Annotated in this window: 52 protein-coding genes (2 of these 52 running past the window's edge); 18 read left to right on the forward strand and 34 right to left on the reverse strand. The window is 63.1% G+C overall.

The window, feature by feature from the left end; all coding sequences use genetic code 11:
• From fliH to CAG34_RS07660, 13 genes are all read right to left on the reverse strand, one after another.
• Window positions 1-735 carry the 5' portion of a flagellar assembly protein FliH gene (gene fliH, locus CAG34_RS07600; protein ID WP_085589017.1) on the reverse strand. It extends 60 nt beyond the left edge of the window, so 735 of the gene's 795 nt are visible here — the first part of the coding sequence; the start codon lies at window positions 733-735; the stop codon falls past the left edge of the window.
• Between the two features lie 182 nt (window positions 736-917).
• On the reverse strand, window positions 918-1,937 hold the full coding sequence (fliG, locus tag CAG34_RS07605; RefSeq protein WP_003257289.1) for a flagellar motor switch protein FliG: 1,020 nt from the start codon (window positions 1,935-1,937) through the stop codon (window positions 918-920).
• The gene (gene fliF, locus CAG34_RS07610; protein ID WP_085589019.1) at window positions 1,930-3,708 is read right to left on the reverse strand and encodes a flagellar basal-body MS-ring/collar protein FliF; all 1,779 of its coding nucleotides are present in this window, start codon (window positions 3,706-3,708) and stop codon (window positions 1,930-1,932) included. Before fliF ends, fliG begins: the two co-directional genes overlap by 8 nt.
• Window positions 3,709-3,723: 15 nt before the next feature.
• Entirely contained in the window at window positions 3,724-4,056 is a 333-nt protein-coding gene (gene fliE, locus CAG34_RS07615) for a flagellar hook-basal body complex protein FliE (RefSeq protein WP_013973606.1), read from the reverse strand.
• A 209-nt stretch (window positions 4,057-4,265) separates the two neighbouring features.
• Window positions 4,266-5,621, reverse strand: coding sequence for a sigma-54 dependent transcriptional regulator (locus tag CAG34_RS07620; protein WP_085589021.1), 1,356 nt, complete (start codon window positions 5,619-5,621; stop codon window positions 4,266-4,268).
• Window positions 5,621-6,838 carry a PAS domain-containing sensor histidine kinase gene (locus CAG34_RS07625; protein ID WP_085589023.1) on the reverse strand — a complete coding sequence of 406 codons (1,218 nt, stop codon included), beginning with the start codon at window positions 6,836-6,838 and terminating at the stop codon, window positions 5,621-5,623. Before CAG34_RS07625 ends, CAG34_RS07620 begins: the two co-directional genes overlap by 1 nt.
• Before the next feature lie 383 nt (window positions 6,839-7,221).
• The gene (gene fleQ, locus CAG34_RS07630; protein WP_085589025.1) at window positions 7,222-8,697 is read right to left on the reverse strand and encodes a transcriptional regulator FleQ; all 1,476 of its coding nucleotides are present in this window, start codon (window positions 8,695-8,697) and stop codon (window positions 7,222-7,224) included.
• 166 nt (window positions 8,698-8,863) lie between these two features.
• Window positions 8,864-9,160 carry a flagellar protein FliT gene (locus tag CAG34_RS07635; protein ID WP_075045931.1) on the reverse strand — a complete coding sequence of 99 codons (297 nt, stop codon included), beginning with the start codon at window positions 9,158-9,160 and terminating at the stop codon, window positions 8,864-8,866.
• Between the two features lie 14 nt (window positions 9,161-9,174).
• Window positions 9,175-9,570: a flagellar export chaperone FliS gene (gene fliS / locus CAG34_RS07640; protein WP_003257284.1), complete on the reverse strand. Its 396-nt coding sequence runs from the start codon at window positions 9,568-9,570 to the stop codon at window positions 9,175-9,177.
• Window positions 9,571-9,704: 134 nt separating this feature from the next.
• Window positions 9,705-11,123, reverse strand: coding sequence for a flagellar filament capping protein FliD (gene fliD, locus CAG34_RS07645; RefSeq protein ID WP_085589027.1), 1,419 nt, complete (start codon window positions 11,121-11,123; stop codon window positions 9,705-9,707).
• Window positions 11,124-11,201: 78 nt separating this feature from the next.
• A complete protein-coding gene (locus CAG34_RS07650; RefSeq protein ID WP_015271224.1) occupies window positions 11,202-11,561 on the reverse strand; it encodes a flagellar protein FlaG in 360 nt (119 codons plus the stop codon).
• Window positions 11,562-11,630: 69 nt separating this feature from the next.
• A complete protein-coding gene (locus tag CAG34_RS07655) occupies window positions 11,631-12,479 on the reverse strand; it encodes a flagellin domain-containing protein (RefSeq protein WP_015271225.1) in 849 nt (282 codons plus the stop codon).
• Window positions 12,480-12,730: 251 nt separating this feature from the next.
• Window positions 12,731-13,666, reverse strand: a complete 936-nt coding sequence (locus tag CAG34_RS07660) for a ketoacyl-ACP synthase III (RefSeq protein ID WP_085589029.1) — start codon at window positions 13,664-13,666, stop codon at window positions 12,731-12,733.
• Window positions 13,667-13,977: 311 nt separating this feature from the next.
• Here CAG34_RS07660 and CAG34_RS07665 point away from each other — a divergent pair, with 311 nt between their 5' ends.
• From CAG34_RS07665 to CAG34_RS07695, 7 genes are read left to right on the forward strand one after another with little or no spacing between them, the layout of a single operon-like run.
• Window positions 13,978-15,096: a DegT/DnrJ/EryC1/StrS aminotransferase family protein gene (locus CAG34_RS07665; RefSeq protein ID WP_085589031.1), complete on the forward strand. Its 1,119-nt coding sequence runs from the start codon at window positions 13,978-13,980 to the stop codon at window positions 15,094-15,096.
• The gene (locus tag CAG34_RS07670; protein ID WP_178080870.1) at window positions 15,093-15,836 is read left to right on the forward strand and encodes a WbqC family protein; all 744 of its coding nucleotides are present in this window, start codon (window positions 15,093-15,095) and stop codon (window positions 15,834-15,836) included. The genes CAG34_RS07665 and CAG34_RS07670 overlap by 4 nt, the downstream gene beginning before the upstream one ends.
• Window positions 15,829-16,809: a hypothetical protein gene (locus tag CAG34_RS07675; RefSeq protein WP_085589035.1), complete on the forward strand. Its 981-nt coding sequence runs from the start codon at window positions 15,829-15,831 to the stop codon at window positions 16,807-16,809. The genes CAG34_RS07670 and CAG34_RS07675 overlap by 8 nt, the downstream gene beginning before the upstream one ends.
• A complete protein-coding gene (locus CAG34_RS07680; protein ID WP_085589037.1) occupies window positions 16,806-17,363 on the forward strand; it encodes a GNAT family N-acetyltransferase in 558 nt (185 codons plus the stop codon). The genes CAG34_RS07675 and CAG34_RS07680 overlap by 4 nt, the downstream gene beginning before the upstream one ends.
• Window positions 17,360-18,139 (forward strand): phytanoyl-CoA dioxygenase family protein, encoded by a 780-nt coding sequence (locus tag CAG34_RS07685; RefSeq protein WP_085589039.1) that lies wholly within the window; start codon window positions 17,360-17,362, stop codon window positions 18,137-18,139. Before CAG34_RS07680 ends, CAG34_RS07685 begins: the two co-directional genes overlap by 4 nt.
• Before the next feature lie 5 nt (window positions 18,140-18,144).
• A complete protein-coding gene (locus CAG34_RS07690; protein ID WP_085589204.1) occupies window positions 18,145-18,873 on the forward strand; it encodes a bifunctional 2-polyprenyl-6-hydroxyphenol methylase/3-demethylubiquinol 3-O-methyltransferase UbiG in 729 nt (242 codons plus the stop codon).
• Window positions 18,874-18,875: 2 nt separating this feature from the next.
• Entirely contained in the window at window positions 18,876-22,379 is a 3,504-nt protein-coding gene (locus tag CAG34_RS07695; protein WP_085589041.1) for a glycosyltransferase family 2 protein, read from the forward strand.
• Between the two features lie 123 nt (window positions 22,380-22,502).
• Here the strand turns inward: CAG34_RS07695 and CAG34_RS07700 are convergent, their stop codons facing one another.
• The 16 genes from CAG34_RS07700 to CAG34_RS07775 form a co-directional block, all read right to left on the reverse strand.
• Entirely contained in the window at window positions 22,503-25,223 is a 2,721-nt protein-coding gene (locus CAG34_RS07700; RefSeq protein WP_085589043.1) for a glycosyltransferase, read from the reverse strand.
• A 54-nt stretch (window positions 25,224-25,277) separates the two neighbouring features.
• Entirely contained in the window at window positions 25,278-28,853 is a 3,576-nt protein-coding gene (locus CAG34_RS07705; RefSeq protein WP_085589045.1) for a glycosyltransferase, read from the reverse strand.
• Between the two features lie 76 nt (window positions 28,854-28,929).
• Entirely contained in the window at window positions 28,930-30,513 is a 1,584-nt protein-coding gene (locus CAG34_RS07710; RefSeq protein ID WP_085589047.1) for a flagellar hook-associated protein 3, read from the reverse strand.
• A 13-nt stretch (window positions 30,514-30,526) separates the two neighbouring features.
• A complete protein-coding gene (flgK, locus tag CAG34_RS07715) occupies window positions 30,527-32,560 on the reverse strand; it encodes a flagellar hook-associated protein FlgK (protein WP_085589049.1) in 2,034 nt (677 codons plus the stop codon).
• A 12-nt stretch (window positions 32,561-32,572) separates the two neighbouring features.
• Entirely contained in the window at window positions 32,573-33,727 is a 1,155-nt protein-coding gene (flgJ, locus tag CAG34_RS07720) for a flagellar assembly peptidoglycan hydrolase FlgJ (RefSeq protein ID WP_075045940.1), read from the reverse strand.
• 11 nt (window positions 33,728-33,738) lie between these two features.
• Window positions 33,739-34,848, reverse strand: a complete 1,110-nt coding sequence (locus tag CAG34_RS07725) for a flagellar basal body P-ring protein FlgI (protein WP_015271237.1) — start codon at window positions 34,846-34,848, stop codon at window positions 33,739-33,741.
• Window positions 34,849-34,860: 12 nt separating this feature from the next.
• Window positions 34,861-35,556: a flagellar basal body L-ring protein FlgH gene (flgH, locus tag CAG34_RS07730; protein WP_085589051.1), complete on the reverse strand. Its 696-nt coding sequence runs from the start codon at window positions 35,554-35,556 to the stop codon at window positions 34,861-34,863.
• Window positions 35,557-35,606: 50 nt separating this feature from the next.
• Window positions 35,607-36,392, reverse strand: coding sequence for a flagellar basal-body rod protein FlgG (flgG, locus tag CAG34_RS07735; RefSeq protein WP_015271239.1), 786 nt, complete (start codon window positions 36,390-36,392; stop codon window positions 35,607-35,609).
• 47 nt (window positions 36,393-36,439) lie between these two features.
• The gene (locus CAG34_RS07740) at window positions 36,440-37,180 is read right to left on the reverse strand and encodes a flagellar basal body rod protein FlgF (protein ID WP_015271240.1); all 741 of its coding nucleotides are present in this window, start codon (window positions 37,178-37,180) and stop codon (window positions 36,440-36,442) included.
• A gap of 274 nt (window positions 37,181-37,454) precedes the next feature.
• Window positions 37,455-37,640 carry a hypothetical protein gene (locus CAG34_RS07745; protein WP_039612679.1) on the reverse strand — a complete coding sequence of 62 codons (186 nt, stop codon included), beginning with the start codon at window positions 37,638-37,640 and terminating at the stop codon, window positions 37,455-37,457.
• Window positions 37,641-37,712: 72 nt separating this feature from the next.
• Window positions 37,713-39,068 carry a flagellar hook protein FlgE gene (flgE, locus tag CAG34_RS07750; protein WP_075045942.1) on the reverse strand — a complete coding sequence of 452 codons (1,356 nt, stop codon included), beginning with the start codon at window positions 39,066-39,068 and terminating at the stop codon, window positions 37,713-37,715.
• A 31-nt stretch (window positions 39,069-39,099) separates the two neighbouring features.
• Window positions 39,100-39,804 (reverse strand): flagellar hook assembly protein FlgD, encoded by a 705-nt coding sequence (gene flgD, locus CAG34_RS07755; protein WP_085589053.1) that lies wholly within the window; start codon window positions 39,802-39,804, stop codon window positions 39,100-39,102.
• A 15-nt stretch (window positions 39,805-39,819) separates the two neighbouring features.
• Entirely contained in the window at window positions 39,820-40,263 is a 444-nt protein-coding gene (gene flgC, locus CAG34_RS07760; RefSeq protein ID WP_003257260.1) for a flagellar basal body rod protein FlgC, read from the reverse strand.
• A 2-nt stretch (window positions 40,264-40,265) separates the two neighbouring features.
• Window positions 40,266-40,676 (reverse strand): flagellar basal body rod protein FlgB, encoded by a 411-nt coding sequence (gene flgB, locus CAG34_RS07765; RefSeq protein ID WP_085589055.1) that lies wholly within the window; start codon window positions 40,674-40,676, stop codon window positions 40,266-40,268.
• 348 nt (window positions 40,677-41,024) lie between these two features.
• Entirely contained in the window at window positions 41,025-41,852 is an 828-nt protein-coding gene (cheR, locus tag CAG34_RS07770; protein WP_015271244.1) for a protein-glutamate O-methyltransferase CheR, read from the reverse strand.
• 51 nt (window positions 41,853-41,903) lie between these two features.
• Entirely contained in the window at window positions 41,904-42,833 is a 930-nt protein-coding gene (locus CAG34_RS07775; RefSeq protein ID WP_039612677.1) for a chemotaxis protein CheV, read from the reverse strand.
• Window positions 42,834-42,910: 77 nt separating this feature from the next.
• On the opposite strand from CAG34_RS07775, the gene flgA reads away from it, so the two are divergent.
• The 4 genes from flgA (at window position 42,911) to CAG34_RS07795 (ending at window position 45,483) form a co-directional block, all read left to right on the forward strand.
• A complete protein-coding gene (flgA, locus tag CAG34_RS07780; RefSeq protein WP_025340103.1) occupies window positions 42,911-43,663 on the forward strand; it encodes a flagellar basal body P-ring formation chaperone FlgA in 753 nt (250 codons plus the stop codon).
• Between the two features lie 164 nt (window positions 43,664-43,827).
• Entirely contained in the window at window positions 43,828-44,142 is a 315-nt protein-coding gene (gene flgM, locus CAG34_RS07785; protein WP_025340104.1) for a flagellar biosynthesis anti-sigma factor FlgM, read from the forward strand.
• Window positions 44,143-44,191: 49 nt separating this feature from the next.
• Window positions 44,192-44,659, forward strand: coding sequence for a flagella synthesis protein FlgN (locus tag CAG34_RS07790; protein ID WP_039612676.1), 468 nt, complete (start codon window positions 44,192-44,194; stop codon window positions 44,657-44,659).
• A gap of 80 nt (window positions 44,660-44,739) precedes the next feature.
• On the forward strand, window positions 44,740-45,483 hold the full coding sequence (locus CAG34_RS07795) for a flagellar brake protein (protein ID WP_025340106.1): 744 nt from the start codon (window positions 44,740-44,742) through the stop codon (window positions 45,481-45,483).
• A gap of 340 nt (window positions 45,484-45,823) precedes the next feature.
• Here the strand turns inward: CAG34_RS07795 and CAG34_RS07800 are convergent, their stop codons facing one another.
• On the reverse strand, window positions 45,824-47,164 hold the full coding sequence (locus CAG34_RS07800) for an MFS transporter (protein ID WP_003257254.1): 1,341 nt from the start codon (window positions 47,162-47,164) through the stop codon (window positions 45,824-45,826).
• A gap of 247 nt (window positions 47,165-47,411) precedes the next feature.
• On the opposite strand from CAG34_RS07800, the gene CAG34_RS07805 reads away from it, so the two are divergent.
• Window positions 47,412-47,993: a hypothetical protein gene (locus CAG34_RS07805; RefSeq protein ID WP_085589057.1), complete on the forward strand. Its 582-nt coding sequence runs from the start codon at window positions 47,412-47,414 to the stop codon at window positions 47,991-47,993.
• Window positions 47,994-48,086: 93 nt separating this feature from the next.
• Here CAG34_RS07805 and bkdR read toward each other — a convergent pair whose 3' ends face one another.
• Window positions 48,087-48,572 (reverse strand): Bkd operon transcriptional regulator BkdR, encoded by a 486-nt coding sequence (gene bkdR, locus CAG34_RS07810; protein WP_012273540.1) that lies wholly within the window; start codon window positions 48,570-48,572, stop codon window positions 48,087-48,089.
• 198 nt (window positions 48,573-48,770) lie between these two features.
• Here bkdR and CAG34_RS07815 point away from each other — a divergent pair, with 198 nt between their 5' ends.
• The 4 genes from CAG34_RS07815 to lpdA are packed head-to-tail and all read left to right on the forward strand — an operon-like array spanning window position 48,771 to window position 53,732.
• A complete protein-coding gene (locus CAG34_RS07815) occupies window positions 48,771-50,003 on the forward strand; it encodes a 3-methyl-2-oxobutanoate dehydrogenase (2-methylpropanoyl-transferring) subunit alpha (RefSeq protein ID WP_085589059.1) in 1,233 nt (410 codons plus the stop codon).
• Window position 50,004: 1 nt separating this feature from the next.
• Complete coding sequence (locus tag CAG34_RS07820) at window positions 50,005-51,063, forward strand: alpha-ketoacid dehydrogenase subunit beta (protein ID WP_015271253.1); 1,059 nt, start codon at window positions 50,005-50,007, stop codon at window positions 51,061-51,063.
• Complete coding sequence (locus CAG34_RS07825; RefSeq protein WP_085589061.1) at window positions 51,064-52,350, forward strand: dihydrolipoamide acetyltransferase family protein; 1,287 nt, start codon at window positions 51,064-51,066, stop codon at window positions 52,348-52,350.
• 2 nt (window positions 52,351-52,352) lie between these two features.
• Window positions 52,353-53,732 carry a dihydrolipoyl dehydrogenase gene (gene lpdA, locus CAG34_RS07830; protein ID WP_085589062.1) on the forward strand — a complete coding sequence of 460 codons (1,380 nt, stop codon included), beginning with the start codon at window positions 52,353-52,355 and terminating at the stop codon, window positions 53,730-53,732.
• A 239-nt stretch (window positions 53,733-53,971) separates the two neighbouring features.
• Here lpdA and CAG34_RS07835 read toward each other — a convergent pair whose 3' ends face one another.
• Window positions 53,972-54,970 (reverse strand): diguanylate cyclase, encoded by a 999-nt coding sequence (locus CAG34_RS07835; protein ID WP_085589071.1) that lies wholly within the window; start codon window positions 54,968-54,970, stop codon window positions 53,972-53,974.
• A 91-nt stretch (window positions 54,971-55,061) separates the two neighbouring features.
• Window positions 55,062-55,940 carry a LysR family transcriptional regulator gene (locus tag CAG34_RS07840; RefSeq protein ID WP_085589077.1) on the reverse strand — a complete coding sequence of 293 codons (879 nt, stop codon included), beginning with the start codon at window positions 55,938-55,940 and terminating at the stop codon, window positions 55,062-55,064.
• Window positions 55,941-56,060: 120 nt separating this feature from the next.
• Here CAG34_RS07840 and CAG34_RS07845 point away from each other — a divergent pair, with 120 nt between their 5' ends.
• A complete protein-coding gene (locus CAG34_RS07845; protein WP_085589081.1) occupies window positions 56,061-56,795 on the forward strand; it encodes an AzlC family ABC transporter permease in 735 nt (244 codons plus the stop codon).
• On the forward strand, window positions 56,792-57,118 hold the full coding sequence (locus CAG34_RS07850; RefSeq protein ID WP_025340115.1) for an AzlD domain-containing protein: 327 nt from the start codon (window positions 56,792-56,794) through the stop codon (window positions 57,116-57,118). The genes CAG34_RS07845 and CAG34_RS07850 overlap by 4 nt, the downstream gene beginning before the upstream one ends.
• 187 nt (window positions 57,119-57,305) lie before the next feature.
• Here CAG34_RS07850 and CAG34_RS07855 read toward each other — a convergent pair whose 3' ends face one another.
• Window positions 57,306-57,671, reverse strand: partial view of an MFS transporter gene (locus tag CAG34_RS07855; protein ID WP_085589083.1) — the final stretch only. 963 nt of this gene lie beyond the right edge of the window; the window shows 366 of its 1,329 coding nt (coding positions 964-1,329); its start codon lies beyond the right edge, outside the window; it ends in the stop codon at window positions 57,306-57,308.

Here is a 57,671-nt window from a genome sequence, read left to right on the forward strand (position 1 = left end):
GTCCGGCGCTGCCGGGTGCAGCGAATGATCGTGCAACTGGTCGAACAGTTGTGCCACGGCTTTCTCGATGCGGGTTTCCATGGTCGCGTCGATGCGGCTATGCGCGGTCTCGATACGGCAGCCGCCTGGCAGCAGTGCGCTGTCCTCGAGCAGCCGCCAGCTTTCCTCATGCCGCTCGCGCAGGGCCTTGGCCAGCTCGAAATCCTGCGGGTTGAGGTGGATGCGGATATTGTCCGCGCCCATGGGCAGCAGCTTGAGCGCTTCGCGCAGTACCTGGGTGATCTGGCTGGAATCGCCCCGCAGTTCGCGACCGATTACCTGGCGGGTCATGTGAGCCACCAGGTGGACCAGGGTTTTCTCGATCTGCGTGTCCTGCTCGGCGATCGGCTCCATCAGGTTGGTCATCAGCCGGTCGAGGCTCTCCAGCTTGGTCTTCAGTGCCTCTTCGGCTTCCTGGCGGACCTTGAGCTGGGTGCTATGGAAGCCCTCGCGCTCACCGGTGGCGAAGCCTTCGTTGTAGGCCTCCTGGCGGATGGCCTCGAGTTCTTCCAGGGTCAGTGGCTGGACTTCTTCCAGCGGCACTTCCTCGACTTCTTCCTCGATTACCTCGGGTTCCGGCTCCGGTTCGGGCTCAGGCTCCGGTTCCGGGTCGAAGCTGGGCAGCGCCCATACGTCCACGCCCTCGAGGTCGCGGGCGCGGATCAGGTCGCTGGGGTGATGTTCTTTGGTGGACATGTTTTCAGGTACTCAACAAGCCTGTTCGACAAATGCGGGGCCCTGTGGGAGCTGGCTTGCCGGCGATCAAGGGCGAAGCCCTTGCCATACAGCAGCGGTGCCTGGGCCGGCCTCATCGCCGGCAAGCCAGCTCCCACAAGTACCGCACCAGGCCGCAAAATTCATTTGCCTGCCCTGGTGGATCAGATCATTTCCTCGGCACCCTTGCCGCCGAGCACGATCTCGCCGGCCTCGGCCATGCGGCGGGCGATGGTGAGGATTTCCTTCTGCGCCGTTTCCACGTCGCTGACCCGCACCGGCCCCTTGGCCTCCAGGTCGTCGCGCAACAGCTCCGAGGCACGCTTGGACATGTTCTTGAAGATCTTGTCCTTGACTCGCTCGTCGGCGCCCTTGAGCGACACCACCAGCACGTCGGACGAGACTTCGCGCAGCAGCGCCTGGATGCCTCGGTCGTCGACGTCGGCCAGGTTGTTGAAGACGAACATCAGGTCTTCGATCTGCTCCGACAGGTCGCTGTCGATCTCGCGGATCGCGTCCATCAGTGCACCTTCCACCGAGCTGTCGAGGAAGTTCATGATGTCGGCGGCGCGCTTGATGCCGCCCAAGGTGGTACGCGCCGCGTTGGAGTTGCCCGAGAACTGCTTCTCGAGGATCTGGTTCAGCTCCTTCAGCGCCGCCGGCTGCACGGTGTTCAGCGACGACACGCGCAGGACGATGTCCAGGCGCACCTTGTGGTCGAAGTTGCTCAGCACTTCGCCGGCCTGGTCGGGGTCGAGGTAGGCAACCACGATGGCCTGGATCTGCGGGTGCTCGTAGCGGATCACGTCGGCAACGGCGCGCGGCTCCATCCACTTCAGGCTGTCCAGGCCGCTGGTGTTGCCACCGAGCAGGATGCGGTCGACCAGGCCGTTGGCCTTGTCCTCGCCCAGGGCCTGGTTGAGCATCTTGCGGATATAGGCATCGGAGCCCACGCCCAGGCTGGTCTGGTCGCCGACGATTTCGACGAACTCGCTCATCACCTGTTCGACCTGTTCACGGTGCACATTACCCATCTGCGCCATGGCCACACCCACCCGCTGCACTTCCTTGGGCCCCATGTGCCGCAGCACCTGGGCGGCATCGGTCTCGCCCAGCGAAAGCAGGAGGATCGCCGCCTTGTCGACGCGGCTCAGCTTGGCGGTAACGGCTCGGTTATCACTCATCGGCGTTGATCCACTCTTTCACGACCTGGGCAACGCGGCCCGGGTCTTCGGCCACCAGGCCTTTGATTGCGTTGAGCTGTGCCTCGTAACCCTCGTTCGGGCTAGGCAGCAGAATGCTTGTCGGGCCACCCAGACTGACGCGGTCGTTGGCCAGTTCGCCATCCAGACCCATCATGCCGCCCAGCTCCATGTCGCTATCCGGGGCAGCCTGCTTGCCGCCCCCTGTAATGTTGTTCAGCACCGGGCGCAGCACACCGAACACCAGCACCAGGATGAACACCACGCCCAGCACTTGCTTGACGATGTCCCAGAACCACGGCTGCTGGTAGAAGGCAATGTCGGTGATCTCTTCGCCGCGGTCGGCGGCGAACGGCACGTTGATCACCGTCACGCTGTCGCCACGGCTGGCATCGAAGCCGACCGCGTCCTGTACCAGGCGAGTGAAGCGTGCCAGGTCCTCGGTGCCCCATGGCGCACGGGTGGCGTCGCCGGTGGCCGGGTCGATCTTGACCTGGTCGTCCACCACCACCGCCACCGACAGGCGGGTCATGCGCCCCTGCTGCTGGCGGGTGTGGCTGATGGAACGGTCCAGCTCGAAGTTCTTGGTGCTTTGCTGGCGCTTGTCCGACGGGTACGGCGCGAGCATCGGCTGGCCGGTGGCCGGGTCCATGATCTGCTGGCCGTTGGCATCCACCAGCGGCTGGCCAGGCTGGATGGCCGCGGCCGGGGTAGCGGCACCACCGGTGGTCTGCGGCGCCGAGGCCGGGCCTGGCGGCTGGTTGCTCAGCGCACCGGGCACACCTTGCGGGCCCTGGCTGCTGGCACGTTGTTCATCGACCGACTGCTCGCTGCGCAGCGCCGGCTGGTCTGGGTTGAACTGCTCGGAGGTGGACTCGACCGCACTGAAGTCCAGGTCGGCGGACACTTCGGCCTTGTAGCGGTCATTGCCCAGCACCGGCTGCAGGATGTTGTGCACCCGCTGAGTGAGCATGCTTTCCACCCGGCGGCTGTAGTCGAACTGCTTGCCTGCCTGGGTCAGGGCGGTGTCCTGGATCTGCTCGGACAGCAGGTTGCCCTTCTGGTCGACCACGGTGACCTGGGACTTGTCCAGTTCCGGCACGCTTGTGGCGACCAGGTTGACGATGGCCATCACCTGCCCGGCTTCCAGGGCACGGCCCGGGTACAGCTCGACCAGTACCGAGGCGCTGGGCTTGCGTTCGTCACGCACGAACACCGAGCTTTTCGGGATGGCCAGGTGCACGCGCGCGCCCTTGACGTTGTTCAGGCTGGACACGGTACGCGCCAGCTCGCCTTCCAGGCTGCGACGGTAACGGGTGGCTTCCATGAACTGGCTGGTGCCCAGGCCCTGCTCCTTGTCGAGCAACTCGAAGCCGACGTTGCCATCGCTCGGTGCCACGCCGGCGGCCGCCAGTTTCAGGCGCGCACGGGAGAGGTCGTCGGCCTTGACCAGCAGAGCACCGGAATTGGGCTCGACGTTGTAGGGGATGTCGGCGGCGGCCAGGGTATCCATGACCTGTTTGGTGTCCATGCCCGCCAGGCTGCCGTACAGCGGACGGTAATCGGGTTGTTGCGACCACAGCACCACGGCAAAGCCGATCGCCACGCTGGCGGCCAGGCCGACCAGAAGGCCGACCTGACGCAGCATGGGCATCTGCGCGATGTTTTCCAGAAACGCCATGCCGAACAGCGGCGGCTTGGCCGCGGGCGGGCCGCTTTTGGCAGGGGGGTTGTCGACGACTGCTTCAGCCATGGTTTACGTCCGTCCTCAAACCGGCATCTGCATGATGTCCTGGTACGCCTGGACCAGCTTGTTGCGTACCTGGGTCAGGGCCTGCATCGACACGCTGGCCTTTTGCGAAGCGATCATCACGTCGGTCAGGTCGACGCCACTCTTGCCGATCTCGAAGGCGTTGGCCAACTGGGTCGAAGCCTGCTGCGTCTCATGCACCTTGCCGATGGCCTGGCCGAGCATGTCGGCAAAGGTACTTTGCCCGGGTGCCAACTCGGGGGCAGCGGCCACCTTGGGCAGCGACATGGCGTCGGCCTGCATGGCCCGCATGTCCAACATCAGACGATTGAATTCAACACCTTGGCTCATGACCCTTCTCTCTCCTGCGGCCGCATTTTTTTGACAGTGATGCGGCGGATAGCCAACCTAAAGCAACAAAGGTGCCAGCCTATGTATGCCAGACAATCTGGGGCCGCTTCGCGCCCCATCGCCGGCAAGCCAGCTCCCACAGGTACAGCGCGGGGCTCTGTGGGAGCTGGCTTGCCGGCGATGGGCTGCGCAGCAGCCCCTTTCGATCTTCAGCCGAACAGGCTGGCCTCGACGTCAAACCCGGCATCGCGCATCTGCGCCAGCTTGTAGCGCAGGGTACGCGGGCTTATCCCCAGGCGTTCGGCCGCCTCTTTGCGGCGGCCGCGCTCGGCGCGCAGGGTGTCGATGATCATCTGGTACTCATGGCGACGCATGTCATCGCCCAGCCCGCCAGGCTCGGCCAGCACCTCAGGTGATGGCTCGAGGCCAGCTGACAATGGAATGGCGCCTGCCAGACAAAAATCCGCCGCCTCGATCACCCCGCCCTGCTGCAGGATCAGCGCCCTCTGCAGGGCGTTGTCCAGTTCGCGTACGTTGCCCGGCCAGGCATACGCCTGCAGGCAGGCTCGGGCCTGGGGCGACAGCTGCACCGGGGCGTGCTTCATCTTCGCCACGTGGCGTGCCAACAGGCGCTCGGCCAGTTGCAGGATGTCACCCGGGCGTTCGCGCAGCGGGCGCCAGGCCAGGGGGAACACCGACAGGCGGTAGTACAAATCTTCGCGGAAACGCCCGGCCGCCACTTCGCCAGCCAGGTCACGGTTGGTGGTGGCCAGCACGCGGATATCCAGGCTGATCGGCTTGCGCCCACCCACCCGCTCCACCTCGCGCTCCTGCAGCACGCGCAGCAGCTTGGCCTGCAAGGCCATTGGCATTTCCGAGATTTCGTCGAGCAGCAAGGTGCCACCTTCGGCTTGCTCGAACTTGCCGGCCTGGGCAGCGATGGCGCCGGTGAAGGCACCCTTCTCGTGGCCGAACAGGGTGGCCTCGAGCATGTTGTCAGGGATGGCAGCACAATTGATCGCCACGAAGGGCTGCGCCGCCCGCGGCGACTGCTGGTGAATGAAGCGCGCCAGCACTTCCTTGCCGGTACCGGATTCGCCGGAAATCAGCACGGTCGAGTCACTGCGCGCCACCCGCGTGGCCAGCTCCAGCAACTGTCGACTGGCCGGCTCGCAGGCCACCGGGCCTTCCTCTTCAGCCACGCGCCCGGCGGCATGCCGCTCGACCAGGCTGAGCAAGGCCTTGGGTTCGAATGGCTTGACCAGATAGTCGGCAGCCCCTTGGCGCATCGCCTCGACGGCACGCTCCACCGCGGCATGCGCAGTCATCAGCAACACGGGCAGTTGCGGTTGCTGGCGGCGCAGCTGGGCCAGCAGTTGGTGCCCATCCATGCCTGGCATGTTCACATCGCTGACCACCAGGCTGAAGGCCTCCTCCAGCACCGCTTCCAGCGCTTCTTCGGCACTGCCCACCGCCTGGTAGGCGAAGCCGCCGATTTCCAGGGTATCGCCCAGCGCCTGGCGCAATACGCGGTCGTCCTCGACCAGCAGCACCTTGATTGCCATTACATGCCCTCCGCCAGTTGCCCGTCGATCAACGGCAGCTCCACCCGCACACAGGTGCCACGGCCAACCTTCGAGCGCAGGCGCAGCGTACCCTGGTGCGCACGCACCACGGCCTTGACCACGGCCAGACCCAGGCCGGTGCCGGTAGCCTTGGTGGTCAGGAACGGCTCGCCCAGGCGGCCGAGCAGGTCGCCATCGATGCCACTGCCGGCGTCGCTTACACACAGGTGCAGACTGCGCTCGCGGCGCAACAGGTGCACCTTCAGTCGCGCCGGGCCGTCGCTGGCTTGCAGCGCATTTTCGATCAGGTTGAGCAATGCACCAACCAGGGTGTCCCGGTTGCACAGCAGCTCACCCAGGTGGCTGTCGCACTGCCAGCGCACGGCGTGCCCTTGCACATGCGCCTGGGCAGCCTGCTGCAGGGCCTGGAACAAGGCTTTTGGCGTGACTCGATCATTCAGCGGCAGCTCGCCACGGGCGAAAACCAGCATGTCGCGCACCTGGTGTTCCAGCTCGTGCAGGCGCTCCTTCAAGGTGCCGGCAAAGCGCTGGCGGGTTTCCGCGCTCAGGTCTTGCTCGGGATCAGCCAGGTGGCTGGCGTAGAGCATCGCCGCCGACAGTGGCGTGCGGATCTGGTGCGCCAGCGAGGCGACCATGCGCCCCAGCGAAGACAGGCGCTCATGGCGGGCCAGCTGGTCTTGCAGGCGACGGGTTTCGGTCAGGTCGTTGAGCAACACCAACTGGCCAGGCTCGGCATCCAGCGAGCGAGTGGCAATGGACAGACGGCGACCATCGCGCAGCGAGACCTCGTGACCGTCATCCTTGCGCGGGGCAAAGCTGCGGGCGATCACCTGGCGCCACAGCTGGCCGACCAGCGGCTCGCCGAGCAATTCGCAGGCGGCCGGGTTGGCTTCGCGTACCAGGCCCTGGCCATCGATCACGATCACCCCGCCGGGCAGCAGGTCCAGCAGGTTCTGCAGGCGGTTGGCCAGGCGTTCCTTTTCGCTCAGTTCATCGATGCGCTGGGCGCTGACCACCGCCAGCTCGCCCTTGAGTTCGCTGACCCGGGCCTCGAGCAGGCTGTAGGACTGGCTCAGCTGGCTGGACACCTGATTGAACAGGGCGAAGGCCTGCTCGACACCCTGACGGCTTTCCTGCTCGATCGGGGTTTGCCCCTGCGGATCGGGGGCTAGGGATACGTGGGCGGCCTGGGGCATCTTGCTCTCTCGCGTGGCTGACCGTCATAAAAACGGTGTGTTGCCAGCGGTGTAGCAATAGCCGTGCCGGAGATAGGGATTTGGGTTGGCTGTGCCGGCCTCTTCGCGGGTGAACCCGCTCCCACAGGGACCGCGCAGGTTTCAAGCCTTGCTCAGTACTGGAGATTTTGGCTCCCTGTGCCGGCCTCTTCGCGGGCTTGCCCGCTCCCACAGGGACCGTGCAGGCTTCAAGCCTTGCGTAGTGCTGGAGATTTTGGCTCCCTGTGCCGGCCTCTTCGCGGGCTTGCCCGCTCCCACAGGGATATCACCGAATTCAAGCCGTGCATCGATCCTGTGGGAGCGGGCGTGCCCGCGAAGAGGCCGGTACAGGCAACCGCCAGGCGTCAATCCTCCGCCTGTTCCTCGCCACCTTGGCGGCTCATGCCGTACTTGCGCATTTTCTCGACCAGGGTGGTACGACGAATGCGCAAACGTTCAGCCGCGCGCGCAACGATACCGTTGGCATCGTCCAGCGCCTGCTGGATCAGGCCCTGCTCCAGGCTACCCAGGTAGTCCTTCAGGTCCAGGCCTTCAGGTGGCAGCATGGCGTGGTTGCTGAAGTTCGGCGTATGGCCGTTGATCGCCACGCGCTCTTCCAGGTCGCTGCGCAGGCTGTCGACCATCTGCTCGTCTTCGTCATCGACGTAACGGAATTTCTTCGGCAGCTCGGACACGCCAATCACCCCGTACGGGTGCATGATCGCCATGCGCTCGACCAGGTTGGCCAGCTCGCGCACGTTGCCCGGCCAGCCGTGGCGACACAGCGACATGATCGACGCGGAGTTGAAGCGGATGGACCCGCGCTTCTCGTGCTCCATGCGCGAGATCAGCTCATTCATCAGCAGCGGGATGTCTTCCACCCGCTCACGCAGCGGCGCCATCTCGATGGGGAACACGTTCAGGCGGTAGTACAGGTCTTCGCGGAACGTGCCCTCCTCGATCATGGTCTCGAGGTTCTTGTGGGTCGCGGCAATGATGCGCACATCGATGCTCTGGGTCTTGTTGCTGCCCACGCGCTCGAAGGTACGTTCCTGCAGCACGCGCAACAGCTTGACCTGCATCGGCAACGGCATGTCGCCGATTTCGTCGAGGAACAGGGTACCGCCGTTGGCCAGCTCGAAACGCCCGGCACGGCTGGTGATCGCCCCGGTGAAGGCGCCCTTCTCGTGGCCGAACAGTTCGCTTTCCAGCAGCTCGGCCGGGATCGCGCCGCAGTTGACCGGCACGAACGGTGCTTCGCGGCGCTTGGAATGGTAGTGCAGGTTGCGCGCGACCACTTCCTTGCCGGTGCCGGACTCACCCAGGATCAGCACACTGGCATCGGTATCGGCCACCTGCTGCATCATCTGCCGCACGTGCTGGATGGCACGGCTGGTACCGACCAGGCTGCGGAACAGGTTGGGTTCGCGCTGGCGACCACGCTCGCGCGCCTGGTCGTACATCTCGCGATAGACCTGGGCACGGTGCAGCGAATCCAGCAGCTGGCTGTAGCTTGGCGGCATTTCCAGGTTGGAAAGCACCCGGCGGCGAAGGTCTTCCGGGAACTCCGCAGAAGAAATTTCACCTAAAAGCAGAACCGGAAGGAACTCATCCCACCCAGCCACTGTCTTAACGAGCCCAAGCACACTGCCCGGGACGTTTACAGTGCCGATAAGCACGCACAGCACTTCGCGACTCGAAGACAATGGCTCGACCACCTGCTGCCAGTCCTGGCTGGAGCAAGCGAGGTTTTCTTCGCCGAGGAAGTTAAGCACCACCGCCAGGTCGCGGCGGCGTGCGCTGTCGTCGTCGATCAGCAGAATCTTGGTTTCACGCCACATGCAATAGCAACTTCCCTAGTCATATCGGCGCCCGAGGGCGTGCTCGACATCATTCCGACTGAATGGTCAGTGTTCGGACGTCTGAAATTCGAAAACAGCCACTAGTAAAGTCAAAAAAAACCAGCCAGTCAAATTAATGGCGCATGGCTTTTGGCAACATCTGTGGTCAGGTGAATAGATGGTATACCTTTGCCGCGTTCTTCGCCTGACGGATTTTCGTCATTTCATCCACCAAGGATTGACGTTCGCCACTTGCAACATCGATTAGTTGACGGTATACGGCCAACAACTGCTCAAGGCTGGCACTGACATCGGCCTCGTTGCCTTTCGCCTCGCTCACCATGTCACCGATGCGCAAGCGGCATTCCAGGTCCAGCTCACCCACCGCTTCCCAGTTGCGCTCGGCCAGCGCCGCCAGCAACATTTCCCGAGTCTGCTCGATCCGGGCGATTACTTCGTTCATGTCATCCTCCTTTATCAGGAAGCCGACGACTGATCGCCGATTGCGTCCCAACCTTCCTTCACAGTGATCAGCAGGCGCGCGACCTCGTCGATGATGGCCGGATCACCCTTGACGTTGGCCTCGATCAGGCGGCGGCTCATGTACATGTACAAGCTGTCCAGCTCAGCCAGGCTGTCGGCATGGTTTTCCAGGTCCAGGCCTTCGCGCAGGCCGCCGATGATGTCGATGGCCTTGCCGATGAGGATGCCCCTTTGCGCGATGTCGTTGCGGGCAATGGCGCCCTTGGCCTGCGCCATGCGATCAAGGCCGCCCTGCATGAGCATCTGCACCAGGCGGTGCGGGCTGGCTTCGGACGTCTGCGCTGCGCCGTTGACTTTCTGGTACTGCCGAAGGGCCAACATCGGGTTCATGGATCTGCCTCGTTGCTGCGGTAAAAAGTTGCTTGTACCTGCTGTATCGCCTGTACGTCAAAAAACTTTAGGGGAAAAGCAAAAAGCCCGGGGCGTCTCGCGGACGCCGCCGGGCTTTTGGCATGTTCAGCCGATCAGGATTTCTTGGCCTGGGCGTTGATCGCTTCGAAGATCGAGGTGATCTGGTCGGCCTGGGCTTTCATCTTGCCCAGGGCGGTGTCCAGGGCCACGTACTTCTTGGTCAGCGATTCGGTCAGGGACTCGGTGCGGCGATCAAGCGCGGCCTGCTGGTTGGCCAGTTCCGAGACCGCCTTGTCGAGGTTCGACTTGCGCGTTGCAAGGCTGCCATCGGTCTTGTTGTAAGGATCGATGGCCTTGTTCATGCGCTCGAAGATGCCGTCGGTACCGGTGAACAGCTCCTGCACTTCCGGGCCGAGCTTCTTGTCGTTCATCGCCGCGGTGAACTTGCTGCTGTTGAATTCGAGCGTGCCATCTTTCTGGGTGTTGATACCCAACTGGCTCAGCGTGGTCAGCTGGTCGCCGGCCCCCACCTCACTCAGCACCTTGCGCACATCACCCAACAGAGAGCGGGTGGTCGGGTCGTTGGTGAGCGGGCCGAGCACCAGCTTGTCATCGTCATCACGGCTGGTCGACGTCAGCGACGTGATCGCCTTCTGCAGCGTATTGTAGGCATCGACGAAGCTCTGGACCGACTTCTTCAGGCCATCGTTGTCCGCCGCAACGGTGACCGCGGTCGGCGTACCAGTGGCGACGCCGCTGGCCTTCGGGCTGACCCCGGTCAACTCCAGGGTCATGCCGCTGATGGCGCTATCGAGCGTATTGGAGGCACTCTTGACCTTCAAGCCGTCGATGGTCAGTTCAGCGTCCTGGGCCTTGGCAGTGATGAAGCCCGCACCGGTCCCGGACATCTGCGTGGTGCCATCGATTGCCAGCTCGGCGATACCGCTCAGGGAAATGTCAGTCCCCGCACCTGTGGTGGTCGAGCTGAGCACCAGGCGCGAGCCGCCTTCCTCGTTGACGATGTTGGCGGAAATGCCGTTGGCGCTCATTTCCTTGTTGATCTGGTCGCGCACACTTTGCAGCGTCGCGCCACTGGCCACGTCCAGATTGTAGGTCTTGCCGTTCTGGCTGATGGTAAGCTGGCCAGCACTGATCGGGCTGGTGGCACCACCGCTGAACTGCTGGCTGGCCACTTTCGAGCTGGTGGCCAGCTTGTCCACCACGATGTCATAGCTACCCGCTACCGCCGAGTTGCTCGACTTGACCTTGACCACGGACTCGTTGGCCGAGGTCGCTGCATAGGCGTTGAACGACGGCGCATCCTTGTTGTTGAGCGCCTTCATGGCGTCCTGGAATGCCGTGAGGGCACTGCGCAGCGAGCCGATACCCGAAATCATCGCAGTGTTGTTGCTGGTTTGCCGAGTGATCTGCGCCTGTTTGGCGGATGTATCGGCCTTGACCAACGCGGTCACGATCTCGGTAATGTTGAGACCAGAACCCAGGCCTGTACTGGAAGTAATCGGGCTTGCCATGCTGTAGTCCCTCTCATCAACGCGTCAACCCGCTCCTGCGGGACAGACATGCTTCACTTCATTGGTGTTCGCCGCCAACTATACCTTGGCGTCGAACAGAACACTTTTGACATCGCTCAGGCTGTGAGCGATCCGCAGGGCCTCTTCCGAGGGCAACTGGCGAATCAGTTCACCACTGTCGGTAGCGATGACTTTGACCACGATCTTGCCGGATTCTTCATCCGTGGAAAATTCCAGATTGCGCTGCGACGCCTTCAGGAACTTTTCGATCTCCGAAACGGCATGTTTGACCTTGTCGGCATCCTGCACCGCCTTGGCGTCTTTCTTGTCGTCTTCGGGTTTTACGTTTTCCGTCGACCGGGCAACCGGTTTTTCGGCAACCTGCTCGGCCGGACGTGCGGCCGGATAAGACAGGTTCAGCTTGACGCTCATGTCCATGCCCACCACCTCGCAATGAAAAGGCGGGGAAGTGCCTTACCAGCACTTCCCCGCCAGCAACCAGGCAGATTAGCCCAGCAGCTTCAGTACTGCCGACGGCAGCTGGTTGGCCTGGGCCAGAACCGAGGTGGAAGCTTGCTGCAGGGTCTGCTGCTTGGTCAGCTGGGCAGTTTCAGCAGCGAAGTCGGTGTCCTGTACACGGCCACGAGCAGCTTCGGCGTTTTCGTTGATGTTTTGCAGGTTGTTGATGGTGCTGGTCAGACGGTTCTGCGCGGCACCCAGGTCAGCACGGTTGCTGTTGATGGTTTGCAGAGCGGCGTCGATGGCCGAAACAGCAGCGCTGAAGTTGGCTTCGGCGGTGGTGGTGTCGGAACCCTGAATGTTGATCGAGGAAGTAACGCCCAGGTCCGAAGCGGTGAACTTGGCGCTCAGGTCGATGGTGATCTGGTTGGCGGAACCGGTGTTGGAACCAACCTGGAAGGTCATGACCGAAGCCGAACCGTCCAGCAGGTTCTTGCCGTTCAGCTGGGTGCTGTTGGCGATACGGGTCAGTTCCGAAGCCATCGACTGGAATTCTTTGTCCAGAGCGACACGGTCGTTGGTGCTGTTCGAGTCGTTTCGGGACTGAACGGCCAGTTCACGCATACGCTGCAGGATGTTGGTCTGCTCTTGCATCGCGCCTTCAGCGGTCTGGGCGATGGAGATACCGTCGTTGGCGTTTTTGATAGCCATGGTCTGACCACGGATCTGCGAGGTCATGCGGGTAGCGATCTGCAGGCCGGCGGCGTCGTCTTTGGCGCTGTTGATTTTCAGGCCGGAGGACAGACGGGTCATCGAGGTGCTCAGTGCATCGGAAGCACGGTTCAGGTTTTTCTGAACGCCCAGAGAGGTGGTGTTGGTGTTAACAGTCAAAGCCATGACGAATTCCTCGTTGGATTGGGTACTACGGCTTCCGGCCTTGGCAATTCGCCGGGTGTGGCACAGAGAACCTTCGTAATGTTTATCGTCGTCAGGGCAGTTTGCTTTAGGGCGATTTCTCACTTTTTTTGCTGGCATCCGGCCATCCCAATGAAATCAAGGGTTTGACGCCAGAAAACCATCATCAGAAACGAAAGAAGCGCGGCCCGAGGCGGGCAGCGCTTCTTTGATAACGCAAGGGTGACGCTCGATCAGCCGTTGCGCTCGATGATCGCCGAACCCCAGGACAGGCCGACGCCGAAGCCACTGAGCGCAACGCGCTTGTGCTGCGAGTTCATCACGTGCTTTTCCAGCAGCAACGGGATGCTCGACGACACGGTATTGCCGGTCTCGACCATGTCCTTGACGAACTTCTGCTTGTGCGCGCCTTCGTCGAAGCGCGCAGACACGGCATCAACGATCGCCGCGCTACCCTGATGCAGGCAGTACAGGTCGATGTCCTCGGCGCGCAACTGGCTGGCCTCGAGCAACTGCTGCAGGTGCGCAGGCACTTTGACCAGGGCGAAGTTGTAGACCTGGCGGCCGTTCATGAAGAACTTGCCGTCGGTGGTGCGCAAGTGTTCGGCACCTGCACCATCGCTGCCGAACAGCGATTTGCCGAGCTGCCAGGCAGCATCCTCGCCCATCCAGGTCGCGGTCGCGGCATCCCCGAACAACATGGTCGTGTTGCGATCCTCGGGGTCGACGATCTTCGAATAGGGGTCGGCGGTAATCAGCAGGCCATTCTTCAGGCCCGCTGCTTCCATGAAGCCCTTCATCGCATACAACCCGTAGACGTAGCCGGAGCAGCCCAGGGAAACATCGAACGCCGCGACATGCGTCGACAGCCCCAGCTTGTGCTGGACGATCGCGGCCGTATGCGGCAGGCCTTCGGCATCACCATTCTGAGTGACCACGATCACCGCATCGATGGCCGCCGGGTCAAGCGATGGATTGGCAGCGAACAGCGTCCTGGCCGCCTCGACGCACAGGTCAGAGGTTTCCTGGGCCGCATCCTTGCGCGGCAAGAAGGTCGAACCGATCTTGCCGAAGATGAAATCCTGATCCTTGCCGAATTTCGCACCCTGAGCGTAGTTATCCACGCCTTCTACAGGTACGTAACTGGCGATGCTTTTGATGCCAATCATTGTGGCTTCCCGATGGAAATGGCAAAAATTCGCAGGTAACGCGGCCATGGCTGCCAGAACTTGCACCCCACGGCGACGGGACTACCCACAGACTCAATAGATTAAAGATGCACGTTTCGACTGCCAAGTCACGATCAACGACAGATTGAACACAATCATACCAATGGAGAAGGTTGGCCGACTTCTTGCTATCAACCCATCAACCCGGTGCCGGCCGTCGGTTTCATGGCGAAACCTCGTCTGCGCACGTTGTACAGCGGCAGGGTCCAGCTTGCCCTGCTTCTATAACCGAAAAAACGAGCAGTGCCGCCATGGCCAAACCGATCACCGTAACCAGCCCTCTCCTGCCTCCCCTGGAAGAGTTCCTTCCTTATCTGGAGAGTATCTGGGAAAGCAAGCGCCTGACCAATGCAGGGCCGTTCCATCAACAGCTGGAAAGTGAGCTGGCCGAATACCTGGGCGTCAAGCACATATCGCTGTTCTCCAATGGCACCCTGGCGCTGGTGACAGCGCTGCAGGCGCTACGCGTGACGGGCGAAGTCATCACCACACCCTACTCCTTCGTCGCCACAGCCCATTCGCTTTTGTGGAACAACCTCAAGCCAGTCTTCGTCGACATCGATCCGCGTACCAACAACCTGGACCCACAACGCGTCATCGAAGCGATCACCCCTGAGACCACGGCAATTCTCCCGGTCCATTGCTATGGCATCCCTTGCGACATCGGTGCCATCCAGGAGATCGCAGACACCTACGGCCTGAAGGTGATCTATGACGCCGCCCACGCCTTTGGTGTACGCCAGGACGGGCGCAGCATTCTCGACAATGGCGACCTGTCGATCCTCAGCTTCCACGCCACCAAGGTATTCAACACCTTCGAGGGCGGTGCAATCATCTGCCAGGACGAAAAGCTCAAGCGCCGTATCGATTTCCTGAAGAATTTCGGCTTTGTCGATGAAACCGTGATCATGGCCACCGGCATCAACGGCAAGATGAACGAGATCCAGGCAGCGTTCGGTGTGTTGCAACTGCGCCACATCGATGATGCCCTGCAGCGCCGTCGCCAGGTCTTCGAGCGCTACCGCCGGGCCCTGGAAGACGTTGACGGTATCTCCCTGCTGCAACAGCCGGAAGGGCTCGACTGGAACTACGCCTATTGCCCCATCCTGATCGATGAACAACGCTTCGGTATCTCGCGCGATGCGCTGTACCAGCGCTATCGCGACCAGGACATCCTGGTGCGCCGCTACTTCTACCCACTGATCTGCGAATTCCCCATGTACCGGGGCCTGGCCAGCTCCAATCTGGAACGCCTGCCCAACGCCCTGAGGATCTCGAGCCAGGTGCTGTGCCTGCCGATCTATCCGGACCTGGACGTACCATCCCAGGAACAGATCATCGATATCCTGCTGCAGGCTCGCCAGGCATGACCCGACAGACCGCCCCCCGTTCGCCCGGGCGTCATCGGGTTGCCTTGATGCAGCCGTACTTCCTGCCATACCTGGGTTATTTCCAGCTGATCGCTGCTGCGGATCACTTTGTCCTCTATGACAATGTGCAATTCATCAAGAACGGCTGGATCGAGCGCAACCGTTATCTGCTCGACGGCGAAGCCAAGTGGTTTCGTATCGCCCTGGCCAAGGCCAGCCATACCCAGCACATCATGCAGCGGCGCATTGCCGAACAGTTCGAGCTCGCCGACCTGCTCAACAAGCTCGACTTCGCCTACCGCAAGGCGCCCCGTCGCGCGCCGGTGATGGCCTGGCTGGAAGCGCTGCTCACCCCGTCCGCTGACAGCATCGCAACGCTTGATGAGCGCCTGCTCAAGGCCTGCTGCACGCTGCTCGGCATCGACACACCGATATCACGCGCAAGCGCGCTGCCCATCACCGGCGAGGCCTCGAGCCAGGAGCGGGTCATTCAGATCGTTCAGGCGTGCGGCGCAACCCATTACCTCAACCCGATCGGTGGCGGGCACTTGTACCAGGCCGAGGCATTCCAGCAAGCAGGCATCACCCTGGAACTGCTTGGCGCCACGCTGCCCCCATACTCCCAGGGCAGCGACAGCCAACCCTTCGTTGCCGGGCTGTCGATCCTCGACGCCTTGATGTTCCAGGAGCCAGAAGTGGTGGGCGCCTGGGCCAGACTCGGAGAAATCCAAAGTGCCTGAGGCCATAGGCGGCTATTTCGAACTGGAACTGCGCAGCGGCCAGCACCCCTACCCACAAGCCAAGGCGTTCAACAGTGCCCGCTCGGCCTTTCGCGCCCTGATGCAGGCGCGTGATCTGCGCCGTGTCCACCTGCCCCACTATATCTGCGCCGTCCTTGAACAAGCGCTGGCCGGCCTGGACATCGAAGTGTGCCGCTACGCGCTGGACGCCGAACTCTCCCTGGCCGCCCTGCCTGACGTGGCTGCCGACGAAGGTCTGTTGTACGTCGACTACTTCGGGCTCAAGGCCGACTACGTCAGCCAGGTGCTCGCGCCTCGCTACGGGCAGCAATTGATCATCGACAACTCCCAGGCATTGTTCAGCCAGGCATTGCCAGGCATTGCCACCCTCTACTCGCCGCGCAAGTTCGTCGGTGTGGCCGATGGTGGCTGGCTGGTCAATGGCCCCGCCCGGATGCCCGAGGCACAGCCCAGCGCTTCGCGCTACCGCTTCGCGGCACTGCTCGGAAGGCTCGAGCAGGCGGCCGAGCAGCACTACAACGAATATCAGGCAAATGAGGCAGCACTGGCCGAGCAAGGCGTTCGAGCCATGTCTGCCAGCACCGCGCGCATCCTCGACAGCATCGACTATGCAAGCGTGGCTGACCGGCGCCGCAACAATCTGACCCTGCTGCGCGAGCGGCTGGACGGCTGCAATCGCTTCCACGCCTGGCCCGGCGAGCTGCCTGCAGCCCTGTGCTACCCGCTGCTGCTCGATTCGCCTGCCCAGGCAAACCACCTGCGCAGGCACCTGCTCGACCAAGCCATCTATGTTCCCTGCTACTGGCGGGAACTGATCGACAACCCGACGACACCCGCGCTGGAGCGGCATCTGGCCGAATGCCTGTTGCCACTGCCGATGGACCAACGCTACGGGGCCACGGACATGCACCGCCTGGCCGACGCCGTCATCCTGCATATGAGGACACCATGAGCATCAATGGCCAACGCATCGTGCTCAGAGCACTGGAACTCGAAGACCTGCCCATGTTGCACCGCTGGTCCAACGATGAAGCCCTGTGGAGCCTGCTGGGCGGCTGGCACTTCCCCGTCTCGCGCGAAGCTCAGCGGGATTGGCTGCTAGGCCTCAAGGGTGACCCGCTTAATCAACGCTTTGGTATCGAGGTCGCCCAGCACGGCCTGATCGGCACGGCCAACCTGGTGGGGATCGACTGGAAGAACGGCACGGCAGAGCACGGCATGATGATCGGCGACAGTTCACTGCGCGGCCAAGGCTATGGCACCGAGGTGATCAGCACGGTCATGCGCTACGCCTTCGATGAGCTGGGCCTGCATCGCCTGTGGACGACCATCATCGAATACAACGAAGCCTCCCTCGCCACCTACACGCGCAAGGTGCCGTGGTCCATCGAAGGGGTCCAGCGCCAGTGGTACTATCGAAAAGGGCAACGCTGGGACCGGATCCTGCTCGGCGTCACCGCCGAAGACTATCGCCACTGGCGCGATGAGCAGGAGCAAGGCCGATGAATGCACTGCACGAAACCCTGCAGCGCAATGGCTATGCTTGCGTTCCCGACCTGATCGCCCAACCGCTGCTCGACCATTTGCGCAACGACCTGGCCACGGCCATCGAGCGCTGCCGCCAGGTACAACTGGAAAACGGCATCACCCAACGCACGGAACAGACGGCCCACCACATCATCACCCGTGACAGCCACTTCCCTGAACTGCTGGCCAGGTTCGCCGACTGGGGGCTGGTCGACACCCTCGCGCACATGCTCGGCGGTGTGCCGATACTCAACTCCTTTGGCGGCTTGAACAACCTGAACAGTACCGATGCCTACGTTCGCAACGTGCACCGTGATGTCCGTTCGTGGTCTGCCGAGAACATGCAGATGGCCCAGGCCCTGGTGCTGCTGGACGACTTCACCGCCGACAACGGTGCAACGCTGTTCCTGCCGGGTTCACATGGCGCCCCGCACAAGCCCACCGACGCCATTTTTGAAGCCCAGGCGCATACGGCCCTGGGCCATGCAGGCTCGATCTATCTGTTCGATTCGCGCATCTGGCACGCCGCCGGGGTCAACCGCACCACCCTGCCCCGCCGCTGCCTTACCCTTACCTTCACCCGCAGCCATTTCAAGCCGCAATTCGACTACTGCCGGGCGCTCGGCGAAGCCTTCTGCGTCTCGCAACCGCCTGCGGTCCAACAACTGCTCGGCTGGTATGCCCGTACCCCGACAACCCTTCATGAGTGGTACCAGCCTGAAGATCAGCGCTTTTACCGCAAGAACCAGGGATGAGCCCCATGACCACACGCGACTACAACAAAGAGTTCCAGGACAACGCGCACCGCAGCTATTTCTATGATTTCGATGCGCGGCTCAGGGGCTACATGCTGGACACCTTCTCGCCCTGGCTGGTCAACGGCCCGGCGCTGGAGATGGGCTGCTTCGAAGGCGCCTTCACCGCCCTGTTCGCCAAGCGTTTCCCCGACCTGACGGTGATCGAGGCGGCCAGCGACCTGATCGAGGTGACGCGCAAGCGTGTCGATGCGCCCATCCAGTTCATCTGCAGCACGTTCGAACAAGCCCAGGTCGAACCGCGCTACAGCAACATTTTCCTGATCCACACGCTGGAACACCTGGACGACCGCCGTGGCGTGCTGGAGCGTGTGCGTGGCTGGCTGGCGCCCGGCGGTCGGCTGTTCATCGCCGTCCCCAACGCCAACGCACCATCGCGCCAGATCGCGGTGAAGATGGGTCTTATCGAGCACAACAGCGCCGTCACCGAAGGCGAGCGCCTGCACGGCCACCGCGTGACCTACAGCCTCGACACCCTTGAGCAGGAAGTACGTGGCGCCGGCTGGACCGTGCGCCAGCGAGGCGGCGTGTTCTTCAAGCCTCTGGCCAACTTCCAGCTGGACAAGGCCCTGCAGAGTCAACTGATCGACGATCGATTCATGGATGCCTGCCAGGCCCTCGGCATGGTCTACCCGGACCTGTGCGCCAGCGTCTACGTCGTCTGCGAGAACTGAACATGACCCCTGCAAGCCTGCACGGCAAGCCGCGCCACCCCTATTACATCTGCGCACCCGATTACCGCGAAACCTCTTCCGGTGTGTGCGTGCTGCATTACCTTTGCCACGCCCTGAACCTGGCAGGTCATGAAGCCTACGTGACTCATTGCAAGGTCAACCCAGCACTGCGCACGCCGATCCTCACCGATGAGATCCGCCTGCGCCACATGGCCCTTGGCCTGGCCCCCATCGCGGTGTACCCGGAAGTCGCCGATGGCAACCCGATCGGCGCACCGATCGTGGCCCGCTACATCCTCAACCGTGAAGGCTTCCTGACCGGCAGGGCCATCGATGCCCGGGAATCGGACCTGTTCTTCTACTACACCCAGGATTTTCGCGGTAATGCCAAGAGCGACGACCTGCTGCTGCTGCCGGTAATCGACTCGGAACTGTTCTCGCCACCTGCCGAGCCGATCGAACGTCGCGGTCACTACCTCTACCTCAATCGCTTCGACAAGACCAAGGTCGACTACTCGCTGCTGCCGGACGACATCGAAGTGCTGAGCCTGGCCAACCCGAAGACACTTGCGCAACTGGCGCAGATCTTCCGTCAGGCCTCGGTGCTGTACAGCTACGAGATTTCCGCCACCTGCACAGAAGCCATGCTGTGCGGCTGCCCGGTCATCTACATGCCAGGCGGCCATGTCACGGCCCAGCCATTCGTCGAACAGTTCGGTAACGCCGGTTCGGCCTTGTACCACGAGCCCGGGGGGCTGGAGCGCGCCCGTGCAAGCGTGATGCAAGCGCGTATGCGCTGGCTGGATATCGAGCGGGCCTTCTGGCCGCAACTGCAGCGGTTCATCGATACCACCCAGCGCGCGGCGGTGCGCCACGTTGTGCAAAGCCAGGTGCCTTCAGTCAGGGACTGGCTGCTGCAGCGCCAACTCACCCCCGTGCAGCAGCAGCTGACCGACGCACGTCGCCAGCAACTGTCGGGGCTAACCAGCCTGACCTTGCTGGTACGTGATGAAAAAGGCGATGCCGCCGCACTTCAGGACACGCTCGACAGCATCGCCTGGTGGCGCACGTCGTCCTCCATCCGCCTGAGCACCGTGGTGCTCAGCACCCGGACAGCGCCACCAGCACTTGCCGCAGGTGTGCGCTGGCTGCATTGCACGGCCCCGGGCGCCCTCGAACTGAACGAGGCCCTGCAACGCGAAGACAGCGACTGGATGATGCTGCTCGACGCTGGTGACGAGATCCTGCCGTCCGGCGCCCTGATGCTGGACCTGGAACTTGCCGGTGCCGAAGGCTGCCGCATGCTGTACTGCGATGGCATGTTCCGCTCCGCCGAAGGCCCTGGCGCCGTATTGCGCCCAGGCGTCAACCTCGACTACCTGCTGAGCCTGCCGCTGGCCATGGCGTCCCACTGGCTGGTACGGCGAACCTTGGCGCTGCAGGTCGGCGGCTACGACCCGAGCCTGCCACGTGCATTGGAACTGGACCTGACCCTGCGCCTGATCGAACAGGACGGCCTGGCCGGCATTGCTCACCTCGATGAAGCCTTCATCGTCAGCAACACCCCTTTGATCGAAGACAACGCCGACGAGCGAAATGCCATCAGCCGACATCTGGCCAACCGCGGCTACGTCAACGCGCAAGTGCTGGAAAGCCCCGCTCGCCATTACCACATCAAGTACGGTCATGCGCAGCAACCGCTTGTATCGATCGTTATCCCGACCCGCGACAACCTGGCCCTGCTGCAACGCTGCGTGGAAAGCCTGCTGGAAAAGACAGGCTACCCCCATTTTGAAATCATCCTGGTCGACAACGACAGCCAGGACCAGCAGACCCATGACTGGCTGAACAACATGGCCATGATCGGCCAGGACCGCCTGAGCGTGCTGCGCTACCCTGGGCCGTTCAACTTCAGCGCCATCAACAACTTCGCCGCAGGGCAGGCCCGCGGTGAATACCTGGTGTTGATGAACAACGATGTGGCTGTGCTCGACGAGCATTGGCTGGACGAATTGCTCAACCACGCCCAACGCCCTGAAGTCGGCGCGGTCGGGGCCAAATTACTGACACCTGCAGGGCGTATCCAGCACGCCGGGCTGATCGGCGGCCTGCATGGCCCTGCCGGCAGCCCATCGCTGGACCAACCCGCCAACGCCAGCGGCTACCTGCAGCGCCTGCATGTCGACCAGAGCATGAGCGCTGTCAGTGCAAGCTGCCTGATGGTCGATAAAGCGCTTTACCTGGCTGCCAACGGCATGGACGAAGAACACTTCCAGGTCACCTGCAACGATCTCGACTTTTGCCTGAAGCTGGTCGAGATGGGCTACCTGAACGTCTGGACGCCGCATGCCACGCTGGTTCATGAAGGGGGCGCCAGCTGGGCACAAGTGCGCAAACTGCCGCAGATGAGCGAACGCTTCGCCCAGGATCAGCACAATGCCTATGCCAAGTGGCTGCCCCAGCTGGCCAACGATCCGGCACACAACCGGCACCTTTCCCTGCATGGCAGCGGCTTTGAATTCGAGCGCTTGATGGAGCTGAGCTGGCGGCCGTTGTGCTGGCGGCCGCTGCCCGTGGTGCTGGCCTGCCCGAGCCAGGACGAGCATGCTGCGGCGCAACTGCAAGCGGCATTCAACAACCTGCGTGACGCAGGGCAGATCGACGGCTGCGTTAGCGATCGCCTGCTCAGCCCGGTCGAAGTGCAACGCCTGCGCCCTGACGTGATCGTGCTCCAGCACGCCTGCGACGCTCGCCGGCTGCCGCGCCTGAGCCAGATGCTGGGCCTGTCGTCGGCGTTCAAGATCCTTCAGGTGACTGCCCTGCCGAACACCGCCGCAGAACGCGACACCCTCGAGCAAGCGGCGCGCATGGTGGACCGCATCGTGGTCTGCAGCCAGGCACTGGCCAACAATCTCGAGGGCCTGCATGACGATATCCAGGTCATCGACAACCGACTCGATGGACAATGGGCAGACCTGCCGCGACCTGTTCGACTCGAAGGCAAGCCTCGCCTCGGCTGTGCCTTCCTCGGCAACGACCCGGCCACGGCCGAACTGGCCGAGCAGGTGGTTCGTCACTGGGCCTCACGCGTGGACTGGGTACTCTGGGGAGATGTACCGGCACACCTGCAACAGCATGCCCGCGAACTGCACCCGGCACAGGTACAGCATTCGCCCAGGCTGCTGGCCAGCCTGAACCTTGATGCTGCCCTGCTGATTCGCAGTGACAGCACCCAGGCTGCATACGACGACGCTTTGGCACTGATGCAACTCGGCGCCTGCGGCTATGCGGTGGCCTGCAGCGACGTAGCCACCCTGCCCGCCAGCCTGTGCGTCACACGTGCGGCCAATGAAGTATCGGCCTGGAACGACGCCATCACTGCCTTGGTCGACGATGAGCCAGCCCGGAACCACCAAGGCGCGGCACTGCGTGCACAGGTGGGCCAGGCAGCCATGGCTGACGCAGCCTACCTGCAGAGGCTGGCGACGGCCTGGCTGCCTGGTTGATCGATGGTGGCTGAGTCGCGCACTCAGCCGCCACTGCCGCCAGGCAATGAAAAATCCGCTACCCACGACAGGTAGCGGATTTTTTTTGCCGCATTGCCAGACGACGCTGGCCGAATGCCTGGCTCAGTGCTGACGCGCAGGACTCAGCGCATCACTGGCCCAAGTGCTGGCAAACGCGTCAGGCCAACGCGCCTGCAACACGCCACAGGCCACCGGGTCGGCCACGTTCGGCGCATCGTCGAACAGCTGCGCCACAGGCGTCCAGGCCACCAGCAAGCCCGCCGCCGCCGCCGCCAGGCAGACGTCCAGGTCGAACGCCCGTAACGGCTGAAGGCCACCGCAATGGTCGAACAGATCACGGCGGAGCAACATGCAGTCGGCAGAAACCGCGGCGCAGTTGCGCACCGACGCTGGCCAGCGTGCCTTGGCGCAATCCATCACCGACATGCCCAGCCATGGCTGGTGCAGCACCGGCCCCTGCAACAAGTCGAAGCCAGCATGCACAACCGTGCCGTCGCGCGCGAGCAGACGAGCGCCGACGACACCTACTTCAGGCCTGAGCCCCTCGTTGAGCAACCCTTCGATCCAGGCCGGCGAAATCACTTCGCAGTGCTCGGCAAGCAGCAGCAGGTATTCACCCCGAGCCTGTTCCGCCGCCAGGTTGAGCAACGCTTCACGCCCGCTCGCCGTGCCTGCCAGCAGCACGACACGCTGGCCAAACCCTTGCAGCGCGGCAGCGGTAGCTTCGGCGTGTTCGGAATTACAGGCAACCCGTAGCTCGTAGCGCGGGTAACGGGTGCGCTGCAGGACGCTGGTCAGGCAGGCCTGCAAACGCTGCACGTCACCTTCGGCGGCCACCAGAATGCTCACCAGCGGTGTGGCCGAATGGCGGAAGTCCACCACCAGGCCAGCATCGCCCTGGTCGTGCACTTCACCACGGTAACCCAGCAGCGTCAGGTGCCGCTTTAGCGTAAGCAGCGCATCGGCCTGCAGCGCCGGCGTCGCCTGGCTGCCCACCACGAGGTATTCGTCCATGTGTGCCAGGCCGCCCTGCCCATGCTGCTCCACCAGGCGCAACAGCAAGTCGAACTCCAATGCATGGCGGCAGGTTTCGCTGTAGCCACCCAACTCCACCACGGTCTCGCGGCGCACGCACCAATGCCGCGACATCAGCCCCGGTTGTGCACGCAGCAGGTCGAGGTTGCTGCCTGGGCGAACCACGCCATGCAGGCGGCCCTCGGTGTCACGCTGCACTTCATTGGCACAGACCGCCTGGCAACCCGGGGCTTCGGCCAGCTCCTGCTGCAAGCGCAGCAAGCCACCGCTGACCAAGGTATCGCCGGCCTCCAGCAACATCAGCCAATCGCTGCTCAGTTGGCGCACTTGCTGGTTGAGGTGGGTGACCCAGTTGCTTTCATTGACTTGCACGAAATGCAGGGTATCGCGGGCGGTGGTGATCGCCGGTGGCTTGCCACCCTTGAGCACCACCAGCTTGAACTGGCGCAACCCGCTGGCCAGCAGGCTGTCGAAGGTCGCCTGCAACGCCAGGTCGTCGTCGCCCAGGTCGGCAATCACGAAGGTGACCTGCGCCCCCGGGCGCTTGTTCAGGTGCGCCAACAGGCGTTGCTGCGCGGCCCTGTCCGGCGTGGCAGCGGCCAGCGCGTCAAGCACCTGGCCAGACCCCGTACTGCGCAACCAGCCGTTGCCATCGATACCGGGCACCGCCTCCAGGCGCGCAAGCCAATCACCCAGTTCGCGGGCGCGCTCACCATCGTCATTGCCGGTGAGGGTCGGTACCAGGCGCTGGCAGACCTCCAGGTTGAACAGGCCCAGCGCCAATGCTTTCCAGTAACGCTGCTGCAAGGTTGCGGCGGTGTCGTTGGGGTGCACCTGCAACAACTCGCGCTGGCGCACCCAGGTGCCCTCCAGCGCCTGGCGGTGGGCTTGCCCGGTCGGCCAGGCATGGCAGAGGAATTCCAGCGCGCTCAGGCGCTCGAACAGCGCGCCATTGTAGTAAGGCAACTCGACATACTGCCGCGGCTCGAAAATGCGCTCCGGTTCGCCGATCACCGTGCCCCATGGCGAGGTGAACAGCAAAGGTGCTTCGCCCTGGTCGTAGGTCGCGCGCACAAAACGATTGAGTACGGCAAAACCGGCCTCGTCATTGCACAGCTCGCCCCCCCATTCGCGCAGCAGGCGCACGGTACGGGTCAGCTGTTCGTCGCGAGCCACGGGGGTCAGCATGCTCGGCGCGAACTCGCAGATCACATCGGTCTGCGCCAGTTGCGCGATTCTGCCTGCGGCGACCAGGGCGCAAGACAAGGCCACACGCCAGCCAGCGAAATCCAGCTCGCCCGGCAAGGTGTCGAGCAGCGCCTGCACTGCCCCGACCCGCAGCACCGCACGCCAGGCCTGCTGACCAGCCATGGCGTACTGGCGCAGGCGTGCGCGCGCACTGTCATCGGCTGCGGCCTCGAAGGCCGAGCCCATCTTGTGGTAGGCAACCTGGGCATTGCCCGGCGCATAGCCCAACGCGTAGCCCTGAGCGCCCTGCACCTGAGGTTGCGCATGCAAGCAGGCAGCGGCCTGCTGCAGGGCCGACGCCAACACGAAATCGGCATCCAGGGCCAGGGTCACGAACGGAGTGGCGACCTGTTGCAAGGCCAGGGCCAGGCGGGCGCTGCACTGCGCGCCCGCGGTGTCCGCCTGCAGTGGCTCCAGGGCCAGGCAGGGAATGCCCGCCTGGCGATAGTAATGGATGGCTCGGGCACGATGGTCCGGCTGTTCATGCCCAAGCAGGACGACGGTCACTTGGTTGTGCGACCCGATTACGGTTTCGGCCATAGGGCACCTGTTCATGTTGTTGGTCTGGCGCCCGACGGTGGCAGGCCCCAAGGTTCAATCCGCCAGCCAGGCGTTGGCCCACTGTTGCAGGTGGTGTGGCATCAGCACGTAGTCCCGCAGCACCGTTTCGCGCAGGGCATCACCCTGGCGGTAGCTGGCCTGGGGGTCGGCCAGGTGCATGCGGATCGCATCCAGCCATTGTTCCGAGGTGTTGTCGCGCACCCGCGTGCAAGGCAGGTAGCCGTCATAGGCCTTGGTGTCGGTGCAGATCACCGGGAAGCCGCACGCACCATACTCAAGCAGGCGCAAGTTGCTCTTGCAGTCGTTGAACAGGTTCTGTTCGAGCGGCGCCAGTGCCAGGTCAAGGTTGAGGCTGGCCAGCTTCTGCGGGTACGACGCCAAGGGCACGCCTTTGTGGAACTCCTTCACATAAGGCCGCAGGGCATCCGGGCACATACCGAAGAAGACCCAGTCGACCTCGTCGGCCAGGGCCTTGATGACGTCCAGCAACAGCTCCAGATCGCCCCGGTGGCTGGTGCCCCCCGCCCAGCCCACGCGCGGCCGCGCGCTAGTCTGGCGCTCGCTGGCCAGCCCGGCCCACAGCGGGGCGGCAAGCATGTTGGGGACTACACGGATATCGTGGTGCATGCTCGACAGTGCATCGGCCAGCGGCTGGGTCGACACCACCACCCGGTCGCACAAGGCAATACCCTGGGTGACCAGCTCGCGCATGTTGGCCGGTATGTTCCGCGCATGGGCGTTCTTTTCCGGCACCTCGATGATGTAGTCGTCGATCTCGTAGATGCGTCGGGCGTTCGACAGGCGCTTGAAGCGCGTCATTTCATCGATCGAATTGACCGTGTAGCGACACTGCAAGATCATCACGTCGGGCTTCTCGCGCTCGATCTCGATCATCTCCGGAGTACTGTAATCAAGCCGCCCCTGGATCCAGCCAGCGCGCTCCAGCTCGGTGAACGGCTGTGCCACCCGGTAGTGACCGACCGCCGAAGTGTTGATCGGCAACGCCAACACCGACGGCAGCACACGGCTGATGAACGGGTCCCAGCCACGACGCTGTCCGGCATCGAGGTTGAAGCTGGCCATCTTCAGGCTCAGGTTGCGGTTATAGGCAGGGTCGCGGGCAACCTTGGCCAACCAGCGTTCATGGAAGATGTCCTTGTCCAGCACCTTGCGCTGGCTGTCGGTCCGCACGTCGCGGGTCGAAGCGAAGCGAACGAGCACTGCATGGGGCGTCCACACCGCCAGATAGCCTTGTTCGCGGATGCGCAGGCAGAGGTCGGCGTCCTGCAGGCCGCCCTTGAGGCCCTGCACATCGAAACCGCCCAGCGCGGCGAACAGCTCGCGGCGCACCAGCAGGCAGTCCAGGCTCAGCGCGCTCCAGTTCTGCACGGCATTGAGCCGGAGCATGTAGCCGCCGCTGTCAGCCGGCATGCCAACGAACGGGCTGCTGACGCCGCCATGCAGCCCCAGGACCAGCCCGGCGCCAAAGATCTCGCCGCTTTGGGTACATAGCTTGGGCGCCACCACGCCGACCTCCGGGCGCTGGGCCTGGGCCATCAACTGCTCCAGCCAGGGCCGGTCGAAGGCGGCGCAGGCGCTGTCGAGCATCAGCAGGTAGTCGCCACGGGCAGCCTCGCTGGCCTGGTTCAACTGCACCAGCTGGCTGCCGCTGGCCACCTCGATCACCCGCAATTGGCTGCTGCCCAGCCCCTGCATGGCCTGCAGCCATTGACGCAGGTCGGCAGGCGTATCCGGCGAGGCGATCAGCAGCACCTCGAAATGGCCATACCGGGTGTGTTCGAACACGGACTCGACACAACGCATCGCCGCGCTCAGGTCGTCCCCGAGCGTAACCAGGATCGAGACCAGGGCTTGCTCCGGGTGCCGGTACGCCACCTGGCACAACGACATGCCTTCGGCACCGACAACCTCGGCATCGACGCCCAGCCGCTGCAGATGGGCCCGCACCACGCGTGGCGCCTGCTGTGCGCAGCGCGGGTCGTGCAGCCACTGGCCAAAGTCGTGCTGGCAATGCACCAGAAGTTCGTCGATGTGCTCGATGACCTGCAAGCCCTGGTGTTCCGCCAGGCGCCAGAGCAGGTCGTGGGGTGCAAGGGTATCGAAGTCCGGGTCGAAGCCGCCGACCTCGCGCAGCGCCGTACAGTTGAATGCCAGTACGCGCCCTACATATGGCAGGCTGCGCATCAGGTCGAGGTTGAAGTCCGGCTTGAAGATGGGTGTTGTCGGGCGCAGCCCGTCATGGCTACCTTCGTCGACATAGATGCAGGCCCGCTCGCGAAGTGCCATGCGCTCGCCCATGATCGCCAGAGCATGGGGCACCAGGCGATCGCCAGCGCGCAACAGCAGTATCCAGTCGGCATCGTCGGCACGCGCCAGGCGCGCCTGCAGCTGGGCCAGGCCATTACCCTGAACGAGCATGCGTTCAACCGCGACCGGGTGGCCTGCCAATTCCAGCGTCGCCGGTGCCAGCAGCCAGGTGCCGGCTGCCGAACAGGACTGCGCGGCAAGGCTGTCCAGGGTCGCGCGCAGGGCCAGTTCCTCACCCGCCTCGGCCCAGATCACCGGGACGATACGCGGCTGCCGGGGCCACTGTTCGAAGCGCTTGGGCAACGCCTTGAGCTGTGCAGCCGACAGGTCACGGCACTCCAGCCACTGGGCATACACCTCTTCAAACGACAGGCAGTCAGTGCCAACCTGCTGCGCCTGGCGGGCCTGCTGAGCCCCGTACAGGCGGTTGAGTTCGTACTCGTCCCACTGCGCACCCTGCTCGCCCTGGTACCGCTCCAGCGACAGATAGCGCACCCAGCCACTGGCCGGTGCGGCCTCGCTTGCCCGCGCGGCCAGCATTGCCTTTATCCAGTCGGTCTCGATGGGGAAGGCCAGGGTCATGCCTGCCTGGTGGCTCAGGCGCGCAGGGTGCAGACGCTCCATGCTGAGGAAGCGTGACAGGTGCCCCAGGTTGCCTCGGCGCATGAGGCAAATGTACAGCGCCATGTCCAGGCGCGCCGCAAACCCGCTGCCCTCCTGCACCAACGCCGGCAGGAACTCGGCCACCAGGTCACGGCGCATCAGTGCATGGCTGAGGCCGCCGAACAGGTTGGGGGCGTTCGTCTCCAACGCTTCGAGCAAGTCGCTGCCCTTGACTACCGCATCCTCCGGGCACATCACCGCATTGAGCATGCGCGGCGGTAGCAAGGCATCGTCGGCCGCGCACAGCATGCGCTGGCAGATGGTCATGCTGACATCGGCATGCTGTTCCATGACCGCGGCCTGCAGGCCGACACATTCGGGGAACAGTCGGTCGTCGTCGCAGAGAAACTTGATCAGCGGCCCTTCAGCATGCTCCAGGCACGCCAGCAGGTTGCGGGCGAACCCAAGGGTCTGCGGATTGCGCACGTAGCGCACCGGCTTGCCGGTCTCACCTACCACCTCGTCGACGATACGCTGGATCTCCAGGCCCCGGCTGTCATCGCAGACCAGCACCTCCAGCGTCGAGTAATCCTGGTTGAGCGCGCTGAGCAACGTGGCGCGGAAGAACTCGGGGTTGAAGGCTGGAATGGCGATGCTGACGAGGGTCTGTTGATTCACGGCGAAGACCTTGAAGAGGTGGCGTGGCCAGCTCCGAATGGGCTGGCACACGCCGGATGACGCGAGAGAGGTGAAATCAGATGTAGTTGACCAACGACAAGCTGGCGACCTTGGCATAGGCCTGCAGCGACGCTTGCAGCATGTTGGTTTGCATCTGCAGGCGCAGCATCACTTCAGCCGGGTCGCTTTCGCGGATAGAGCTCTGGGTCTTGGTGTTCTCGGTGCTCAGCGCCTCGTTGGTTTCGGACTGCACATCCAGCGCCTGGCCACGGCCACCGATCGCACTGACCGACGACGAAACCTGGTTGGTGGCGCTGGCGATGTTGCCAACGGCCGAATCCAGCGCGGCGAGGAAGTTCTGCCGGGCCACCGGGTCGTTGTCCACCGGGCTGGTCAGCGCGGTACGCAGCTTGCCGATGGTGTCGAGGATATTCTGGGTCTGGTGGGTATCGACCTTTACCGCGAACGAGTCCCCGGCATTCGGTGCGCCGGACAGCTCGAAGCTGACCCCAGCCGCGGTGGCGGTGGTGCCGTTCGGCCCGCCCAGCGCACCCGATGCCACCGGGCGGCTGTCAGCAGTGACCGGCGCGGCGTACAGCTCGAAGGTGCTGCTGCCGGTGAACTTGAGCACCGCGCCACCGCCCGGGAAAGCAGCCTTGTAGGCAGCCTGATCGGTGATGGTCGCGCCCGTCACCTGCTCGGAGGAGGTATTGCCAGGGCTGCGGGTGCCGGAAACCTCATCGGCCTTGGAACTCAGGCTGAACGTATGCCCTGCGATAGCGGCATCTTCATTACCCTTGTCGCCGTCCTTGAAGGTGATGTCCAGGCGCAGATCGACACCGCGGAAGCTGATGCTGGTGTTGTCGCCATTGGGGTCGAACTTGCCGCCCTGGCTGGCCTCGAGCGTGACGTCATTGCCGTCGACGTCGGTGATCTTGTATTCGGTGCTGCTGAGGAATTCGATGCTGTACGGCTCGCCACTGCGGAAGCGATCGTTGTACAGGCTGTTGCCGGAGACCTGGCCGTTGGACAGGCTGACGCGGCCATCGTCGGTGGCCGGCGCGGTCAGGCTGGTCTGGCTACGGCTGGTGTTGAGCGCCTGCTCGAAGGCGTCGTAGCCGGTTTCATTGGCCGCCAGGCTGAGCATGTCACCCACCTGCAGGTTGAGCTTGCCCTGGTCGCCCTGGTAGCTGTAGGTGCCATCGGCATTGCGCGCGTAAGGCGGGGTATCGCCCTTGGAGCCGGAGAAGATGTACTTGCCGTTCTCGTCCTTGCTGTTCATCAACGAGAATAGCTGGTCTTCCAGCGACGCCAGTTCATCGGCGTTGGCCTTGCGGTCGGCATCGGTGAACGTACCGTTGCCAGAGCTCACCGCCAGCTCGTTGACCCGCTGCAGGATGGTGCCGATGGAGTTCAGGGTGCTTTCGGCAGTGCCCAGGGCGTTACGTACGTTGACGATGTTGCCGCTGTACTGCTTCAGCATGTTCTGCTGTTGTTCCAGTTGCAGCAGACGCGCCGCCCCCACCGGGTCATCCTTGGCCGAACGCACGCGAATGCCATCGCTTGCCTCCTGCTGGCTCTTCACCGTCTTGGCGAAGTTGCTCTGGTAGTTGGCCTGGTTGGTGTTGTAGAACTGCGAAGTAGAGATGCGTACGCTCACGATCTACGGCTCCTTAAAGACTGTTGATCAGGGTGGCGAAGGTTTCCTGGGCCGCCTTGATGATCTGCGACGACGCGGTGTAGTACTGCTGGAACTTGACCAGGTTGCCGGTCTCTTCATCGATCGACACACCCGACAGGCCGTTGCGGCTTTCCACTGCAGAGGCATGCAAGGCAGTGGTGGCATCGCTGTCCATCTGTGCCTGGCCGGCCTTGCCGCCAACATTGGAGACCAGCTTGGCGTAGGCATCGGTGAAGCTGATGCCCTTGCCGTTGGCGCCAACCTCGACCGTGGACTTGGTCTGCAGGTCGATCACCGACAAGGCGTTGCGGTTGTCCGCCGAACCTGCGCCGGTCAGCCCCACGGTATAGCTGTCGCCGTTCTTCGGCGCGCCGGAAACGCTCATCTCGAAGGTGAAATTGCCGCCCAGCGAATTGCCGCTGCCATCGACCATCGGCACCGACAGCTGCAACTTGTTCTCCTGGCCCGGCACGATGGTGCCGCTGCCGATCTCGGTACCCTTGGCGTCGTACATCTTGTAGGCCTGGGGCGAACTGGTGTCATCGCCGAACACCAGCTTGACCGGGGTCGAATACTTCAGGCCAGCCTGCAATTGCGAACGCTGGGCGGCATCGTAGATGTCCATCTCCGAGGTCAGCGTCGGCTGGGTGATGACGCCGGTACCTTTGTTGCCCGACCCACTGGTGGCGGTCAGTGGCGAAGCCAAGGCCAGGCGCTTCGGGTCGGTCAGGACAGTGTCGATGCCGGCGGCCGCATTGCGGGTCGGGGTGATCTTGAAGCTGTCGCCAGCACTCAGGCCGCCACCATTGAGCGACAGGGTGAACCCGTCGATCACCGGAGGCGGCGTGTCGGTGAGGTCGAAACTGCCCATGTCGGTGCCTTCCGGCAACTTGCGCACGCTGTAGCCAGTGGCGCTGGTGAAGGTGACCTGGTAATCGCTGGTGCTGAGCTTGCCGGTGTCCTTGATGGTCACATCGAGGTTGCCGGAGCCGGCGCTGTTGCCGGTCTTGGCGACACTGCGCTGGCTGATGGCCGCGGCGCTGTTGATATCGCCGAACAGGGTGGCACCGAAGTCACCGTTCTTGTCGATGCCCTGGGCCAGCTGGCTGTTGATCGCATCGGCTACTACCAAGGCCACGCGACCGAGCTCGTTGAGCGCCGGGTCGAGGGTATCCTTGCGGTAGCGGATCAGGCCGCCGAGCTCACCACCGGTCGTGGTGCTGGTGATGTCCATCTTGGTCGAGCCGCGATTGAGGATCAGGCTCATGCGGGTCGGGTCGGTGGCGCTCGGCTGCACGCCAATGGTCTGGGTGGTGTTGCCCAGCACCAGGGCCTGGCCGTTCTTCAGGTAGATGTCGTAGTTGCCGTTCTTCTGCTCTACAACATCGGCACCGATCAGCGCCGACAACTCGCGCACCGCGCCGTCGCGCTGGTCGAGCAGGTCGTTGGGCTGGCCATTGACGGCCGTCATCTTGGAGATCTGGCCGTTGAGGTCGGCAATCGACTTGGTCAGCGCGTTGACCTTGTCAGCGATCGACGCCATGTTGGCATTGATATCGCTGTTCTGCTGGTTCAACTGCGCCGACAGGGTATTGAAGCGCTTGGCCAGGGACTGCGCGCTGGTCAGCAGCAGTTGGCGCGAGGCGTCCTCGGTCGGCTTGGCCGCGGCATCCTGCATGGCGCTGAAGAAGCTTTTCAGTGCAGCGGTGATACCGGTGTCGCTGCTCGACAGGGCGGTATCCAGCGGCGTGATCTGGTTCAGGTACGAGGTGGCATCGCTGCTCAGCGAGGTGGTGCTGCGCAGCTGGTTCTCGAGGAACGCGTTATAGACCCGGCGCACATCCGCCAGGGTAGTACCGCTGCCGATGAACACCTGGCCGACTTGCTGCCCGCCCTTGGTCTTCTGCACGTTCTGCTGGCGCGAGTAGCTTTCGACATCGGCGTTGGCGATGTTGTTACCGAGGGTGTACATCCCCGATTGCGCGGCGCCAAGCCCCGACATACCAATGTTGATCAGACTCGCCATGGTTCCATGCCCTTAAAGTTTCGTTGCGGTACCGAGCATTGCGTAGTGCTCGTACGACTTCATCTGTCTTGCGATCTGCGAGATCTTGCTGGCGTAATTCGGGTCGGTGGCGTACCCGGCCTTTTGCAACTCTTGCACGAACTGTTCTGGTTTATCGGCGGCCTTCACCGCATCTTGATAGCGCGAATTGTTCTGCAGCAGGCTGACCAGGTCGTGGAAGCTGTCCTGGTAGGAATCGTAGGAACGGAACGCCGCCGTCTCCTTGACGAACTGGCCATCGCGGAACTCGCTGGTGATCGCCCGCGCCTCGCCACCTTCCCAGTTGCCGGTTGCCTTGATGCCGAACAGGTTGTGGCTGCTGCTGCCATCGGTGTTGCGCATGACCGACTTGCCCCAGCCGGTTTCCAGGGCGGCCTGCGCCACCAGGTAGCGTGGGTCGATACCGATGCGCCTGGCTGCCTGCTCGGCCATCGGCAGCATGGTGGCGACGAATTCGTCGCTGTCGGCAAAGGCTTTTTTCGGTGCCAGCGGTGGCTGGGCCACGGCGCGCCCGAGGATGCGCAGGCCGTTGTCCGGCACGGCGAAGGCCTTGGCCACTTGCTGGCCGTCACGGGCCGGCACGGCTGCGGTATTGGTGCTGGCCGCCGACGGCACGATGCCGGCCATCAGGCGGTCGGTGAGCTTGCTCGGCAGCGCCAGGCGTCGTGAATTGAGCGCGGCGACGTCGTTGCGGGTGGCAGTCGACTGCGCGGCATGCACGGGCTCGGCCACCTTGTTGCCCCACAGCGTCGGGGCATTGCCCTCGATACGCGGAAACGGGCTGGTGTTGGCCGGTGTGCCCTTGTTCTTCGACAGCTGGCGCACCAGTACGTCCTGCAGCCCGATGCCGCCACCTTCGCGGGACATGCTCACGGCCAGCTGCTGGTCGTACATGTCGCGGTACTGCTTCACCGTTTCGGTGTTCATCGGGTTGTCGTCGGCAAGCACATCGCTGGCCTTGCGGGAGGCCTTGAGCATTTCGCTGATGAACAGCGACTCGAATTCCTGGGCCACCTTGCGCACGTTGGCGTCGCTGTCGCGGTCGCCATGCTTGAGCGAGCTCAGGCGGTTGAGGTCGGTGTAGGCGCCGCTGTCGGCGCTGCCGGAAACCAGGCTTTTGCTGTTCATCCGCGCCGTCCTCAGATCACGATCAGGTCGGCCTGCAGGGCGCCGGCCTGTTTCAGGGCTTCGAGGATGGCCATCAGGTCGCTGGGCGCTGCGCCCACCTGGTTCACCGCACGGACGATTTCATCCAGCGTGGTGCCCGGGCCGAACTTGAACATCGGCTTGGCTTCCTGCTCGGCGTTGACCCGCGAACGCGGCACCACGGCGGTCTGGCCATTGGAGAACGGCCCCGGCTGGCTGACGATCGGGTCTTCGGTAATGGTCACGGTCAGGCTGCCGTGGGTCACCGCGGCCGGCGACACCTTGACGTTCTGGCCGATGACGATGGTGCCGGTACGCGAGTTGATGATGACCTTGGCGACCGCCTGGCCCGGGTCGATCTCGAGGTTCTCGAGGATCGACAGGTAGTCCACGCGCTGGCTCGGGTCCATCGGCGCAGTGACACGCACCGAACCGCCGTCCACGGCCTGGGCCACGCCCGGGCCGAGCAGGTCGTTGACCTTGTCGACGATGCGCTTGGCAGTGGTGAAGTCGGGGCGGTTGAGGTTCAGGGTCAGGCTGTTGCCCTGGTTGAAGCCGCTCGGCACTGCACGCTCGACGGTAGCACCGCCCGGGATACGACCGGCCGACGGAACGTTGACGGTGATCTTCGAACCGTCACGGCCCTCGGCATCGAAGCCGCCCACCACCAGGTTACCCTGAGCCACGGCATAGACGTTGCCATCGATACCCTTGAGCGGGGTCATCAGCAGGCTGCCGCCGCGCAGGCTCTTGGAGTTACCGATCGAAGACACGGTAATGTCCACCACCTGGCCTGGCTTGGCGAACGCCGGCAGGTCGGCATGCACCGACACTGCCGCAACGTTTTTCAACTGCACGTTGCCGGAGCCGGCCGGCACCTTGATGCCGAACTGCGACAGCATGTTGTTGAAGGTCTGCAGGGTGAACGGCGTCTGGGTGGTCTGGTCACCCGTGCCATTGAGCCCCACCACCAGGCCGTAACCGATCAGCTGGTTGGAGCGCACGCCAGAAATGCTGGCGATGTCCTTCAGGCGCTCGGCCTGGGCGCCGAAGGCACAGGACAGGAGCAGGGTTGCGGCAATCAGCTGCCTCACGTTGAACATGGTCATCCGTACTCAGAAAGGCCAAAGCGGGCTGATGAAGAAGCGGTCCAGCCACCCGGGCTGGCTGGCATCGGCGAACGAGCCGGTACCGGAATAGGTGATGCGCGCGTCGGCCACGCGAGTGGACGGCACGGTGTTGTCGGTGGCGATGTCGTCGGCGCGGATCATGCCAGCAATGCGCACCAGCTCTTCGCCGGTGTTCAGGGTCAGCCACTTCTCGCCGCGCACGGCGATGATGCCGTTGGGCAGCACTTCGGCCACGGTCACGGTGATGGAACCGGTCAGGGTGTTGCCCTGAGTGGCCTTGCTGTCGCCCTTGGTGGCGCGCTCGCCGCTGTAGCCGGCCTCCAGCGACAGGTCACCGCCGCCGAACGGGTTGTTGGTGTTGGGCGTAGTGCCGAACAACGATGTCAGGCCGATGTTGGCGTTGCTGTTTTTCTGGATCTGCGAGCCGGCGTTCTTGCTGGCCGATGTGCGCTCGTTGAGGGTGATGGTGATGATGTCACCCACCCGGAACGCCTTGCGGTCGCTGTACAGGTTCTGCTCGAAACCGGCCTGGTAGATCGAACCGTTGTTGGCCGCTGCCGGCAACGGGGTGCGCGGCAGTACCGGCGCGTAGTACGGGTCGTTGGGCTTGGGCGTCGGCGCGACGCAACCTGCCAGCAACACCGCCCCCCCCAGGGCGAAAACGGACAACAGACGATTCATGACGCTTACCTCACGGGTGCAACGGAGTGACGGGGTTAGAGCTGCCTGCTTCAGAGCTGTTGAGTAACGAACGACAGCATCTGGTCAGCAGTGGAAATGACCTTGGAGTTCATCTCGTATGCACGCTGGGTGGTGATCATGTTCACCAGCTCTTCCACGGTGCTGACGTTGGAGTTTTCCAGGGTCTGCTGCAGGGTGGTGCCGAAACCGTTCAGGCCCGGGGTGCCGACTTGCGGCGCGCCACTGGCGGCGGTTTCGAGGAACAGGTTGTCGCCAATCGCCTGCAGGCCGGCCGGGTTGATGAAGTCGGCGGTCTGGATGTTGCCGATCACCTGCGCAGCCGGGTTGCCGGCGGTGGTGATCGACACGGTGCCGTCCTGGCCGACGGTGAAGGTCTGCGCGTCGTTCGGCACGACGATGGCAGGCTCCAGCGCGAAGCCGTTGGCGGTGACGATCTGGCCGTCGGAGTTCAGGTGGAAGGTACCATCACGGGTGTACGAAACGGTGCCGTCCGGCTGCAATACCTGGAAGAAGCCACGGCCGTTGACCGCCATGTCCAGCGGGTTTTCCGTGGTCTGCAGGCTGCCAGTCTGGAAGTTCTTCTGGGTGCCGACAATGCGCACACCAGTACCGACCTGCAGGCCGGAAGGCAGCTCGCTGTCCTGGGTGGACTGCGCGCCCGGCTGGCGTTTGATCTGGTACAGCAGGTCCTGGAATTCGGCGCGATCACGCTTGAAGCCGGTGGTCGAGACGTTGGCCAGGTTGTTGGAGATGACCGTCAGGTTGGTGTCCTGGGCGGACAGGCCGGTTTTAGCGACCCAAAGAGCCGGAAGCATGTAAGTTCTCCTCGTGCGCCTGTTTTACGGCACCCGTTCAAAAGTGATTAGCCGATTTGCAAAACACGCGCCATGGCTTCGTCGCCTTCCTTGGCCGCGTTCATCATCTTGACGTGCAGTTCGAATTGACGGGACAGCGCCAACACCGAGGTCATTTCTTCCACGGCGTTGACATTGCTGCCTTCCAGGAAGCCCGACACCACCCGCACGTTGACGTCGGCGTCTGCCGGTTGGCCGTCGCGGGTATGGATCAGACCATCCAGGCCCTTGGTCAGGCCTTTGGTATCGGGGTTGACCAGCTTGATGCGGTCGACTTCGGCCATCACGCGCGGGTCTTCCCCCATGGAGCGGATGCTGATGGTGCCATCGGCGCCGACTTCGACCTTTTGCTCTGGCGGAATCGCAATCGGGCCGCCATTGCCGATCACCGGCATGCCGTTGCCGGCACGCAGCACACCGAGGGCATCGATGTTCAGGCTACCGGTGCGCACGTAGGCTTCACTGCCATCGGGCGCCTGCACGGCGATGAAGCCCTTGCCGGTCACCGTCACATCCAGATCGCGGCCGGTTTCAACCATCGGACCTTCGCTGAAGTCGGTGGCCGGGCGCTCGGTCATGGCAAAGGCGCGCGACGGAAAGCTGTCACCGAACACCGGCATCGAGCGAGCCTGCTCCAGGTCTCGCTGAAAACCGTTGGTGGAAATGTTCGCCAGGTTGTTGGCGTGCGCCTTCTGCGCCAGCGCATTCTGGCTGGCACCGGTCATGGCCACGTAAAGCATCTTGTCCACAGTCATCCTCCATTGCACTGGCGGTCGTTTGCCGCTCGCCGTTGCTATGCGAGCTAGAAAGCAAGTTCCGAACCAACTTTGCGAAATCATGAAAAAGCCCGTGGATACGGGCTTTCGAGGGGGCAGTTGGCATGTTGGACGCCGGTTATCCGGCGCCTGGTTGCCGATGGCGGCAAACCTGTACCGGCCTCTTCGCGGGTGAACCCGCTCCCACAGGTACTGCGCGACACCTGTGGGAGCGGGTTCACCCGCGAAAAGGCCAGTACAGGTTTATTCAAGGCTCGCGGCAACCACCATTGCTGTAGGGGCCGGCGAACTTCTTCCAGCCATCCCCCGGCGGCCATTGCGAGCAGACCAGGCGCCCATCCACCTGGCTTTCCCAGCGCCACCAGGGCGCGGTACCGGCCTGGGCCTGGTACAGGCAGAAAGCAGCGACCAATGTGACAACCAGCCTTTTCATGACCCCTCCGGCAAAGACGACGAACCCCTTCATGAAAAAGGGGTTCGCCCACACACACTCAGCCAGCGACCATCAGGCCATCTGGATGACGGTCTGCATGATGGTGCTTTCAGTGGAGATAGTCTTGGCGTTCGCCTGGTAGTTGCTCTGCGCCTTGATCAGCTCTACCAGCTCCTGCGTCAGGTTCACGTTCGAGCCTTCCAGCGCGTTGGACTCGACGCTGCCCAGGGTACCCGTCTTCGGCGCATCGATGCCCGGGATGCCGGACGTGTAGGTTTCGGTCCAGCGGGTACCACCAATCTGCTGCAGGCCCTGCTCGTTGGCGAAGCTGGCCAGGGCCACCTGGCCAATGGCACGGGATTGCTGGTTGCTGAAGCTGGCGAACAGCACACCGGTCGAGTCGATGCTCAGGCTCGACAGGATACCGGTCGCGTAGCCGTCCTGAGACTGCGACATACGCGCGGTCTCGGTGTTGTAGGAGGTGGTGCTGTTCATCGCCAGGCGCATGCCATCGGCATTGCCCACCGCGCCGTTGGAGATCCAGTTACCCGCAGAATCTTCCACCGCCGGCACCCAGCCAGTCATGGTGAAGGTGTTGTTGGTCACGGTGAACGACGAGCCCGCCGGGTGGCCGGTATTGTCCGCAGTCATGCTCTTGACCGAGCCATCGCTGTTGAAGCTGATGGTGCCAGTCAGCGGCACGGTGGAGGATGGAGAAAACGGGTTGCGCCCATCGACCAAGGTGTACATGGTCCACTCATTGGTGCCAGTCTTGCGATAGAACTGCTCCATGGTGTGCTCGTTACCCTGGCTGTCGTACACCTTGGTCGGGAAAGACTTGGTGTAAGTCGTCTGATCGGAAGGATCGAACGGCAGGTTCGGCACCATCACGCCAGTGCCATCATCCACTTCCAACGGGATGTCGGCGGCCGAAGAATTCAGGTTGATACCCTGGTCGATCAGCGATGTTGCCTTTGGCTGCAGCGACGATGTATCGATCTGCAGATCGGTGAGCACGCCCTTCTGGATCTTGCCAGTCGAGTCGGCGGCATAGCCCTGCAGGCGCAAGCCGTCCGAGGTAACCACGAAGTTGTCCTTGCTGGCCTGGAAAGCACCCGCACGGGTGTACACGCGCGAGCCGTTATCGGACAGCACGAAGAAGCCCTGCCCCTGAATCCCCATGTCCAGCACGTTGCCGGTGGTGTTGACGTCACCCTGGGTGAACTGCTGGGAAACCGCTGCCAGGCGCACGCCGTTACCCACCTGGTTCTTGCCTACGCCCAGGCGGTTGGAACCAGCATAGACATCGGCGAACTCGGCACGCGACGACTTGAAGCCGTTGGTGTTGACGTTGGCGATGTTGTTGCCGGTGACATCCAGCTGCTTGTTTGCTGCGTACAGACCGCTAAGGCCGATATTGAAAGACATGAATTCGCTCCTTTTGCCGCTCTAGCGGGCCTTAGATACCGATGGTTTGCACGTCGGAGAGGGACACTTTGCCAACACCGGCGAGGTTGAGCACCATTTCGCCGGCGGCACTGAAACTGACGCTGGTCACCTTGGCTGGCAACAGCGTGTTCATCTGCACCGACTTGCCATCCACCGTAGTGGTGGCAGTGAAGGTGTAAGTACCAGGGTCGACTTTCTGGCCACTGCTGTTGGTACCGTCCCAGATGAAATCGGCGTAACCGGCTTTCTGCTCGCCCAGCTCGATGGTCTTGACGGTATTGCCGTCCTTGTCCTTGATGGTGATCTTCGCTTCGCTGATGGCCTGCGGCACGACGAACTGCGCATTGAAGCTTTCTGCGGTGTCGACCACGGCCTTGTCGTTCTGCACCACCACCGAACGCCCGACCAGCGACGACGCCTGCAGGGCCTGGGACGAGGCCATGGCGCTGGTGATGGAGTTGACCGATTCGTTCAGCGAGGTAATGCCTTCCAGGCTGCTGAACTGCGCCAACTGGGCAACGAACTCACCGTTATCCTGTGGATCCAGCGGGTTCTGGTGCTGCATCTGGGTGACCAGCAATTGCAGGAACGCGTCCTTGCCGAGCGAGTCGTTGCCGGTCTTGGAGGCGGTGTCCGTGGTCTTCTTGGTGCTGGTACCTACACCCGACGCCGCGAGCACGTCGTTGAGGTTTACACCGTTGGTATCGATTGCCATGGCCTGGTTTCCTTATCACTGACCGAGGGTCAGGACCTTCTGCATCATGGCCTTGGCCGTATTCATCAACTCGGCGTTGGTCTGGAACGCGCGGCTGGCGGAGATCATGTCAGCCATCTCCTCGACCACGTTGACGTTCGGGTAGTAGACGTAGCCGTCCTTGTTCGCCGCCGGGTGGTTGGGCTCGTAACGGGCCTCCAGGTTACTCTGGTCCTCGACGATGCCTTTTACCTGCACGCCCTGCCCTGCCTCGCCCTGATCTTCGAACAGCGACTGGCTGCCGCCGGCCTGCGCGTCCTGGAAGGTGGTGGCGAACACCGGGTGGCGGGCGCGGTAGGTCTGGTCGATGCTCGAGGACACGGTCTCGGCGTTGGCGATGTTGGAAGCAACGGTGTTCAGGCGCGTGTTCTGCGCACTCATGCCGCTACCGGCAATGTTGAAGACACTGGAAAGGGACATGGTCATTCTCCCCGCAGGGCCGAAACCAGCCCTTTGAATTTACTGTTGAGCAAGGTGAAGCTGGCCTGGAAGCCGACGGCGTTTTCGGTGTAGTTCGATTGCTCGATCTGCGCGTCCACGGTGTTCTGGTCGATCGACGGCTGCGTTGGCGTGCGGTACTTGAGGGTATCGTCGGCCATGGCCAGGCCCTGGGCCTCGATATGGCGGCTGTTGGTACGATCGAGGCTGAAACGGCCGCCACTCTGCTGCTTGTCGCTTTCGGCAGCGAGCACCGAGGCGAAGTCCATGTCGCGCGCCTTGTAGTTGGGCGTGTCGGCGTTGGCGATGTTGTTGGCCAGCACTTCGGCGCGCTGGGCGCGGAAGCCCAGGGCCTTTTCGTGAATACCAAGCGCCTTGTCGAAGCTGATGCTCATGTCGGGGAAACCTTCGGAGGTTGACCGGAATATCGTTGGGCAAGGTATAGCAAGGGCTGTGCCAACCAACAGAAAGCCCGGAAATACGGGCTTGCGGGGCAAGGTGCTGTCAGAGTGATGCCAGAAAAGCGGCAAAGGCCTTCCGCCTTGGGCGGCGAAAGCGGCAATTGCCGGGTGGCAAAAGCGGCAAAACAAAAAATTGACGTCAGCATTTCTCCTGCGCCGGCCTCTTCGCGGGCACGCCCGCTCCCACAGGTATGGCGCCAGCCTGTGGGAGCGGGCATGCCCGCGAAGAGGCCGGCACAGGCAAACAAAAAGGCCGGCAACTTTCCCTGCCGGCCCTCTTGGTTACTTCGCCTGGTAGATGATCCCCGGACTGCACTGCACCATCTGGTAATGGTCCGGCAGCCCGTTCAGCGCCTCGGAAGCCCCGAGGAACAGATACCCACCCGGCTTCAACGTACTGTGGATACGCAACAGGATGTCCTTCTTCACCTGCGCCGAGAAATAGATCAGCACGTTACGGCAGAACACCACATCGAACTTGCCCAGGCTGGCATAGCTGTCGAGCAGGTTGAACGAGCGGAACTCGACGCGGCTGCGAATCGCCGGCTTGACCGCCCAACGCCCCGGCCCCTTGGTGTCAAAGTAGCGCTGCAGGCGCTCCTGGGACAAGCCACGGGCAATTGCCAGGCTGTCGTACTCGCCGGTCTTGCAGTTGGTCAGCATGGTGCCGGACAGGTCGGTGGCAACGATCTGCGCGCCCATCTTCAACTGGCCGAGGTTGCTGCGCTCGAATTCGTCGATGGCCATCGAGATGGAATACGGCTCCTGCCCCGACGAACAGGCCGCCGACCACATGCGCAGGCGCTGGCCGGGGTTGTTGCGGATGAACTCGGGGATAACCTTGTTCTTCAGCACCTCGAACGGGTAGGTATCGCGAAACCACAGGGTCTCGTTGGTGGTCATGGCATCGACCACCTGCTCGCGCAAGCCGCCACGTGGCTGGGCCTGGATGCGCTGCACCAGCTCGCCCAGGCTCTTGATGCCCTGTTGCTCCATCAGCTTGTTGAGACGGCTGGAGACCAGGTACTGCTTATTCTCGCCCAGCAGGATGCCACAGGCTTTCTCCAGGAAGACCCGGAACTGTTCGAAATCCAAATTACCCGTAGACACTACTGCCGCCTCTTTTAAATCACTGGTGCCGGGGGCCTGCCCCCGGCTGCTTCAATGCGTTGCCTTGATCCGGTCGACCACCCGCTGGGCCAGGTCGTCCGGCTTGAACTTGGCCAGGAAGTCATCGGCACCGACCTTCTTGACCATCGCCTGGTTGAACACCCCGGAAAGCGAAGTATGCAGGCAGATGTGCAATTTTTGCATGCGCGGATCGCTGCGGATCTCCGCCGTTAGCGTATAGCCGTCCATTTCCGGCATTTCAATGTCCGAGATCATCATCAGGAACTCTTCTTCCGGCTTCTTGCCCTCATCCACCAGCTGGCGCAGGTAGTTCAGGGCCTGACGGCCGTCATTGAGCGCCACCACCTCGACCCCCACGGTCTGCAGGCAGCGGCTGACCTGCTTGCGCGCCACCGACGAATCGTCGACGGTGAGCACCCGCAGCAGCACGGCCTTGTCCTGCACCTCGGCATCGATCACCCCGGCCGACACCGACTCGGACGACGGCGCCACTTCGGCCAGCACCTTCTCCACATCGATGATCTCGACCATGCGGTTGTCCACCCGGGTAACCGCGGTCAGGTAGTGGTCGCGGCCGGTGCCCTTGGGTGGCGGATGGATTTCTTCCCAGTTCATGTTGACGATGCGCTCCACCGAATGCACCAGGAAGCCTTGGGTCTTGGTGTTGTACTCGGTGATGATCACGAAACTGTTGCGCGTGTCTTCCTGCAGCGGCCGCAACCCGGTGGCCATCGACAGGTCGAGGATCGGGATGGTCGCCCCGCGAATATTGGCAACACCGCGCACCACCGGGTGCGCCTTGGGCAGCAGGGTCAGCGCAGGGCATTGCAGCACTTCCCTGACCTTGAATACGTTGATGCCGTAAAGCTGCTCGCCATTGAGGCGGAACAGCAGCAATTCCAGGCGATTCTGCCCCACCAGCTGCGTGCGCTGGTTGACCGAATCCATAACACCTGCCATGCCAGACTCCTTTATGTTTCAGCCTTTCGTTGCAACTCAAGTAGCGAGTCGGCACGGGCTTTGCTTTTTTGAGCGCCATGTACACGAAAACGACATTTTTCCGACGATTGACGCGCCTGCTGACTGGCTCGCTGGCCATGCTGTGCCTTCTGGTGCCCGGCGTTCGCACGGTAGCGGACGCGTTTACCTTGCCTGAACAGCTTATCGGTGTCACTCAAGGGTTTCTTGAATTCAGCGTCGAAGATTATCTGGCAACCACCCAGACCGCCGGCCGTTACGAGATCCAGGTCAACCCGCTGGACCCGCGCCTGCGCATGCCGCTGTGCAGCCAGCAACTGGACGCCTCGCTGGAAAGCCCGGCCCAGCCGCTGGGCCGCGTCACGGTAAAGGTGCGCTGCGAAGGCACGGCGCCATGGACCGTGTTCGTGCCGGCCACCGTGCGGCTGTTCCGCGACGTGGTGGTGGTGACCCGGCCGCTCAAGCGCGACAACGTGGTGGGCGAAGGCGACGTGGCCCTGCGCGAGCGCGATGTCGGCACCCTGGGCCAAGGCTTCTTGACCGAACTGGAACAGGCGGTAGGCATGAAGATGCTGCGCCCCACGGTGATCGACCAGGTACTCACCCCGCAACACCTGGAACAGGCCGAGGTGGTGCGCAAGGGCGACCACGTGGTGATCATCGCCCGCAGTGGCAGCCTGAGTGTGCGCATGCCCGGAGAAGCCCTGAGCAAGGGTGGCCTGAGCGAACAGATCCGGGTCCGCAACCTCAATTCCAAGCGGGTGATCAAGGCCAGGGTGACCGGCCCCGGCCAGGTCGAGGTAAGTATGTAGCCAGCCCATTGATTTGCGCTGGCGGTGAGGAACCGCTTTTCCTAAACTGTGTCAGAAAACGGGTTCGCGAGCTTGCTGACAGGCGGCTATGCATTTGTGCCTAAAGTTTCTTTCGGGTTGGCCGAAAACAAGGCAAGCGTCCAAATACCCAGAGGTTTCTGATCATGGTCATCGACTTCAGTCGTTTGAATAACTCTCCGTCCGTCACGGGCGGCGTGCGCGGCAACACCGCGAACGGCAGCGCCGAAAAACCGGCAGCCAGCCAGGAAGCGGCAACCGCCACCAGCGCCAGCGGAGAAGCGGTACACCTCAGCCAAGAGGCCCAGCAGTTGCAGAAGATCAGCGACAAGCTGCGCGACGAGCCAGTGGTCAACAGTGCCCGTGTGGCCCAGTTGAAACAGGCGATCGCCGACGGCAGCTACCAGGTCGATGCCGGCCGGGTCGCCAGCAAACTGCTCGATTTCGAAGCCCAGCGCTGACCGTTCGGCGCGCTGACTTCACGGACGCTAGAAAAGCCAAGAGTTAGCCATGCACGACACCACCTTGCTGCAACTGATCGAAGATGACATTGCCCCGATGCAGGAACTGCTGGACCTTCTGCAAAAGGAAGCGATCGCCCTGCATGGCCGCGACATGGCGCCACTGGAGAATATCCTGGCCCGCAAGCAGTCTTTGATCGTGCTGCTGGAGCAGCAAGGCCTGCGGCGCAACAACCTGCTTGCCAGCCTTGGCCTGAGCCCTGATCGCGCCGGAGTGGAGGCCGTGGCGGCACAATCACCGAACGGTGAACTGCTGCTGCAGCAACTCGATGTGATCAGCCAGTTGATGCAAGCCTGCCAGCAGCTCAACGAGACCAATGGCCGGATCATCCAGGTGCAGCAACACGTCACCAACAACCAGATCCGGATCCTCATGGGCGGCGATTCTCCGTCGCTCTACGACAGCCGCGGCAGCACCTCGCCACTGGCCAAGCCACGGGCGCTCAGCCAAGTGTGATTTTTTCTATCAAGGCACGGAACATACTGGCAAAATGCCGTTAATTGCGTGTGTCGCTTTTGCCTGGAGAACGATAAGCCGTGTTCAATGAATCCGATGCCCCGCAGCCGCCAAAGGTGCTGAACACCCCTTTGGAGATTGCGGCCAACTTGCGGCAGCTGCAGGAAAGCCACGACCCCCTGATCATCACCTTCCACGACCGCAGCCAGCGCTTCCAGAGCTACGTGGTGCACGTGGACCGTGAAAGCAACACCCTGGCGCTGGACGAGATGATCCCGCGTGACGGTGAAAAGTTCATCGAGAACGGCGAACACTTCCGCGTCGAAGGCTTCCACGATGGCGTGCGCATCGCCTGGGACTGCAACCACGAGCTGAAGATCAGTGAAGTCGACGGCCACCGCTGCTACCGCGGCGCCATGCCTCTGGAAATGACCTACCACCAGCGCCGCAATGCCTTCCGCGCCGCGCTGAAGCTGTCGCAGCTGGTCGATGTCATCCTCGATGGCGCCCACCTCAAGGGCAACGGCGCCCTGCGTGGCAAGCTGCTGGACATCTCCGCCACCGGCTGCAAGCTGCGCTTCGAAGGCAATGTCGAGGATCGCCTGCAACTGGGCCAGGTGTACGAGCGTTTCAAGGCTGGCAACCCGCTGGGCCTGGTCGACACCATGGTCGAGCTGCGCCACCTGCACTATGAAGAGCGGATCAACACCACCTTTGCCGGCGTGCGCTTCCATAACCTCACCGGGCAGGCGCAGCGCAAGGTCGAGAGCTTTGTGTACCAGTTGCAGCGTGAAGCGCGGCGGTTCGACAAGGACGACTATTGATCGTCGGCCGAGTACAAAAACGCCACCTATCAAGGTGGCGTTTTCATTTGTGCTTCTCCTGTGCCGGCCTTTTCGCGGGCACGCCCGCTCCCACAGAACTGCACATAACTCATTGAATTAGCAGGGACTCTGTGGGAGCGGCTTTAGCCGCGAACACCGGCGCAGCCGGTGCCATGCACCGCGTTGGATTCTTCGCGGCTAAAGCCGCTCCCACAGGGTACGCGTACTGCTTGCGGATTCAGTTCTCTACGCGACAGCTCTCCCACAGGTACAACGCATGCCTTGAACACTGCGCGGTCGCTGTGGGAGCGGGCGTGCCCGCGAAGAGGCCGGCACAGGCCTACACCGACTTGCTGACCTCACCTTCCGGCTCAGGCTCCTTGTCAGCCCCCTTCTCTTCCGCCTCGGTATCCTCCGCCGCCACCGGCGCCTGCATCACCTCCTGTACCGTCTGCTCATCCACCCGTGGGTCCAGCGCCGCCGACAGTGGCGAACCGGCAGCCGGCATGGCAACGTGGCCCAAAGGCGCATCCTGCACCTGGTGCAGCCCGGTGACCGCCTTCGGCCGAATGCGCCACACCAGCACCAGGGCAAAGAACACGAAGAAGGCATACAGCATCTGCGGGCCGAGCACCTTCATCAGCACGCCTGCGGCCAGCGGCCCGATGCAGGCGCCCACGCCATAGGTCACCAGCAGCATCGCGGTCAGCGATACCCGCCGTTCGCTTTCCACATGGTCGTTGGAAAACGCCACCGCCAGCGGGTACAGGCAGAACTGCAGCAACGAAATCACGAAGCCTATGCCGAACAGCAACTCCAGCGGCACGCTGGGCAACATCGCCAGCGGCGCCGAGGCCAACGCCAACCCCACCGCCACGCTGCGGATCAGCACGGCCCGATCGTAGCGGTCGGACAACCAGCCCAGCGGCCACTGCACCAGCAGGCCGGCAAAGATGCAGCTACCCATGAACAGACCGACCTGCTCGGTAGTCATGCCCTGGCTGGAGGCATACAAGGGCGCCAGGCCATAGAACGAGCCGACGATCAGCCCCGAACCCAGCACCGTGCTGAGCGACTGCGGCACGCGCTTGATGAAGAACTTCGGCTCCATCGGTGCCGGGCGCAACGGCGCCGGGTGAATGCGCCGGGTCATGGCGACCGGCACCAGGCACAGGGTGAAACACATGGCCACCAGCATCAGCAGCTCCAGGCCAAGCTGTGGGTGCACCACCAGGATCAGCTGGCCGAGCACCAGGCCCAGGTACGAGGCGATCATGTAGCCGCTGAACACCGCGCCACGATGCTTCACGTCGGCCTGCTCGTTCAGCCAGCTCTCGATGACCATGTACTGGCACATCATCCCCAGGCCGACGATCATCCGCAGCCCGACCCAGGCCGGCAACCAGCTGGTCAGGCCATGGCCGAGCACCGCCGCGCCGACGATGCCGGCGCAAGTGGCATAGGCGCGAATGTGCCCTACCCGGCCAATCAACCGGTGGCCGACCTTGCCGCCTACCGCCAGGCCAAAGTAGTTGGCCGCCATCAAGGCACCCACCCACAGGCTGTCGACATGATCGGCTGCCAGGCGCAGGGCCAGGTAGGTACTGAGCAGGCCCGAGCCGATCAACATCATCAGCGCGGCGAAATACAACGACTGAAACGGCTTCCATATATTTCGCATAGGTCCCTTGCGGCTCCCGGGTCAGGTGGCGATGGGTTGCAGCCAAGCATAAAAGCAAAATTGCTGCGGCGCAGTCCCCTGCCTGACAAATCGTGAATCAAGGGCGCGTCCAGTGTCGGTCATGTCGTGATCATGCACTTGCATCATCGGACCAAGCTGCGCTCCAAGCGTTTCCATCTCATTGTTCACCAGCCGAAGGGTTAGCTTGCCTCGTCCCATCCCGGGAGCAACTGAGACTGGAGGTTACATGATCAAAGCTGATTTCACCGCCGAACTGCATACCCATGCAGGCCGAGTGGTAGTTGCAGAATCATCCGTCGGGCAACACCCATTCACATGGCTGGATGAGGACGGCTGGTTGTGCATCGATAATCACCGAAAGGCGCATGCGCGGGACGAGATCGTACGTATCGCGTTCGATTTCAAGTACATCACATCGGAGAAGGGACGGGACCTCTACTACATCTCGTGCAACAACCACTGGAAATTCGCAGGCGCGAGGCTTGAGCAAAATTCCAGAGGCTGGCTCGGCCTGTATGGGACAGGCGTGATCGGCAGAGTCACGGACGCCGTGGCGAACTTCAAGCCGCAGCTGGCAGGGCTTGGCGACTACTGGAAAATCGATACACAAGATTATTGGAATGGCGACCTGAACAGCGCCGATAGCGTTCCGTTCTACCTACGCGACAAACACGGCCATCGTGTTGCATCGACAAGGCCTGAGGATGCATCCACAGACCTGTCCCTCACCTTTGACAGATTTCTGAATGCAAGCGCAACGCCGGGAGAGATACTCACGTTCTACCTGGAGAACATCCGGCTAGCCTGAAACCCGGCATCACTGCGAAGGCCCTGTCAGGAGGTGCCCTGCCTCTCAGAACCAAAGAGGCATTGCCAAGGCCAATCATCAGTCAGGCCACACCTATTCCCGCAAGGTCATGCCATTGGCCGGCAGCGGCAAGGCCGTCTTGTAGCGCACCTGCTTCAAGGCGAAACTGGAACGGATATTGGCCACCCCTGGCAACCGCGTCAGGTAATCCAGGAACCGTTCCAGTGCCTGGATACTGGGCAGCAGTACCCGCAGCAGGTAGTCCGGATCGCCCGTCATCAGGTAACACTCCATCACCTCGGGCCGTTCGGCAATTTCTTCCTCGAAACGGTGCAACGACTGCTCGACCTGTTTTTCCAGGCTCACATGGATGAACACGTTCACGTCCAGCCCCAACGCCTCGGGCGACAGCAAGGTCACCTGCTGGCGGATCACCCCCAGTTCTTCCATGGCCCGCACCCGGTTGAAGCAGGGTGTGGGGGACAGGTTCACCGAGCGGGCCAGCTCGGCGTTGGTGATGCGGGCATTTTCCTGCAGGCTGTTGAGAATGCCGATATCGGTACGATCGAGTTTGCGCATGAGACAAAATCACCGGTTTTTTGTGTTTATGCGGAATGTTTATCTGCCCTGCTCGGCAAAGGCAATCAACTTGAGAGAAAAATTCTCCTGCCGGCCCACTAAGATGTAGGGGACGCTGACCTACCAGTCACAAGCCGGTACTCAGCGGCGGCCGCTTCAGAGCTCACAAAAACAAATACCCGAGCGAGCGTAAAAAGCATGAACGAGTACGCCCCCCTGCGTTTGCATGTGCCCGAGCCTACCGGCCGGCCAGGCTGCCAGACCGATTTCTCCTACCTGCGCCTGAACGATGCAGGTCAAGCCCGTAAACCCCCAGTCGATGTCGACGCTGCCGACACCGCGGACCTGTCCTACAGCCTGATCCGCGTGCTCGACGAGCAAGGCGACGCGCAAGGCCCGTGGGCCGAAGACATCGACCCGCAAGTTCTCCGTCAGGGCATGCGCGCTATGCTCAAGACACGGATTTTCGACAGCCGCATGGTGGTCGCCCAGCGCCAGAAGAAGATGTCCTTCTACATGCAGAGCCTGGGTGAAGAAGCCATCGGCAGCGGCCAGGCCCTGGCGCTGAACCGCACCGACATGTGCTTCCCCACTTACCGCCAGCAAAGCATCCTGATGGCCCGCGACATGTCGCTGGTCGAGATGATCTGCCAGCTGCTGTCCAACGAGCGTGACCCGCTCAAGGGCCGCCAGTTGCCGATCATGTATTCGGTACGCGACGCCGGTTTCTTCACCATCAGCGGCAACCTGGCGACTCAGTTCGTGCAGGCTGTCGGCTGGGCCATGGCCTCGGCGATCAAGGGCGATACCAAGATCGCCTCGGCGTGGATCGGCGACGGCGCAACCGCCGAGTCGGACTTCCACACCGCCCTCACCTTCGCCCACGTGTACCGCGCCCCGGTTATCCTCAACGTGGTCAACAACCAGTGGGCGATCTCCACCTTCCAGGCCATCGCCGGTGGCGAGTCGACCACCTTCGCCGGCCGTGGCGTGGGATGCGGCATTGCCTCGCTGCGGGTTGACGGCAACGACTTCGTCGCCGTGTACGCCGCCTCGCGCTGGGCCGCCGAACGCGCCCGTCGCGGCCTTGGCCCATGCCTGATCGAGTGGGTCACCTACCGTGCCGGCCCGCACTCGACCTCGGACGACCCGTCCAAGTACCGCCCGGCCGATGACTGGAGCCACTTCCCGCTCGGCGACCCGATCGCCCGCCTGAAGCAGCACCTGATCAAGATCGGCCACTGGTCCGAGGAAGAACACCAGGCCACCACTGCCGAGCTGGAAGCCGCGGTGATTGCCGCGCAGAAGGAAGCCGAGCAGTACGGCACCCTGGCCAACGGTCACATCCCGAGTGCCGCCTCGATGTTCGAGGACGTGTACAAGGAAATGCCCGACCACCTGCGCCGTCAACGCCAGGAACTGGGGGTTTGAGATGAACGACCACAACAACAGCATCAACCCGGAAACCGCCATGGCCACCACTACCATGACCATGATCCAGGCCCTGCGCTCGGCCATGGATGTCATGCTCGAGCGCGACGACAATGTGGTGATCTACGGCCAGGACGTCGGTTACTTCGGCGGCGTGTTCCGCTGCACCGAAGGCCTGCAGAACAAGTACGGCAAGTCCCGTGTGTTCGACGCGCCGATCTCCGAAAGCGGCATCGTCGGCACCGCCGTGGGCATGGGTGCCTACGGCCTGCGCCCGGTGGTGGAAATCCAGTTCGCCGACTACTTCTACCCGGCCTCCGACCAGATCGTTTCCGAGATGGCGCGCCTGCGTTACCGTTCGGCCGGCGAGTTCATCGCCCCGTTGACCCTGCGCATGCCCTGCGGTGGCGGGATCTATGGCGGCCAGACCCACAGCCAGAGCCCGGAAGCGATGTTCACCCAGGTGTGCGGCCTGCGCACTGTCATGCCGTCCAACCCGTATGACGCCAAGGGCCTGCTGATCGCCTCGATCGAATGCGATGACCCGGTGATCTTCCTGGAACCCAAGCGCCTGTACAACGGCCCGTTCGACGGCCACCACGACCGCCCTGTCACGCCGTGGTCGAAGCACCCGCAAAGCGCCGTGCCCGATGGCTACTACAGCGTGCCGCTGGACAAGGCGGCCATTACCCGCCCCGGCAATGACGTGACCGTGCTGACCTACGGCACCACGGTGTACGTGGCCCAGGTGGCCGCCGAAGAAACCGGCGTCGACGCCGAGGTGATCGACCTGCGCAGCCTGTGGCCGCTGGACCTGGAGACCATCGTCGAGTCGGTGAAAAAGACCGGCCGCTGCGTGGTGGTACACGAGGCCACCCGCACCTGCGGCTTCGGCGCCGAACTGGTGTCGCTGGTGCAGGAACACTGCTTCCACCACCTGGAGGCGCCGATCGAGCGCGTCACCGGCTGGGACACCCCCTACCCCCACGCACAGGAATGGGCTTACTTCCCAGGGCCTTCGCGGGTAGGTGCGGCATTGAAAAAGGTCATGGAGGTCTGAATGGGCACGCACGTCATCAAGATGCCGGACATTGGCGAAGGCATCGCGCAGGTCGAGTTGGTCGAGTGGTTCGTCAAGGTCGGCGACATGATCGCCGAAGATCAGGTAGTGGCCGACGTCATGACCGACAAGGCCACCGTGGAAATCCCTTCGCCGGTCAGCGGCAAGGTGCTGGCCCTGGGTGGGCAGCCCGGTGAAGTGATGGCGGTCGGCAGCGAGCTGATCCGCATCGAAGTGGAAGGCAGCGGCAACCATGTGGATGTGCCCACCAAGGATGCGCCAAAGCCCGAACAGGTCGAAGCCCCCGCTGCCCCGGTAGCCGCCAAGCCAGAGCCGCAGAAGGAAGCAAGACCGGCCGCGTGCCAGGCGCCCGTCAACCACGAGGCAGCCCCGATCGTGCCGCGCCAGCCAGGCGACAAGCCGCTGGCCTCGCCGGCGGTGCGCAAGCGTGCCCTGGATGCCGGTATCGAACTGCGTTACGTGCATGGCAGCGGCCCGGCCGGGCGCATCCTGCACGAAGACCTCGACGCCTTCATGAGCAAGCCGCACAGCACTGGCGGACAAGCCCCGAGCGGCTATGCCAAGCGCACCGACAGCGAGCAGGTGCCGGTGATCGGCCTGCGCCGCAAGATCGCCCAGCGCATGCAGGACGCCAAGCGCCGGGTCGCGCACTTCAGTTATGTGGAAGAAATCGACGTCACCGCCCTGGAAGCCCTGCGCCAGCAACTCAACAGCAAGCACGGCGACAGCCGCGGCAAGCTGACCCTGCTGCCGTTCCTGGTGCGCGCCCTGGTCGTGGCACTGCGCGACTTCCCGCAGATCAACGCCACCTATGACGACGAAGCCCAGGTCATCACTCGCCATGGCGCGGTGCATGTGGGCATCGCCACCCAGGGTGACAACGGCCTGATGGTGCCGGTGCTGCGCCATGCCGAAGCTGGCAGCCTGTGGAGCAATGCCGGCGAGATCTCGCGCCTGGCCAACGCAGCCCGCAACAACAAGGCCAGCCGCGACGAGCTGTCCGGTTCGACCATCACCCTGACCAGCCTGGGCGCCCTGGGCGGCATCGTCAGCACACCGGTGGTCAACACCCCGGAGGTGGCGATCGTCGGCGTCAACCGCATGGTCGAGCGGCCTGTGGTGATCGACGGCCAGATCGTCGTGCGCAAGATGATGAACCTGTCCAGCTCGTTCGACCACCGCGTGGTCGATGGCATGGACGCCGCGCTGTTCATCCAGGCCGTGCGCGGCCTGCTCGAACAACCCGCCTGCCTGTTCGTGGAGTGAGCATGCAACAGACTATCCAGACTACCCTGTTGATCATCGGCGGCGGCCCTGGCGGCTACGTGGCTGCCATCCGCGCCGGGCAACTGGGCATCCCCACCGTGCTGGTGGAAGGCCAGGCACTGGGCGGTACCTGCCTGAACATCGGCTGCATCCCGTCCAAGGCGCTGATCCACGTGGCCGAGCAGTTCCACCAGACCTCGCGCTTTGCCGGCCCGTCGGAGCTGGGCATCAGCGTCGCCTCGCCGCGCCTGGACATCGGCCAGAGCGTGGCCTGGAAGGACGGCATCGTCGACCGCCTGACCACCGGCGTCGCCGCCCTGCTGAAAAAGCACGGGGTCAAGGTGATCCATGGCTGGGCGAAGGTGCTCGACGGCAAGCAGGTCGAGGTCGATGGCCAGCGTATCCAGTGTGAGCACCTGTTGCTGGCCACTGGCTCCAGCAGTGTCGAACTGCCGATGCTGCCGCTGGGCGGGCCGATCATTTCCTCGACCGAAGCCCTGGCGCCGAAAACCCTGCCGCAGCACCTGGTGGTGGTGGGCGGCGGCTACATCGGCCTGGAGCTGGGCATCGCCTACCGCAAGCTGGGCGCACGGGTCAGCGTGGTGGAAGCGCGCGAGCGCATCCTGCCGACCTACGACAGCGAGCTGACCGCACCGGTGGCCGAATCGCTGAAGAAGCTGGGCATCACCCTGCACCTGGGCCACAGCGTCGAGGGTTACGAGGGCGGCTGCCTGCTGGCCCGTGATGGCCAGGGTGCGCAATTGCGCCTGGAAGCCGACCAGGTGCTGGTAGCCGTGGGCCGTCGGCCGCGCACGCAAGGTTTCAACTTGGAGTGCCTGGACCTGAAGATGAACGGCGCCGCCGTTGCCATCGACGAGCGCTGCCAGACCAGCATGCGTAATGTCTGGGCCATCGGCGACGTGGCTGGCGAACCGATGCTGGCGCACCGGGCCATGGCCCAGGGCGAGATGGTCGCCGAGATCATCGCCGGCAAGGCACGCCGTTTCGAACCCAGCGCGATCGCCGCGGTGTGTTTCACCGACCCGGAAGTGGTGGTGGTCGGCAAGACCCCGGAGCAAGCCAGCCAGCAAGGGCTGGACTGCATCGTCGCGCAGTTCCCGTTTGCCGCCAATGGCCGGGCCATGAGCCTGGAATCGAAAAGCGGTTTCGTGCGGGTGGTGGCGCGCCGTGACAACCACCTGATCCTGGGTTGGCAGGCGGTTGGCGTGGCGGTTTCCGAGTTGTCGACGGCGTTTGCCCAGTCGCTGGAGATGGGCGCGTGCCTGGAGGATGTGGCCGGCACCATCCATGCCCACCCGACACTGGGTGAGGCGGTACAGGAAGCGGCACTGCGCGCCCTGGGCCACGCCCTGCATATCTGACACTGAAGCGGCCGAGGCCGATTTGGCCCGCAGCGCCCCAGGCGTTGCGGGTCTTTTTTCATTCGGGCCCGACAGCGGTCCGACACAAAACCTGAAACCACCGCGGTCTCTGTGGGAGCGGCCTTGTGTCGCGAAAGGGCTGCAAAGCAGCCCCATCAATATCAGCACCGGTGCAAAAACACCCGGGGCCGCTTTGCGGCCCTTTCGCGACACAAGGCCGCTCCCACAATGATCGCGATCTATTGGGCTATCGCGTTCTTGCCGTTCCCCTTGGCCCGGTACAGCGCCATGTCGGCACGCGCCAGCAGTGCATGCTGGTCCTCTCCTTCCTGCCATTGCACCACGCCGTAGCTCATGGTCAGCCGGCAATCGCCCACCGGCTCCACCTGCACCATCGCCTGGCGCAAGCGTGCTGCCACCTCCAGCGCCTCGCCCAGCGAGGCCTGCGGCAATACGATGACGAACTCGTCCCCACCCCAGCGCGCCAGCAGGTCCTGCTGCCGCAGACAGGTACGCAGGACGTCGACCACCCGCACCAGCGCCGCATCGCCACGGGCATGGCCATAGCGGTCATTAATCGGCTTGAAATCGTCCACGTCCATGGCTATCAGCGACAACGGCTGGCGAAAGCGCTGTGCACGCTCGCACTCCAGTTGCAGCGCCTTCTCCAGCCGATAGCGGTTGGCAATGCGGGTCAACGCGTCGCGCTCGGCCAGCTCGCGGTTTTCGTCCAGCTGCCGCTGCAACTGCTGGTTCACCCAGGACAGCTCGCGGGTGCGTTCGGCCACCTGGCTTTCCAGCGACTGGTTCCTCTGCTCCAGTTGCGCCACCAGGCGCTTGTTGGCGTCGATGTTGCGGTGGGCACCGAGCATGCGCGCCACCGAGCCGTCCTCGTTATGGGCGATGATGTAGCCGCTGTCTTCGATCCACAGGTAGCTGCCATCGTGGCAACGGCAGCGGTATTCGACGAGGTAATGCTCGTTGCGCTGGTTGATGTACGCCTCGAAATGCGCCATCACCCGCGGGTAGTCCTCCGGGTGGATCACGCTTTCCCAGGTGAGCACCGAGTTGGCCATGGAGTGGCTGGGGTAGCCGAGCATGGCGTACCAGCCCGGGTTGCGATAGACGTAGCCGGTATTGGCATTCCAGTCCCAGATACCATCGCTGATCAGATCGAACAACGTATGCAACTGCTGTTCACTGAAGCCGGCGGGTACCGGCCGGGTTTCCTGACTCATGGACGCTCTCCCTGGCTTCTGGCGCACCCGAACAGAATAGCCCTGACGCCCTGTTTTTGCGGCGCTGAGGACAGGCATGGATCGAGGACGCTCAAGCCAACTGCAACAGCGCCTCCTCCACGGCAGCAACCACCTGGTTGCCCTTGGCACCCGGCAGCCGCCATGCGGCGATGGTCATGCCCAATGGCACCGCGCGGTCGATGGGGGCGACCAGTTCGCCGCTGTCGAGGTAGCGTTGCACCAGGCTTCTGCGCCCTATCAGAACCCCGGCGGCCAGCAAGGCTTGCTGCAGGGCGATCGAGTACAGGGAAAAACCCGGCCCACGGGCAACGAACTTGTGCCCGGGCATCACCGCCCCCGTCCACACCGCCCAGTCGTTCCAGCCCACGTCGGCGATGCAACGGGCGTCGGCAAGGTCCTCGGGCTTGGCGATGCTGGCGGCAAGGGCCGGCACGCACACGGGCAGGACTTCTTCCGTGGCTATCCTGCGTTGCCAGCGCTCGGGCTTTTCGGTGTAGAACAGGCACAGGTCGAACGGGCTGCGTTTCAGGTTGGGCGGCTCATCCACCGCCGTCACCGAGATCTCGATGGGTGCCAGCAGCCGGGTCAGTTCCGGCAGGCGTGGCCCTATCCACAACTGCGCCAGGGCAGGCGATGTGACGATATGCACCCGCTGCGGTGCGGCCAGGCGGCGCAGTGTGCGCGCGGCGGCTTCCACGGCGTCGAACGCCTCGGTGAACTGGCCTTTCACGCTTTCGCCCAAGGGCGTCAGGCGCACGCCTTTGGCGTGGCGCTCGAACAAGGCCGCGCCATATTCGCTTTCCAGGGTCTTGACCAGGGCGGCGATGGCCCCTGGGGTCACCCTCAGCTCGAGTGCGGCACGGGCAAAACCGCCCAGGCGGGCTGACGCTTCGAAGGCACGCAGGGCATTGAGCTGCAGCGAGTGCCGGGTGGGAGTATCGAGGTACACGGTTTCAGGCCTATTTTTTTTAGGCCTACTATCCAGAAATCTGACGTTGAGGCCAACTGTCGCGCGCATTAACGTGGACGTACCGCCCTTGCACCGTCTGCACACTTTCAAGGATTTCAAATGCCGTATCCAAGCGGGACCCAAGCGTTCAGGCAAGGTGCCCACAGCGCCCTGCCATTGACTTCCGGCATCGTGCCCTTCGGCCTGATCACCGGGGTCACGGCGATCGGCATGGGCCTGTCGCCAACCGATGCCATCGGCATGACCTTGCTGTTCTACTCCGGTTCGGCGCAAATGGTGGTGATGCAGTTGATGCAAAGCGCCGCCCTGCCGGTGACCATGGTAGTCACCGCACTGGTGATCAACCTGCGCTTCCTGATGTACAGCGCCAGCCTGGCCCCGCACCTGGGCCAGCTGCCGCGCCGCCACAAGTGGCCGATGGCGTACATGCTGTCAGATCAGTCCTTCGCCCTGTGCACGCTGAAGATGGGCTCGGGCGGGCTCGGGCAGTATGCCTACCCCTACTATGCCGGTACGGCAATCACCATGTTCTTCGGCTGGAACCTCTCGGTGCTGGCGGGCATGTACCTGGGCGCGAGCATCCCTGAAGACTGGTCGCTGGGCTTTGCCATTCCATTGTCATTCCTGGCCCTGTTGATACCCGGCATTCGCAATGCGGCCACGCTTGGCGCAGCGCTGACCGGCGGCGTGCTCGCCGTGCTGGCCGCCAACCTGCCCTACAACCTCGGCCTGCTGGCTGGCGCGCTGGGCGGCATCATCGCCGGGCTGGCCATCGAGAGCTGGCAAAAACAGCAAACCGTGGCAGACGCCAATACCGAGCAGGAAGCATCATGAGCGAAACGACCCAGTGGATAACCTTCATTCTGATCGGCCTGGGCACCTTCGCCATCCGCCTGTCGTTCATCGAGTTGCACACGGTGCTGCGCATCCCCCCACTGTTTCGCCGCGCCCTGGCGTATGTGCCGGCCAGTGTGCTGGCGGCATTGGTACTGCCGGCTGTGGTATTTCCTGACCGGCAGGCGGGGTTCGACTGGATGAACCCGCAGATACCGGCAGCGATACTGGCCGCATTGGTGGCGTGGCGTACGCGCAGCACGATGCTGACGCTGATTGTGGGCATGGGAGTGCTGTGGGCCTTGAAGCATTTGGGGATGTAGGATGCGTCAGCGCTGATATCCTGCTCTACACGGCCCCTGTAGGAGCGGCCTTGTGTCGCGAAAGGGCCGCAAGGCGGCCCCAGGATTTTGGCTTCACAGCTGACATGGCCGGGGCTGCTGCGCAGCCCTTTCGCGACACAAGGCCGCTCCTACACGGCCAGCGTCCGCTCGGTGGCTTCTTGCAGTATCAGACCGCGCTGGCCTTGGCCAGGTCCAGCGAGCGTGTCTCCGGCGCCATCAGCCAGGTGCAGAGCAGCCCGACCATCGAAATGCCAAACGCCACGATCATGGTGTTGGCAATGCCGAGCGACTCCAGCGACATGGGCACCAGGTAGGTGCCGATGGCGGCACCGATACGCGACAAGGAGGTTGCCAGGCCAACGGCCGAACCCCGGACCTCGGTTGGGAACAGCTCGTTCGGGTACACGTACTGCAACACCTGCGCCCCGCCAATGAACAATGCATAGCTGCCGAACAGCGCCAGGGTCACCAGCCCTGCCCCGTCCGGGTACAGCCCCAGCAGCAGCAAGGCCAGGCCCGACCACAGGAAGCT

It is taken from the genome of Pseudomonas sp. B14(2017), from assembly GCF_002113255.1.
GTDB classification, from domain to species: Bacteria; Pseudomonadota; Gammaproteobacteria; order Pseudomonadales; family Pseudomonadaceae; genus Aquipseudomonas; species Aquipseudomonas putida_Z.

Excerpts from the sequence above, each read along its gene's own strand:
- fliG (WP_003257289.1), bottom strand. The coding sequence starts at position 1,937 with ATGAGTGATAACCGAGCCGTTACCGCCAAGCTGAGCCGCGTCGACAAG.
- fliF (WP_085589019.1), bottom strand. The coding sequence starts at position 3,708 with ATGGCTGAAGCAGTCGTCGACAACCCCCCTGCCAAAAGCGGCCCGCCC.
- fliE (WP_013973606.1), bottom strand. The coding sequence starts at position 4,056 with ATGAGCCAAGGTGTTGAATTCAATCGTCTGATGTTGGACATGCGGGCC.
- CAG34_RS07620 (WP_085589021.1), bottom strand. The coding sequence starts at position 5,621 with ATGGCAATCAAGGTGCTGCTGGTCGAGGACGACCGCGTATTGCGCCAG.
- CAG34_RS07625 (WP_085589023.1), bottom strand. The coding sequence starts at position 6,838 with ATGCCCCAGGCCGCCCACGTATCCCTAGCCCCCGATCCGCAGGGGCAA.
- fleQ (WP_085589025.1), bottom strand. The coding sequence starts at position 8,697 with ATGTGGCGTGAAACCAAGATTCTGCTGATCGACGACGACAGCGCACGC.
- CAG34_RS07635 (WP_075045931.1), bottom strand. The coding sequence starts at position 9,160 with ATGAACGAAGTAATCGCCCGGATCGAGCAGACTCGGGAAATGTTGCTG.
- fliS (WP_003257284.1), bottom strand. The coding sequence starts at position 9,570 with ATGAACCCGATGTTGGCCCTTCGGCAGTACCAGAAAGTCAACGGCGCA.
- fliD (WP_085589027.1), bottom strand. The coding sequence starts at position 11,123 with ATGGCAAGCCCGATTACTTCCAGTACAGGCCTGGGTTCTGGTCTCAAC.
- CAG34_RS07650 (WP_015271224.1), bottom strand. The coding sequence starts at position 11,561 with ATGGACATGAGCGTCAAGCTGAACCTGTCTTATCCGGCCGCACGTCCG.
- CAG34_RS07655 (WP_015271225.1), bottom strand. The coding sequence starts at position 12,479 with ATGGCTTTGACTGTTAACACCAACACCACCTCTCTGGGCGTTCAGAAA.
- CAG34_RS07660 (WP_085589029.1), bottom strand. The coding sequence starts at position 13,666 with ATGATTGGCATCAAAAGCATCGCCAGTTACGTACCTGTAGAAGGCGTG.
- CAG34_RS07665 (WP_085589031.1), top strand. The coding sequence starts at position 13,978 with ATGGCCAAACCGATCACCGTAACCAGCCCTCTCCTGCCTCCCCTGGAA.
- CAG34_RS07670 (WP_178080870.1), top strand. The coding sequence starts at position 15,093 with ATGACCCGACAGACCGCCCCCCGTTCGCCCGGGCGTCATCGGGTTGCC.
- CAG34_RS07680 (WP_085589037.1), top strand. The coding sequence starts at position 16,806 with ATGAGCATCAATGGCCAACGCATCGTGCTCAGAGCACTGGAACTCGAA.
- CAG34_RS07685 (WP_085589039.1), top strand. The coding sequence starts at position 17,360 with ATGAATGCACTGCACGAAACCCTGCAGCGCAATGGCTATGCTTGCGTT.
- CAG34_RS07690 (WP_085589204.1), top strand. The coding sequence starts at position 18,145 with ATGACCACACGCGACTACAACAAAGAGTTCCAGGACAACGCGCACCGC.
- CAG34_RS07695 (WP_085589041.1), top strand. The coding sequence starts at position 18,876 with ATGACCCCTGCAAGCCTGCACGGCAAGCCGCGCCACCCCTATTACATC.
- CAG34_RS07700 (WP_085589043.1), bottom strand. The coding sequence starts at position 25,223 with ATGGCCGAAACCGTAATCGGGTCGCACAACCAAGTGACCGTCGTCCTG.
- flgK (WP_085589049.1), bottom strand. The coding sequence starts at position 32,560 with ATGGCGAGTCTGATCAACATTGGTATGTCGGGGCTTGGCGCCGCGCAA.
- flgJ (WP_075045940.1), bottom strand. The coding sequence starts at position 33,727 with ATGAACAGCAAAAGCCTGGTTTCCGGCAGCGCCGACAGCGGCGCCTAC.
- CAG34_RS07725 (WP_015271237.1), bottom strand. The coding sequence starts at position 34,848 with ATGTTCAACGTGAGGCAGCTGATTGCCGCAACCCTGCTCCTGTCCTGT.
- flgH (WP_085589051.1), bottom strand. The coding sequence starts at position 35,556 with ATGAATCGTCTGTTGTCCGTTTTCGCCCTGGGGGGGGCGGTGTTGCTG.
- flgG (WP_015271239.1), bottom strand. The coding sequence starts at position 36,392 with ATGCTTCCGGCTCTTTGGGTCGCTAAAACCGGCCTGTCCGCCCAGGAC.
- CAG34_RS07745 (WP_039612679.1), bottom strand. The coding sequence starts at position 37,640 with ATGAAAAGGCTGGTTGTCACATTGGTCGCTGCTTTCTGCCTGTACCAG.
- flgE (WP_075045942.1), bottom strand. The coding sequence starts at position 39,068 with ATGTCTTTCAATATCGGCCTTAGCGGTCTGTACGCAGCAAACAAGCAG.
- flgD (WP_085589053.1), bottom strand. The coding sequence starts at position 39,804 with ATGGCAATCGATACCAACGGTGTAAACCTCAACGACGTGCTCGCGGCG.
- flgC (WP_003257260.1), bottom strand. The coding sequence starts at position 40,263 with ATGTCCCTTTCCAGTGTCTTCAACATTGCCGGTAGCGGCATGAGTGCG.
- flgB (WP_085589055.1), bottom strand. The coding sequence starts at position 40,676 with ATGAGCATCAGCTTCGACAAGGCGCTTGGTATTCACGAAAAGGCCCTG.
- CAG34_RS07775 (WP_039612677.1), bottom strand. The coding sequence starts at position 42,833 with ATGGCAGGTGTTATGGATTCGGTCAACCAGCGCACGCAGCTGGTGGGG.
- flgA (WP_025340103.1), top strand. The coding sequence starts at position 42,911 with ATGTACACGAAAACGACATTTTTCCGACGATTGACGCGCCTGCTGACT.
- flgM (WP_025340104.1), top strand. The coding sequence starts at position 43,828 with ATGGTCATCGACTTCAGTCGTTTGAATAACTCTCCGTCCGTCACGGGC.
- CAG34_RS07790 (WP_039612676.1), top strand. The coding sequence starts at position 44,192 with ATGCACGACACCACCTTGCTGCAACTGATCGAAGATGACATTGCCCCG.
- CAG34_RS07800 (WP_003257254.1), bottom strand. The coding sequence starts at position 47,164 with ATGCGAAATATATGGAAGCCGTTTCAGTCGTTGTATTTCGCCGCGCTG.
- CAG34_RS07805 (WP_085589057.1), top strand. The coding sequence starts at position 47,412 with ATGATCAAAGCTGATTTCACCGCCGAACTGCATACCCATGCAGGCCGA.
- bkdR (WP_012273540.1), bottom strand. The coding sequence starts at position 48,572 with ATGCGCAAACTCGATCGTACCGATATCGGCATTCTCAACAGCCTGCAG.
- CAG34_RS07815 (WP_085589059.1), top strand. The coding sequence starts at position 48,771 with ATGAACGAGTACGCCCCCCTGCGTTTGCATGTGCCCGAGCCTACCGGC.
- CAG34_RS07820 (WP_015271253.1), top strand. The coding sequence starts at position 50,005 with ATGAACGACCACAACAACAGCATCAACCCGGAAACCGCCATGGCCACC.
- CAG34_RS07825 (WP_085589061.1), top strand. The coding sequence starts at position 51,064 with ATGGGCACGCACGTCATCAAGATGCCGGACATTGGCGAAGGCATCGCG.
- lpdA (WP_085589062.1), top strand. The coding sequence starts at position 52,353 with ATGCAACAGACTATCCAGACTACCCTGTTGATCATCGGCGGCGGCCCT.
- CAG34_RS07835 (WP_085589071.1), bottom strand. The coding sequence starts at position 54,970 with ATGAGTCAGGAAACCCGGCCGGTACCCGCCGGCTTCAGTGAACAGCAG.
- CAG34_RS07845 (WP_085589081.1), top strand. The coding sequence starts at position 56,061 with ATGCCGTATCCAAGCGGGACCCAAGCGTTCAGGCAAGGTGCCCACAGC.
- CAG34_RS07850 (WP_025340115.1), top strand. The coding sequence starts at position 56,792 with ATGAGCGAAACGACCCAGTGGATAACCTTCATTCTGATCGGCCTGGGC.